Origin of the sequence: Streptomyces sp. NPDC096205 (genome assembly GCF_044763135.1) — a bacterium.
Classification (GTDB): domain Bacteria; phylum Actinomycetota; class Actinomycetes; order Streptomycetales; family Streptomycetaceae; genus Streptomyces.
This window is the reverse complement of the sequence record NZ_JBIWFS010000001.1, coordinates 1,124,297-1,181,967: the sequence shown is the minus strand read 5'-3', so window position 1 is coordinate 1,181,967 and position 57,671 is coordinate 1,124,297. Positions and strand designations below refer to the sequence as shown.

Annotated in this window: 47 protein-coding genes and 2 pseudogenes (2 of these 49 running past the window's edge); 24 read left to right on the top strand and 25 right to left on the bottom strand. The window is 70.7% G+C overall.

All coding sequences use genetic code 11. The features are described from left to right. From ACIQ6Y_RS05280 to ACIQ6Y_RS05260, 5 genes and pseudogenes are all read left to right on the top strand, one after another. Positions 1–805, top strand: partial view of a carbohydrate ABC transporter permease gene (locus ACIQ6Y_RS05280; protein ID WP_404033150.1) — the 3' portion only. The gene continues 68 nt to the left of window position 1, outside the view; only the last 805 of its 873 coding nucleotides appear in the window; its start codon lies beyond the left edge, outside the window; it ends in the stop codon at positions 803–805. Positions 806–834: 29 nt separating this feature from the next. After that, positions 835–2,487 carry an extracellular solute-binding protein gene (locus ACIQ6Y_RS05275; RefSeq protein ID WP_404033147.1) on the top strand — a complete coding sequence of 551 codons (1,653 nt, stop codon included), beginning with the start codon at positions 835–837 and terminating at the stop codon, positions 2,485–2,487. Beyond that, the gene (locus ACIQ6Y_RS05270; protein ID WP_404033144.1) at positions 2,484–4,022 is read left to right on the top strand and encodes a xylan 1,4-beta-xylosidase; all 1,539 of its coding nucleotides are present in this window, start codon (positions 2,484–2,486) and stop codon (positions 4,020–4,022) included. The genes ACIQ6Y_RS05275 and ACIQ6Y_RS05270 overlap by 4 nt, the downstream gene beginning before the upstream one ends. Continuing rightward, a complete protein-coding gene (locus tag ACIQ6Y_RS05265) occupies positions 4,019–4,699 on the top strand; it encodes a hypothetical protein (RefSeq protein ID WP_404033142.1) in 681 nt (226 codons plus the stop codon). Before ACIQ6Y_RS05270 ends, ACIQ6Y_RS05265 begins: the two co-directional genes overlap by 4 nt. Further along, a pseudogene (locus tag ACIQ6Y_RS05260) lies at positions 4,696–4,854 on the top strand (beta-galactosidase); the annotation flags it as partial. The gene ACIQ6Y_RS05265 and the pseudogene ACIQ6Y_RS05260, both read left to right, overlap by 4 nt. An 11-nt stretch (positions 4,855–4,865) precedes the next feature. On the opposite strand, the gene ACIQ6Y_RS05255 reads toward ACIQ6Y_RS05260, so the two are convergent. Together ACIQ6Y_RS05255 and ACIQ6Y_RS05250 are read right to left on the bottom strand one after the other, a co-directional pair. Next, entirely contained in the window at positions 4,866–6,809 is a 1,944-nt protein-coding gene (locus ACIQ6Y_RS05255) for an alpha-glucuronidase (RefSeq protein WP_404033139.1), read from the bottom strand. 24 nt (positions 6,810–6,833) lie between these two features. Next, entirely contained in the window at positions 6,834–10,574 is a 3,741-nt protein-coding gene (locus tag ACIQ6Y_RS05250; protein WP_404033715.1) for a GH92 family glycosyl hydrolase, read from the bottom strand. A gap of 417 nt (positions 10,575–10,991) precedes the next feature. Between ACIQ6Y_RS05250 and ngcE the strand changes: the two genes are divergently transcribed. The 9 genes from ngcE to ACIQ6Y_RS05205 all read left to right on the top strand — a co-directional run bounded on the left by ngcE (position 10,992) and on the right by ACIQ6Y_RS05205 (position 23,085). Continuing rightward, positions 10,992–12,440: an N-acetylglucosamine/diacetylchitobiose ABC transporter substrate-binding protein gene (gene ngcE / locus ACIQ6Y_RS05245; RefSeq protein WP_404033137.1), complete on the top strand. Its 1,449-nt coding sequence runs from the start codon at positions 10,992–10,994 to the stop codon at positions 12,438–12,440. Positions 12,441–12,548: 108 nt separating this feature from the next. Beyond that, positions 12,549–13,478 carry a carbohydrate ABC transporter permease gene (locus tag ACIQ6Y_RS05240; protein ID WP_404033135.1) on the top strand — a complete coding sequence of 310 codons (930 nt, stop codon included), beginning with the start codon at positions 12,549–12,551 and terminating at the stop codon, positions 13,476–13,478. Positions 13,479–13,498: 20 nt separating this feature from the next. After that, positions 13,499–14,431, top strand: coding sequence for a carbohydrate ABC transporter permease (locus ACIQ6Y_RS05235; RefSeq protein ID WP_404033132.1), 933 nt, complete (start codon positions 13,499–13,501; stop codon positions 14,429–14,431). A 205-nt stretch (positions 14,432–14,636) separates the two neighbouring features. Next, positions 14,637–15,836 carry an ROK family protein gene (locus tag ACIQ6Y_RS05230; RefSeq protein WP_404033129.1) on the top strand — a complete coding sequence of 400 codons (1,200 nt, stop codon included), beginning with the start codon at positions 14,637–14,639 and terminating at the stop codon, positions 15,834–15,836. Positions 15,837–15,970: 134 nt separating this feature from the next. Next, positions 15,971–17,074, top strand: a complete 1,104-nt coding sequence (locus ACIQ6Y_RS05225) for a sugar ABC transporter substrate-binding protein (RefSeq protein ID WP_404033713.1) — start codon at positions 15,971–15,973, stop codon at positions 17,072–17,074. A 117-nt stretch (positions 17,075–17,191) separates the two neighbouring features. Further along, positions 17,192–17,983 carry an ATP-binding cassette domain-containing protein gene (locus ACIQ6Y_RS05220; RefSeq protein WP_404033126.1) on the top strand — a complete coding sequence of 264 codons (792 nt, stop codon included), beginning with the start codon at positions 17,192–17,194 and terminating at the stop codon, positions 17,981–17,983. Beyond that, positions 17,980–19,287 (top strand): sugar ABC transporter permease, encoded by a 1,308-nt coding sequence (locus ACIQ6Y_RS05215; RefSeq protein WP_404033124.1) that lies wholly within the window; start codon positions 17,980–17,982, stop codon positions 19,285–19,287. Before ACIQ6Y_RS05220 ends, ACIQ6Y_RS05215 begins: the two co-directional genes overlap by 4 nt. A 208-nt stretch (positions 19,288–19,495) precedes the next feature. Further along, entirely contained in the window at positions 19,496–21,418 is a 1,923-nt protein-coding gene (dxs, locus tag ACIQ6Y_RS05210; RefSeq protein ID WP_404033121.1) for a 1-deoxy-D-xylulose-5-phosphate synthase, read from the top strand. A 143-nt stretch (positions 21,419–21,561) separates the two neighbouring features. Further along, positions 21,562–23,085, top strand: coding sequence for an amino acid permease (locus tag ACIQ6Y_RS05205; protein ID WP_404033119.1), 1,524 nt, complete (start codon positions 21,562–21,564; stop codon positions 23,083–23,085). A 108-nt stretch (positions 23,086–23,193) separates the two neighbouring features. On the opposite strand, the gene ACIQ6Y_RS05200 is transcribed toward ACIQ6Y_RS05205, so the two are convergent. Beyond that, entirely contained in the window at positions 23,194–23,574 is a 381-nt protein-coding gene (locus tag ACIQ6Y_RS05200) for an NTP pyrophosphohydrolase (RefSeq protein ID WP_404033117.1), read from the bottom strand. Between the two features lie 66 nt (positions 23,575–23,640). On the opposite strand from ACIQ6Y_RS05200, the gene ACIQ6Y_RS05195 reads away from it, so the two are divergent. Then, positions 23,641–24,663, top strand: coding sequence for a hypothetical protein (locus ACIQ6Y_RS05195; RefSeq protein ID WP_404033115.1), 1,023 nt, complete (start codon positions 23,641–23,643; stop codon positions 24,661–24,663). 220 nt (positions 24,664–24,883) lie between these two features. Here the strand turns inward: ACIQ6Y_RS05195 and ACIQ6Y_RS05190 are convergent, their stop codons facing one another. The 3 genes from ACIQ6Y_RS05190 to ACIQ6Y_RS05180 all read right to left on the bottom strand — a co-directional run bounded on the left by ACIQ6Y_RS05190 (position 24,884) and on the right by ACIQ6Y_RS05180 (position 29,480). After that, positions 24,884–27,013: a 3-hydroxyacyl-CoA dehydrogenase NAD-binding domain-containing protein gene (locus ACIQ6Y_RS05190; protein ID WP_404033112.1), complete on the bottom strand. Its 2,130-nt coding sequence runs from the start codon at positions 27,011–27,013 to the stop codon at positions 24,884–24,886. Continuing rightward, a complete protein-coding gene (locus tag ACIQ6Y_RS05185) occupies positions 27,010–28,227 on the bottom strand; it encodes a thiolase family protein (protein ID WP_404033110.1) in 1,218 nt (405 codons plus the stop codon). The genes ACIQ6Y_RS05190 and ACIQ6Y_RS05185 overlap by 4 nt, the downstream gene beginning before the upstream one ends. A gap of 215 nt (positions 28,228–28,442) precedes the next feature. After that, on the bottom strand, positions 28,443–29,480 hold the full coding sequence (locus tag ACIQ6Y_RS05180) for a LacI family DNA-binding transcriptional regulator (RefSeq protein ID WP_404033711.1): 1,038 nt from the start codon (positions 29,478–29,480) through the stop codon (positions 28,443–28,445). Between the two features lie 195 nt (positions 29,481–29,675). Between ACIQ6Y_RS05180 and ACIQ6Y_RS05175 the strand changes: the two genes are divergently transcribed. The 3 genes from ACIQ6Y_RS05175 to ACIQ6Y_RS05165 are packed head-to-tail and all read left to right on the top strand — an operon-like array spanning position 29,676 to position 32,751. Next, positions 29,676–30,983: an extracellular solute-binding protein gene (locus ACIQ6Y_RS05175; protein WP_404033108.1), complete on the top strand. Its 1,308-nt coding sequence runs from the start codon at positions 29,676–29,678 to the stop codon at positions 30,981–30,983. After that, positions 30,983–31,924 (top strand): carbohydrate ABC transporter permease, encoded by a 942-nt coding sequence (locus ACIQ6Y_RS05170; RefSeq protein WP_404033105.1) that lies wholly within the window; start codon positions 30,983–30,985, stop codon positions 31,922–31,924. Before ACIQ6Y_RS05175 ends, ACIQ6Y_RS05170 begins: the two co-directional genes overlap by 1 nt. Continuing rightward, a complete protein-coding gene (locus ACIQ6Y_RS05165) occupies positions 31,921–32,751 on the top strand; it encodes a carbohydrate ABC transporter permease (protein WP_404033103.1) in 831 nt (276 codons plus the stop codon). The genes ACIQ6Y_RS05170 and ACIQ6Y_RS05165 overlap by 4 nt, the downstream gene beginning before the upstream one ends. A 15-nt stretch (positions 32,752–32,766) precedes the next feature. Here ACIQ6Y_RS05165 and ACIQ6Y_RS05160 read toward each other — a convergent pair whose 3' ends face one another. The 3 genes from ACIQ6Y_RS05160 to ACIQ6Y_RS05150 all read right to left on the bottom strand — a co-directional run bounded on the left by ACIQ6Y_RS05160 (position 32,767) and on the right by ACIQ6Y_RS05150 (position 35,757). Further along, a complete protein-coding gene (locus ACIQ6Y_RS05160) occupies positions 32,767–34,047 on the bottom strand; it encodes an HRDC domain-containing protein (protein ID WP_404033101.1) in 1,281 nt (426 codons plus the stop codon). Positions 34,048–34,228: 181 nt separating this feature from the next. Then, on the bottom strand, positions 34,229–34,891 hold the full coding sequence (locus ACIQ6Y_RS05155; protein WP_003972894.1) for a response regulator transcription factor: 663 nt from the start codon (positions 34,889–34,891) through the stop codon (positions 34,229–34,231). A 221-nt stretch (positions 34,892–35,112) separates the two neighbouring features. Further along, positions 35,113–35,757, bottom strand: a complete 645-nt coding sequence (locus ACIQ6Y_RS05150) for a DUF3000 domain-containing protein (protein ID WP_404033098.1) — start codon at positions 35,755–35,757, stop codon at positions 35,113–35,115. 139 nt (positions 35,758–35,896) lie between these two features. On the opposite strand from ACIQ6Y_RS05150, the gene hemE reads away from it, so the two are divergent. Next, a complete protein-coding gene (gene hemE, locus ACIQ6Y_RS05145) occupies positions 35,897–36,964 on the top strand; it encodes a uroporphyrinogen decarboxylase (protein WP_404033096.1) in 1,068 nt (355 codons plus the stop codon). Positions 36,965–36,968: 4 nt separating this feature from the next. On the opposite strand, the gene ACIQ6Y_RS05140 is transcribed toward hemE, so the two are convergent. Continuing rightward, a complete protein-coding gene (locus tag ACIQ6Y_RS05140; RefSeq protein WP_404033093.1) occupies positions 36,969–37,775 on the bottom strand; it encodes a rhomboid family intramembrane serine protease in 807 nt (268 codons plus the stop codon). Positions 37,776–37,852: 77 nt separating this feature from the next. Between ACIQ6Y_RS05140 and ACIQ6Y_RS05135 the strand changes: the two genes are divergently transcribed. Together ACIQ6Y_RS05135 and ACIQ6Y_RS05130 are read left to right on the top strand one after the other, a co-directional pair. Then, positions 37,853–38,146: a hypothetical protein gene (locus tag ACIQ6Y_RS05135; RefSeq protein WP_404033090.1), complete on the top strand. Its 294-nt coding sequence runs from the start codon at positions 37,853–37,855 to the stop codon at positions 38,144–38,146. A 71-nt stretch (positions 38,147–38,217) separates the two neighbouring features. Next, positions 38,218–38,811 (top strand): hypothetical protein, encoded by a 594-nt coding sequence (locus ACIQ6Y_RS05130; RefSeq protein WP_404033087.1) that lies wholly within the window; start codon positions 38,218–38,220, stop codon positions 38,809–38,811. Here the strand turns inward: ACIQ6Y_RS05130 and ACIQ6Y_RS05125 are convergent. After that, a complete protein-coding gene (locus tag ACIQ6Y_RS05125) occupies positions 38,808–40,199 on the bottom strand; it encodes an FAD-dependent oxidoreductase (protein ID WP_404033709.1) in 1,392 nt (463 codons plus the stop codon). The genes ACIQ6Y_RS05130 and ACIQ6Y_RS05125 overlap by 4 nt on opposite strands. A 33-nt stretch (positions 40,200–40,232) precedes the next feature. Beyond that, a complete protein-coding gene (locus ACIQ6Y_RS05120; protein WP_404033084.1) occupies positions 40,233–41,198 on the bottom strand; it encodes a DUF4349 domain-containing protein in 966 nt (321 codons plus the stop codon). A gap of 157 nt (positions 41,199–41,355) precedes the next feature. Between ACIQ6Y_RS05120 and hemG the strand changes: the two genes are divergently transcribed. Together hemG and hemQ are read left to right on the top strand one after the other, a co-directional pair. Next, positions 41,356–42,807 carry a protoporphyrinogen oxidase gene (gene hemG, locus ACIQ6Y_RS05115; RefSeq protein WP_404033081.1) on the top strand — a complete coding sequence of 484 codons (1,452 nt, stop codon included), beginning with the start codon at positions 41,356–41,358 and terminating at the stop codon, positions 42,805–42,807. A gap of 5 nt (positions 42,808–42,812) precedes the next feature. Beyond that, positions 42,813–43,544, top strand: coding sequence for a hydrogen peroxide-dependent heme synthase (hemQ, locus tag ACIQ6Y_RS05110; protein WP_404033078.1), 732 nt, complete (start codon positions 42,813–42,815; stop codon positions 43,542–43,544). Positions 43,545–43,641: 97 nt separating this feature from the next. Here the strand turns inward: hemQ and ACIQ6Y_RS05105 are convergent, their stop codons facing one another. The 7 genes and pseudogenes from ACIQ6Y_RS05105 to ACIQ6Y_RS05075 form a co-directional block, all read right to left on the bottom strand. Next, on the bottom strand, positions 43,642–45,252 hold the full coding sequence (locus ACIQ6Y_RS05105; protein ID WP_404033076.1) for an alpha/beta hydrolase: 1,611 nt from the start codon (positions 45,250–45,252) through the stop codon (positions 43,642–43,644). Positions 45,253–45,377: 125 nt separating this feature from the next. Further along, a complete protein-coding gene (locus ACIQ6Y_RS05100; RefSeq protein WP_404033073.1) occupies positions 45,378–46,178 on the bottom strand; it encodes a TIGR04222 domain-containing membrane protein in 801 nt (266 codons plus the stop codon). Between the two features lie 9 nt (positions 46,179–46,187). Further along, positions 46,188–46,991 carry a DUF4142 domain-containing protein gene (locus ACIQ6Y_RS05095; protein WP_404033070.1) on the bottom strand — a complete coding sequence of 268 codons (804 nt, stop codon included), beginning with the start codon at positions 46,989–46,991 and terminating at the stop codon, positions 46,188–46,190. Positions 46,992–47,124: 133 nt separating this feature from the next. Further along, a complete protein-coding gene (locus ACIQ6Y_RS05090; protein ID WP_404033067.1) occupies positions 47,125–48,417 on the bottom strand; it encodes a DUF692 domain-containing protein in 1,293 nt (430 codons plus the stop codon). A 124-nt stretch (positions 48,418–48,541) separates the two neighbouring features. Then, positions 48,542–49,330 carry a DUF4142 domain-containing protein gene (locus ACIQ6Y_RS05085; protein WP_404033065.1) on the bottom strand — a complete coding sequence of 263 codons (789 nt, stop codon included), beginning with the start codon at positions 49,328–49,330 and terminating at the stop codon, positions 48,542–48,544. Positions 49,331–49,446: 116 nt separating this feature from the next. Further along, positions 49,447–49,710, bottom strand: coding sequence for a peptidyl-tRNA hydrolase (locus ACIQ6Y_RS05080; RefSeq protein ID WP_404033707.1), 264 nt, complete (start codon positions 49,708–49,710; stop codon positions 49,447–49,449). Positions 49,711–50,178: 468 nt separating this feature from the next. Next, positions 50,179–51,387: pseudogene (locus ACIQ6Y_RS05075) on the bottom strand (MFS transporter); the annotation flags it as partial. A 130-nt stretch (positions 51,388–51,517) separates the two neighbouring features. Between ACIQ6Y_RS05075 and ACIQ6Y_RS05070 the strand changes: the two are divergent. Then, entirely contained in the window at positions 51,518–52,447 is a 930-nt protein-coding gene (locus ACIQ6Y_RS05070; protein WP_404033062.1) for a LysR family transcriptional regulator, read from the top strand. A gap of 4 nt (positions 52,448–52,451) precedes the next feature. On the opposite strand, the gene ACIQ6Y_RS05065 is transcribed toward ACIQ6Y_RS05070, so the two are convergent. The 6 genes from ACIQ6Y_RS05065 to ACIQ6Y_RS05040 all read right to left on the bottom strand — a co-directional run. After that, entirely contained in the window at positions 52,452–52,631 is a 180-nt protein-coding gene (locus ACIQ6Y_RS05065; protein WP_404033059.1) for a hypothetical protein, read from the bottom strand. An 18-nt stretch (positions 52,632–52,649) separates the two neighbouring features. After that, positions 52,650–53,495 (bottom strand): polysaccharide deacetylase family protein, encoded by an 846-nt coding sequence (locus ACIQ6Y_RS05060; protein ID WP_404033056.1) that lies wholly within the window; start codon positions 53,493–53,495, stop codon positions 52,650–52,652. Positions 53,496–53,597: 102 nt separating this feature from the next. Beyond that, positions 53,598–54,965, bottom strand: coding sequence for a PhoX family protein (locus tag ACIQ6Y_RS05055; RefSeq protein WP_404033053.1), 1,368 nt, complete (start codon positions 54,963–54,965; stop codon positions 53,598–53,600). A gap of 86 nt (positions 54,966–55,051) precedes the next feature. Further along, complete coding sequence (locus ACIQ6Y_RS05050) at positions 55,052–55,828, bottom strand: slipin family protein (RefSeq protein WP_404033050.1); 777 nt, start codon at positions 55,826–55,828, stop codon at positions 55,052–55,054. A 115-nt stretch (positions 55,829–55,943) separates the two neighbouring features. After that, positions 55,944–57,440: a SulP family inorganic anion transporter gene (locus ACIQ6Y_RS05045; protein ID WP_404033047.1), complete on the bottom strand. Its 1,497-nt coding sequence runs from the start codon at positions 57,438–57,440 to the stop codon at positions 55,944–55,946. Between the two features lie 8 nt (positions 57,441–57,448). Continuing rightward, positions 57,449–57,671 carry the end of a carbonic anhydrase gene (locus ACIQ6Y_RS05040; protein WP_404033044.1) on the bottom strand. The gene runs 359 nt beyond the window's last position, so 223 of the gene's 582 nt are visible here — the last part of the coding sequence; its start codon lies off the right edge, out of view — the gene reads right to left on this strand; its stop codon occupies positions 57,449–57,451.

The following is a 57,671-nucleotide window of genomic DNA, read 5'->3' as shown; positions in this document are numbered from 1 at the left end:
GATCGTCACCCTGTACCCGTTCCTCAACATCGTCGCCCGCTCCTTCAGCGGGGAGCGCCAGATCCGGGCCGGCGAAGTGACCCTGTGGCCGCAGGGGTTCAACCTCACCACGTACGAGATCGTGCTGAAGGACGCCATGTTCTGGCGGAACTACGGCAACACCGTGTTCTACACGGTCGTCTCCACCGCCGTCGCCATGGTGCTGACCACCTGTTACGCCTACGTCCTGTCGAAGAAGCACCTCAGAGGCCGCACCGCGCTCGTCGGCATCGCCGTGTTCACCATGTTCTTCAGCGGCGGACTGATCCCGCAGTACGTCCTGATCACCAGCCTCGGCCTGAAGAACAGCGTGTGGGCGATCGCTCTCCCCAACGCGATCAGCGTCTTCAACCTGCTGGTGATGAAGGCCTTCTTCGAGAGCCTGCCGACCGAACTGGAGGAGGCCGCCGAGATCGACGGGCTGAGCACCTACGGCGTGCTGCTCAGGATCGTGCTGCCGCTGTCCAAGGCGGTCGTCGCGACCATGGTGCTCTTCTACTCGGTGTCCTTCTGGAACTCCTGGTTCAGCGCGTTCCTCTACATGGACCGGTCGGACCTCATGCCGGTCACCGTCTATCTCCGCAATCTCATCCAGGGCGCCACCGGGGGCTCCAACGCCGGCGCCGGAGCCGAGCAGCTCAGCCAGGTCGGGGCCAACATCCAGGCGGTCACCATCGTCCTCACCGCCCTGCCGATCCTCTGCGTGTACCCGTTCGTCCAGCGCTACTTCGTCTCGGGCGTGATGCTCGGCGCGGTCAAGTCCTGACGGTCCGTCAATCCACCCAAGGAGTCACCGTGAAGAACGCAGGGCACCTCTCACGACGCCAGATCCTCGCCGCCGCCGGCTTCGTCGGCCTCGCCACCCTCACCGGCTGCAACAGCGGCGGCGACGGCGACAGCAAGGACCTGTCGAAGAAGCGACACGGCGTGATGAAGGACTACCGCGCCGGACAGCGGTTCAAGGCCGCTGAGCCACTCTCCTTCTCGCTCCTGCACAACAACAACCCCGTCTACCCGATGAAGCGCGACTGGCTGTTCTGGAAGGAGGTCACAAAGCGCACCGGCGTCACCCTCGAGCCCCTCGACGTGCCGCTCGCCGACTACGAGAAGAAGCGCAGCGTCCTCATCGGCGCGGGCGACGCCCCCTTCATCATCCCCAAGACGTACCACCCCTCCGAGGTGGCGTTCGTGTCGTCCGGCGCGATCGTCCCGGTCAGCGACTACGTCCATCTGATGCCCAACTTCCGCGACAAGGTGCGCAAGTGGAAGCTGGAGCCGGAGCTGGACTCCATACGCCAGTCCGACGGCAAGTACTACCTGCTGCCCGGCCTGCACGAGAAGGCCAAGGCCAACTACTCGCTGTCCTTCCGCACCGACGTCCTCGACCGGCTCGGCCTCACCCTGCCCACCACCTGGGACGAGGTGTACGACGTGCTGAAGGCGCTCAAGGCCGAGTACCCCGCCAAGTACCCCTGGACCGACCGCTGGAGCATCAATACGCCCTTCCCCTGCGGCGCGTTGTTCGGCTACCTCGGACAGGCGTACGGGGTCAAGGCGGGCTGGGGGTACGACAACATCAGCTACGACACCGAGGCGCGGAAGTTCGTCTTCACCGCCGCCACCGACCGCTACCGCGAGATGGTCGAGTACGTCAGAAAGCTCGTCGCCGAGAAGCTGCTCGACCCGGAGAGCTTCACCCAGCAGGACGACCAGGCCGTGCAGAAGCTGCTGGCCGAGAAGTCCTACGTGATCAGCGCCAACCCGCAGGAGCTGGTGCAGAACTACCGCTACAACCTGGAGAAGCAGGTCAAAGGCGCGCGGATCGAGATGGTGCCGGTGCCCCTCGGCCCGGCCGGTCCCGTGGTGCTCGGCGGAGCCCGGCTGGAGAACGGCGTCATGATCTCCAGCAAGGCGCTGCGGGCCGACACCTTCGTCGCGATGATGCAGTTCGTCGACTGGCTCTGGTACTCCGACGAGGGCCAGCGGCTGTGCAAGTGGGGCGTCCCGGGCGTCACCTACACCGAGTCCGGCGGTCGTTACGAGCTGAAGTCCGGCATCAGTCTCATGGGCTCCGACCCGGACGCCCCGAAGGACCTCCAGAAGGACTTCGGTTTCTTCAACGGCGTGTTCACCTACGGCGGCAGCTGGGACCTGGTCTCCTCCTCCTTCAGCCCGGACGAGAAGAAGTTCCAGGACGCCATGGCCGGCCGCGAGCAGCTCCCCATCGACCCCGCGCACCCCCTGCAGTCCGTCGAGCAGGAACAGGCGACCCTCTGGGACACCCCGCTCAAGGACCACGCCATCCAGAACACCCTCAAGTTCGTCCTGGGCCAGCGCCCGATGTCCGAGTGGGACGCCTACGTCACCGAGCTGAAGGCGAAGAACCTGCAACAGCTCGTCGACCTGCACAACAGGGCCCACGACCGCTTCGAGAAGGAGAACGCGTGAACGGCGACCGCGTGAACGGCCACCATGCGATCCGTGTGCCCGCCGAACCGTCCGGCCGCCTCCCCGACGCCTGGCGGCACTGCGTCGGCACCGGCCGCCTCGAACTCGCCCTGCGTCGCGACTACCAGGACTCGCTGAAGCTCCTCCAGCAGGAGATCGGGTTCCGCCACATCCGGGGACACGGCCTGCTGAGCGACGGCATGGGCATCCACCGGCCGTACGAGTACGAGGGCGCCCGCCAGGTCCACCACTCCTTCACCTACGTCGACCAGGTGATCGACGCCTACCTGGACCTCGGCATCCGCCCCTTCCTCGAACTGGGCTTCATGCCGGACGCGTTGGCCTCCGGCGAGCAGACGATCTTCTGGTGGCGGGGCAACGTCACCCCGCCGCGCTCCCACAAGGAGTGGGCCGGCCTGGTCCGGGCCACCGTCACCCACCTCGTCGACCGCTACGGCCTCGACGAGGTGCGCACCTGGCCCATCGAGGTGTGGAACGAGCCCAACCTGCCCGACTTCTGGCAGAACGCGGACGAAACGGCGTACCACCGGCTCTACGAGGTGACGGCGGCCACCGTGAAGGAGGTCGACGCCTCGCTCCAGGTCGGCGGCCCCGCGATCTCGCCCGGCGCCGACGCATGGCTGGACCGCTTCGCCGAGTTCACCGAACGGCACGACGTACCCGTCGACTTCGTCTCCAAGCACGCCTACACCTCCGGCCCGGCCCAGCACGTCCCCTTCGGCTCGTACCAGACGCTCGCACCCGCGGAGCATCTGCTGGAGCAGTTCGCCACGCCCCACGAGCGGCTGAAGGGCACCCGCCTGGCCGGACTCCCCGTCCACATCACCGAGTTCAACTCCTCCTACTGCCCCGACAACCCGGTGCACGACACCGCCTTCAACGCCGCCTATCTCGCGCCCGTCCTCGCCCGCGGCGGCGACCTCGTCGACTCCTTCTCCTACTGGACGTTCAGCGACATGTTCGAGGAGGCCGGAGTCCCGACCGCGCTCTTCCACGGCGGGTTCGGCCTGCTCACCCACCGGCAGGTGAAGAAGCCGACGTACCACCTGTATGCCTTCATGGCCCGGATGGGCCCCGATCTGCTCGCCCGCGGCGGCGACCACCTGGTCACCCGCCACCCCGACGGCCGCGTCACCGTCCTGGCCTGGGCGCCGGTCGACCCGAGCGGCGAGACACCCGGACCCGAGCGGCACCGGCTGCGCCTGCTGATCCCCATGACCTCCGCGGAGGTCTTCGCCCGCCGGTCCACCGTGGACGAGGAGTACGGCAACGCCCGCACGGCCTGGCAGCGCATGGGCAGCCCCCGCTCACCCGGCCGGCACCAGCTCGACGTCCTGCACGAGGCCGCGGAACCCGCGCGCAGGCACCTGCGGCTGCCCGTGGCGGACGGCCGGGTCGACCTGGACCTGACGCTCACCCGCCACGAGGTGACCCTCGTGGAGCTGAGCCCCCTCAAGGACGAGGCCCCGCCCTGGACGGACGACCGCCGGCTGCTCGGGAGGCAGCCACGGTGAGTGCGCCGTCGGTCTCCTTCGGCGCGGGCCCCCTCTCCCGCGCCGCCGCCCTGGTCCACACCCTCCTCACGGTCGAGGCCCTGCTGCTCGCGGCTGCCTCGCCGGGCCTGGCAGGACTGCTCCTGCTGGGCCCGGACCCGGCGAACCTGCCCCTGGCCGCCGTATGCCTCCTGCCGCTCGGCCCCGCGCTGTCCGCCGCCGTCTACGCCCTGCACCGGCGCAGCGCCGACCTCACCGATCTGCATCCGGCGCGCACCTATCTGCGCGGCTGGCGGCTGAACGCCGTACCGGCGCTGAAGCTGTGGGCGCCGCTGCTCGGGTGGCTCACGGTCATCGCGTTCACGCTCACCCACTTCGCGGCGACAGGCCTGCCCGGCTGGTGGGCCGGGCTGCTCGCGGCGATCGGGGTGGTCTCCCTGCTGTGGGGCGCCCATGCCCTGGTCCTGACGTCCCTGTTCGCGTTCCGCGCCCGCGACATCGCCCGCCTGGCCGCTCACTTCCTGCTCACCCACGGCAGGGCCACCCTCGGCGCCGCCTCCCTGCTGGTCCTGGCCGGCGCCCTGACCGCCCTGCGCACCGAGGCCCTGCCCGCCCTGCTGTCAGCCCCGCTGCTGCTGTCGCTGCTGCACAGCAGCCGCGCGGTGATCACCCGGACCCAGGAGGACTTCACCGCATGAGCCGCACGATCCCCTACGGCGGCGACCACAACCGGGAGCAGTGGCCCGAGCAGGTCTGGGACGACGATCACCGCCTGTTCACCGAGGCGGGCATCGACACCCTCACCGTCGGCGTCTTCTCCTGGTCGCTGACCCCACCCGCCGAGGAGACCTACGCACCGCGGCTTCAGCAGATCCGCCGCCCGTGCTCGTCCGGCACCCCGGACTTGCGGAAGAAGTAGCTGTTCACCTGGTCCCGCCACTCCCGCGCCGAGCGCACCTGCTCCTCGAACAGCTCCGCCACCCGCGCATGCCGCTCCGCGTCCACCACGTCGCCGAGGCCCGCCCACACCCGGCGGGCCTCCTCGGCCTCCTCGACGCCCTCGAAGTGGGTGTCGTAGATGTGCTGGATCACCGTCTTCCCGCTGTGCAGGACATGCCCGTACGGCACATGGTGGAAGAACAGCAGCAGCTCGTCCGGGCACGTGTCCAAAGACTCGTAGACCTCCGACCACGGCTTGGCGTACTGCGCGGCGAAGCCGGTGCCGGTGGCGGCGCTGCGGTCGACGCCGATGCCGTCGCGGTCGGCGAAGTGGTAGGTGCCCCAGGGGCTGTACTCGTAGCCGTCGACGGCCGGCCCGTAGTGGTGCCCCGGCTGCACCATGAAGCCCACGCCGAGCGGGGCCGTGTATTTCTCGTACGTCCGCCACGAGCCGTCGAGAATCGCGCGCAGGCCCGCCGCCGGTGCCGTCCCGAAGGTGAGCCCGATCCACTCGTCGAGGATCTGCGAGGGATCGGCGTCCGGCCGCCAGGCCAGCCGCCCGAAGGTGTAGAGGTTGGCCTGCGCCAGCGGATGTCCGGTCCAGTACGGGTCGTCGCCCGCATTGGAGACGGCGACCAGGCCGCCCCGCGCCAACTCGCCGACCGGCACTCCCTCCTGGACCGGGAACCGCAGCACCTCGCTCCACATCGGGCCCAGCCAGCACACATGCCGCTGCTGCCCGGTGTACTCCTGCGTGGCCTGCACCTCCACCGCGAGCCGCGTGCCCGGCATCGCCCCGATCAGCGGCGACACGGGCTCGCGCACCTGGAAGTCCATCGGGCCGTGCTTGACCTGGAGCACGGCGTTGCCGGCGAACTCGCCGTCCAGCGGTACGAAATGGTCGTACGCGGCGCGCGCCCGGTCCGTGGAGCGGTCCCGCCAGTCCTGCCGGTGGTCGTAGACGAACGCCCGCCAGTGGACCGTGCCGCCGTACGGCCGCAGTGCCTCGGCCAGCATGTTCGCGCCGTCGGCGTGGGTACGGCCGTAGGCGAAGGGGCCGGGCTGACCCTCGGAGTCGGCCTTCACGACGTACCCGCCGAAGTCGGGGATCGCCGCGTAGACGTCGGCGGTGGCCCGGGCCCACCACTCCCGCACCCGCGGGTCCAGCGGGTCGGCCGAGTCCAGGCCCCCGAGGACGAGAGGCGCCGCGAACGTCACCGACAGATGCGTCCGAATGCCGTACGCCCTGAACACCTCGGCCAGGGCGGCGACTTCGCCGATGCGGTCGGTCAGCAGACGTGCCTCGGTGTCGTGCACATTGACGTTGTTCACGGCCACGGCGTTGATCCCGCAGGACGCGAGAAGCCTGGCGTACGCCCGCACCCGGTCCAGGTCGCCGCGTGCCCGGCCGTCCGCCCAGAACAGCGACCCGCCCGCGTAGCCGCGCTCCACCTGGCCCATCACCGGGTGCACGGCCACGTTGTCCCAGTGGTCCAGCATGCGCAGCGCGAGCGCCGGCGCGTGCGTCTGGCGGGGCCGGTCCTCGCGGAAGGCGTCCTCGCCGAGCCGTACGACGTGGAAGAGGCCGTACAGCAGCCCGGACGGCCCCGTCGCGGTGACGGTCGTCCGGCCGGCGGCGCGCTCGCAGGTGAACGCCTCCGAGCCGTCCGTGCCGGTGACCTCCAGCACCAGGTCGTACGGGCCGGGGGCCGCGTCGCGCTCGACGCGGCCCCCGAACCGGGCGCACGCCCGGGTCACTTCCTCATGCACCGTGTCCACCAGCGGACCCGATCCTCGGACCAGCGTCCGCCGGGTGCCGATCGGCCGGAACACCTCGTCCGGCAGCCAGGCCGGATCGACACCGTGCATGATTCGTTCCTCCAACCCGCCCGCTCAGGCGAGCAGTTCGACCTCCGACAGCACCGCCTCTCCCGTCAGCACCAGGCGGTACCTTTCGTAACTACCCGGAGCGGCCACGGAGAACGCCCGAAGCTGCCGGTCCCAGCGGAAGGTTTCCCCGGAACGCTCGTCCAGGGTCTCCCAGGTGGTGCCGTCGTCCGAGCCCTGGAGGGTCCAGCCGGTCGGCGCCTTCGTACGGTCGGCGGGCGAGGTGAGCGTGTACTGCACGGCCCTGGCCGGCCCGGACACCGGCAGGTCGACCGTCGTGACGGCCTCCTGCGTCGCCGACGTGTCGTCGAACAGCGCCCCGGAGCCCTTCAGGGCGTCCGCGCGCGGCGACGGCACCTCGTCGTCCTGCGTGATGGAGACGGGCGCGGCGAAGCGTCCCGTGCCCCACGAAGACGGCCGCGGGCCCATCTCGAACTCCAGCTCACCGCCGCGCGCCAGCAGCGCGTGGGGGAGCGCGGTCGAGCGCCACTTGACGCCGTTGAAGCGGACATCCTGGACGTAGACGTTCCGCGCGCTGTTGCGCGGCGCCTTTATCACCAGCTCCCGGCCGTTCTCCAGGTGCACGGTCGCCTTGGTGAACAGCGGGGAGCCGATGGCGTACTCGCCGCTGCCCATCACCAGCGGATAGAAGCCGAGCGCGGAGAACAGGAACCAGGCCGACTGCTCGCCGTTGTCCTCGTCGCCGTGATAGCCCTGCCCGATCTCGCTGCCCACGTACAGCCGGGAGAGCACCTCACGGACCTTCGCCTGCGCCTTCCAGGGCTGCCCGGCCGCGTCGTACATGTAGATCGCGTGGTGAGCGACCTGGTTGGAGTGCCCGTACATGCCCATCCGGACGTCCCTGGCCTCGGTCATCTCATGGATGACACCGCCGTACGACCCGACGAACTCCGGGGACGCCGTCTCGGGCGTGGCGAAGTACGCGTCGAGCTTGTCGGCGAGGCCGGAGCGGCCGCCGTAGAGGTTGGCCAGGCCCCTGCTGTCCTGCGGCGCGGTGAAGGCGTAGCCCCAGCCGTTGGTCTCCGTGTAGTCGTAGCCCCACACCCGCGGGTCGTACTTGGCGGAGTCCACCCGCCAGTCGCCCTTGGGGTCACGGCCCTGGAAGAAGCCGGCCTTCTTGTCGAAGAGGTTGACGTAGTCCTGGGCCCGGTCCAGGAAGTACGCCGACTCCTCCTTGTAGCGCTGCTCACCGGTCTGCCGGTACAGCGCCCGGCCCATCCGCGCGATGCCGTAGTCGTTGAGGTAGCCCTCCAGCGCCCAGGACAGGCCCTCGTGGGTGTCGGTGCTGGTGTAGCCCAGGAAGGGCGAGGTGGCCATGCCCTTGCGGCCCACACCGGAGGTCGGCGGCACCACGGTGGCGTTCTTCACGGCCGCGTCGTACGCCGCCCGCGCGTCGAAGTCGACGCCCTTGACGTAGGCGTCCGCGAACGCCACGTCCGAGGAGGTGCCGGTCATCAGATCGGCATAGCCGGGGGAGGACCAGCGCGAGGTCCAGCCGCCGTCCTTGTACTGCTGCACGAACCCGTCGACCATCTCGCCCGCCTGAGTGGGCGTCAGCAGCGAGTAGGCCGGCCAGGTGGTCCGGTACGTGTCCCAGAAGCCGTTGTTGACGTACACCGTGCCGTCCACGATCTTCGCGCCGGTGTGCGTCGGGGTGTCGGGCCCCGGCATCGGCGAGAAGGGAGAGGCGTACTTGTACGTCGAACCGACCTTCTCGAAGCCCGAGTTGGGGTACAGATACAGCCGGTACAGGCTGGAGTACAGGGTGGTCAGCTGGTCCGGTGTGGCGCCCTCGACCTCGACCTTGCCGAGGACGCGGTCCCACTGCCGCTGGGCGCGGGCACGGACCTCGTCGAATCCGGTGCCCTCCGGGATCTCCTGGCGCAGGTTGTCCTTGGCCTGGTCGACGCTGATCAGCGAGGTGGCGATCCTCAGCGTGACGGTGCGGTCCTCCGCCTTGAAGCGCAGATAGCCCTTGACGCCGCTGGAGGAGCCCTGCGTCACCGGCCTGTCGAACTCGCCGTAGACGAACAGCCGTGTCGCGCCCGTCGACAGGCCCGACTTCACGTCCGAGTAGCCGGTGAAGGTGCCGTTCGCCGTGTCCAGGGTCAGCCCCGCCTGGTCGGTGACGTTGTCGAACAGCACGCTCGCGTCGTCGCCGGGGTAGGTGAAGCGCAGCACCGCCGCGTGGTCGGTGGGGGTCATCTCGGCCTTGAGGCCGTTGTCGAAGGTCACGCCGTAGTAGTGCGGCCGTGCCGTCTCGTTCTCGTGCCGGAACGCCAGCTCGCGCGCCTCGCGGCCGGTGTCCGGGGTGCCGGCGGCCGCCGAGGGCATCACCTGGAACGTCTGCCGGTCGCCCATCCAGGGGCTGGGCTCATGGCTGGCGCTGAACGCCTGGATCGTCGGCAGGTTGTCGTCGTTGTTCGCGCGGGCGTAGTCGTACAGCCAGCTCAGCGAGCCGGCGTTCGTCACCGGCGTCCAGAAGTTGAAGCCGTGCGGCACGGCCGTCGCCGGGAAGTCGTTGCCGCGCGAGAAGGCGCCGCTGGAGTTGGTGCCGCGGGTGGTGAGGGCGTAGTCGGACAGATGCGCCTTCGGTCGTTCCCGAGCCGCCTGCGCGAGGCGTACGTCGTCGATCCACCCGCGGAACTTCGCCGGCCCGGCGGGGGAGTCGTAGGCGATCAGGATCCGGTCGACGGTCCGGCCCGCCGCGACCGACCCGATCCGCGCGACGACGTTGTTCCACTGGTTGACGTACAGCACCTTCGCCGTGCCCTGCCCGCGCGGGCTGAGCTCGAACCCGTGCTGGTCGCGCGCTCCGAGGTCGCTGAGCAGGGTGCCGTCGGTGAAGGCGAGGTCGACGGAGACGTGCGTGGCGTCGTAGTCGCGGTCCCCGTCCGCCATCGACGGGAAGATCCGGTACGACAGCTGGGTGTCGCGGCCCACGGCCACGTCCACGTCGAAGATCTTGTTGTACGAGTAGGCACGCCCGTCCGCGGTGTGCCGGCCGGCGTAGCGCAGCGCCCGCTTTCCGGTGAAGCCCATGCCTGCCTTGGCGGTCGGCGAGCCGCTCGGGCCCCGGTCGACCAGCGACAGCATGTCCTGCGGCACCGGGCCGTCACTGCCGCCGATCGAGAACTGGACGTCGGCCAGCTGGGTGATGGTGAGGGCGCCGTTGTTGTGGGTGACGTCCAGCCGGAAAAAGCGGTATTCGGCCGGTTCGGCGAGGTCGTAGGTCTTCGTCTGGAAGCGCTCGGCGAAGGTGTCGCCGGTGCGCGTGTCGAGGGTCTTCCAGTCCGTGCCGTCGGCGGAGCCCTTCAGGGTCCAGTCGCGTGGATCGCGCTCGGCGTAGTCATTGGCCGAGGTGAGGGCGTACGTCACCAGTTTCACCGGTTTGTCCAGCTCGAACTCGACCCAGCCGGCCGGTTGGAACACCAGCCATTTGGTGCTCGGCTCGCCGTCGACGAGGTTCTCCTTCACCTCACCGCCGCCGGTGTTCTCGCCGCTGGCCCGGACGTCCGTGACGTGGTCGGTCACATTGCCCGGGATGCCGCTGCTGTACCCGCCGTCCACCCCGGAGGCGCGCTTGCCGCCGTCCGGTGCGGTGTCGACGGTGTTCAGCCAGTCCGGTGCCGGATCACCCGCCTCGAAGGACGAGGCGAAGTCCCGCTCCGCGGCCGCCGGTTCCTGCGGAAGGGCCACCGCCGCCCCCTGTGAGCCCACCGCCAAGGCGAGGACGGCGGTCAGGACGGCCGCCCGACCCCATCTGTGCCGAACTCTGTGCACAAGCCCTCCCTGCACATCGGACAACGTTGTCAACTTGAGTGCGCAGGGTCCAGTAGGGGTGCAAGTGCTGAAGCATGTCAAGGGTGTTGGCTGTGGCGTCCGGGGGTAATGTCGCGGATTTTTCCGACAAGGCGCGCACGGGCGGCGGATATTTCCGTGAGGTCTCAACTCGGAAAAGACAGGCGGCTAACCTTGCTTTCGATCTTGCTCCTCCGGCGGTAAGTGGACTATACCTGTCGGCGATCCCGGACCTTCCCCTGAGTCCCGGAGCGATTCGTGCACGACCCAGCTTGACCCCACCGCGGTGCCGGGGAGGATCCGGTTCACCGCCTGAGTCCTGGAGAAGGCGAGGACTTGAGCATGGGATCCACTTCCGCCGAGAACGAATACGGTTCGTCGGGTGTCGGCCGCCGCGATCTGATGAAGCGGTCCGCCGCGCTAGGTCTGGTCGCCGTGCCGTCGATGGGTTTCCTCTCCGCCTGCGCGAGCGGCGGCGGGGGCGACGACTCCAACGAGGACACGCAGGGCAAGACGTCCAAGGACAACCCCTTCGGCGTCAAGAAGGGCAGCAAACTCGACGTCGTCATCTTCAAGGGCGGCTACGGCGACGACTACGCCAAGGCGTGGGAGGCCAGCTTCCAGAAGAAGTGGGGTGTCACCTCCACGCACACCGGCACTCAGGAGATCACCGGCAAGCTCCAGCCGCGTTTCAACGGCGGCAACCCGCCGGACATCGTCGACGACTCCGGCGCCCAGAAGATCAAGATCGACGTCCTGTACAAGAACGGCCAGCTCCTCGACCTCGCCGAGGTCCTGGACGCCCCGAGCGTGGACGACCCCTCCAAGAAGGTCCGCGACACCGTCATCCCCGGCACGCTCGACCCGGGCCTGCAGTCGGGCAAGGTCGTCGCCCTGAACTACATCTACACGGTGTGGGGCCTGTGGTACTCCGGCAAGCTCTTCAAGGAGAAGGGCTGGGAGGAGCCCAAGACCTGGGACGACTTCCTCGCCGTCTGCAAGGACGCCAAGTCCCAGGGCATCGGCGGCCTCGCGCACCAGGGCAAGTACCCGTACTACATCAACGTCGCCATCATGGACCTGATCGCCAAGAAGGGCGGCCTGGACGCCATGAAGGCGATCGACAACCTCGACCCCAAGGCGTTCGTCGGCTCCGACGCCGCCCAGGCGGCCGCCGAGGCGATCTACGAGGTCGTCGAGAAGGGCTACCTCATGCCCGGCACGAACGGCCTGACCCACACCGAGTCGCAGACCCGCTGGAACCAGTACAAGGCCGCGTTCATCACCTGTGGCTCCTGGCTGGAGAACGAGCAGATCAAGCAGACGCCGGCCGACTTCGACATGAAGTTCATGCCGATGCCGGTGCTGGCCGACAGCGCGATGCCGTACGAGGCGATCCGGGCCGGGTCCGGCGAGCCGTTCATCATCCCGGCCAAGGCCAAGAACCTGCCCGCGGCCAAGGAGTTCATGCGGATGATGCTGTCCCGCGAGTGGTCGACGACGTTCGCCAAGGAGGCGAACTCGCTGACCATCCTCAAGGACGGCGTGGACCCGAGCGTGCAGCTGCGGCCGGGTACGCAGTCGACGGTGGAGGCGTCCAAGGCCGCCGGTGACAACACCTTCCGGTTCCTGTACACCGAGTGGTACAGCGAGATGGACACCGCGATCCAGAACGCGTCCAATGAGCTGATGGCCAAGCGGATTCAGCCGAAGGAGTGGCTGAAGCGGGCGCAGGCCGCGGTGGACAAGGCCGCCAAGGACCCGGCGTCCAAGAACAACCGGCGCGAGTAGTTTTCCGGGTTCGCCGTTCGGGGCGCGGTGGATTGCGGGGTGCCGCTCGTCTGTGGTTGCTCGCGCAGTTCCCCGCGCCCCTGAGGGCACTACAGGGCAGGGAAATTTATGCGTAAAGGGCAGTATCGGTTCGTCGCGGGGTTTCTCTTCGTCCCTGTGGCGTTGTATCTCGTCTTCGTCATCTGGCCCTATCTCCAGACGATCGGTTACTCGCTGACCGACTGGAAGGGACAGTCGCAGACGTTCAAGTTCGTCGGGCTCGACAACTACAAGGAGTTGTTCCAGGACGACATCTTCCTGGGGGCCGTCTGGCACAACATCCTGTTCCTGGTGTTCATCCCGGTGATCACCATTCTGCTCGCGCTGTTCTTCGCGTTCATGCTGAACGCGGGCGGGCGCAGCCGGGCCGGTGGGGTGTCCGGGGTCGCCGGATCGAAGTTCTACAAAGTCGTGTACTTCTTTCCGCAGGTGCTGTCGCTCGCCATTCTCGCGGTGCTGTTCGGAGCCGTGTACCGCAGCGACAGCGGAGGCATGCTGAACGGCCTGCTGATGAAGGTGGGGCTGGTCGACGAGAGCAGCCCGGTGGAATGGCTCAACGAGCCGAACATGGTGCTGTGGATGCTGATCCTGGTCGTGGTCTGGCACGGCGTCGGCTTCTACCTGGTGCTGTTCTCCGCGGCCATGCAGTCCATCCCGCGGGACATCTACGAGGCGGCGCTGATCGACGGAGCCGGACGCGCCCAGTCGTTCTTCCGGATCACACTGCCGCTGCTGTGGGACTCGGTGCAGACGGCGTGGGTGTACCTGGGCATCGCGGCGATGGACATGTTCATCCTGGTGTCCACCATGACCGCGGGTGAGTTCGGCGGCGGCCCCGACCACCACAGCGAGGTCATGGCGACCGTGATGATGCGCAACTTCCTCATCTACGGCAAGAGCGGCTACGCCTGCGCCATGGGTGTGGTGATGCTGCTGCTCACCCTGATCCTGTCCGTGGTCATGCTGCGCGCCACCCGCCGCGAGCGCATCGAGTTCTGAGCGGGAGAGAGACGACCGACATGAGCGCACCCATCGACGAGACCCCCGTGAAAGAGGCCGTGCCCGTGACGCGGCCCGTGGACAAGGTCCCCGCCCGCACCGACGGCCCCCGCAACGAGGGCGTCGTCCTGAACGTCTTCTCGCACGGCTTCCTCGCCCTGTGGGCCCTGCTGATCGTGCTGCCGCTGCTGTGGCTGGTGCTCAGCTCCTTCAAGACCGACGCCCAGATCGGCGGCTCGGCCTTCGGCTGGCCGCAGAACTGGGACCTGGACGTGTTCGCCCGGGCCTGGGACAAGGGCATCGGCGACTACTTCCTCAACACGGTCATCGTGCTGGCCTTCTCGGTGCCGCTGACCATGCTGTTCGGCTCCATGGCCGCGTACGTGCTCGCCCGCTACCAGTTCTGGGGCAACCGGCTCCTGTACTACTTCTTCGTCGCGGGCGCGATGTTCCCGGTGTTCCTGGCGCTGGTGCCGCTGTTCTTCATGGTCAAGCGGCTGGACATGCTGAACAGCTACCAGGGCCTGATCCTGGTGTACGTCGCCTACTCGATGCCGTTCACGGTGTTCTTCATGCACGCCTTCTTCCGGACGCTGCCGACCGCGGTGTTCGAGGCGGCGATCCTGGACGGGGCCTCGCACGCGCGGACCTTCTTCCAGGTGATGCTGCCGATGGCCAAGCCGGGCCTGATCAGCGTCGGGATCTTCAACACGCTGGGGCAGTGGAACCAGTTCATCCTGCCCACCGTGCTGATGCAGCCGCAGAGCGGCGACGACCCCGAGCGCTATGTCCTCACCCAGGGGCTGATCCAGCTCCAGCAGCAGCAGGGCTACGCCACCGACCTGCCGGTGCTCTTCGCCGGCGTCAGCATCGCCATGATCCCCATGCTGGTCGTGTACCTGTCGTTCCAGCGCCAGGTGCAGGCCGGACTGACCTCGGCGACCCTGAAATGAGGCGGGGCCGGCCCTTGGAGTAACCCGGCGCGCACGACCGTACGCACGCCGCTTCCCCCCGGAAGCGGCGTGCGTCGTTGTGTCCCTGCTCGCGGAAAGGGTTCAACCTCTTGACGGGAGGCAACCCGAACAGCTCAGCTTAGAGTTCACTAGTTGGACATGAACGGGGCCTCGCTGAAGCGGCCCCGGCGCGCAGGAGGTCGTCGTGGAGACTCCGGGGTCGCAGTCGTCGCTGCACCGAGCCAACCTCGAGCGGGTGGTCCGCGCCGTACGGCTGGCCGGTTCCCTCACGCAGGCGGAGATCGCGAGGACCACGGGCTTGTCCGCGGCGACGGTCTCCAACATCGTGCGCGAACTCAAGGACGGCGGAACCGTCGAGGTCACGCCCACATCGGCGGGCGGACGCCGGGCCCGCAGCGTGTCCCTGAGCGGGGACGCCGGCATCGTGATCGGCGTCGACTTCGGGCACACCCACCTCAGGGTCGCCCTCGGCAACCTCGCCCATCAGGTGCTCGCCGAGGAGTCCGAGCCGCTGGACGTGGACGCCTCCGCCGCCCAGGGCTTCGACCGGGCGGAGGAGCTGGTCGGCAGGCTGATCGCGGTGACCGGCGTGGACCGCTCCAAGATCGCCGGGGTGGGCCTCGGCGTGCCCGGCCCGATCGACGTGGAGTCCGGCACCCTGGGCTCGACCGCGATCCTGCCCGGCTGGACCGGCACCCGTCCGGCCGAAGAGCTGCGCGGCCGTCTGGGCGTTCCTGTGCACGTCGACAACGACGCCAACCTGGGCGCCCTCGGAGAGCTGGTCTGGGGCGCGGGCAAGGGCGTTCGGGACCTGGCGTACATCAAGGTCTCCAGCGGTGTGGGAGCCGGTCTGGTGATCGACGGGAAGATCTACCGCGGCCCGGGTGGCACTGCGGGAGAAATCGGACATATTACTCTTGATGAATCCGGCCCGGTCTGCCGCTGCGGCAACCGCGGCTGCCTGGAGACCTTCGCGGCTGCACGCTATGTGCTGCCGCTCCTCCAGCCCAGCCATGGCACCGACCTGACCATGGAAGGCGTAGTCAGGCTGGCCAGGGACGGTGATCCGGGCTGCCGTCGGGTGATCGCCGACGTCGGCCGACACATCGGCAGTGGAGTCGCCAATCTCTGCAACTTGCTGAACCCGAGCCGAGTCGTCCTGGGCGGTGATCTCGCCGAGGCCGGTGAGCTCGTCCTCGGGCCGATCAGGGAGTCTGTCGGCCGCTACGCGATCCCCAGCGCGGCGCGCCAACTCTCCGTTCTCCCGGGGGCACTTGGGGGCCGTGCGGAGGTACTCGGAGCGCTCGCCCTCGCCCTCAGCGAGATGGGTGATTCGACACTTTTGGACGGCACGCTGCACAGTGCGGCGCCTGCCTTCACTTAGAGAACGGATGGCACCGTTGCCATCTCGTTAAGGATTTACTTCTTGACGTCGCACGTGTGGCCGAGTTGACTTCCAGCCACCTCGGCCGCAACGACGCGGCCTCGTCAGGGAGGTTTCTAGAAGTGAACACGCGTATGCGTCGTGCCGCCGTGGCTCTCGCCGCCAGTGCGATGGCCGTTTCCCTCGCCGCCTGTGGCAGCGCGGACGAAGCCGACGGCGGCAGCGACTCCACCAAGTCGTCCGCCGCGAAGGGTGACGACATCAAGGTCGGTCTCCTCCTTCCCGAGAACCAGACCGCGCGCTACGAGAAGTTCGACCGCCCCTTGATCGAGAAGAAGATCAAGGAGCTGACGAACGGCAAGGCGACGATCGACTACAACAACGCCAAGCAGGACGCGAACCTGCAGGCGCAGCAGGTCGACACCATGATCACCAACAAGGTGGACGTCCTGATCGTGGACGCCGTCGACGCCAAGGCGATCAAGAACTCCGTGCAGAAGGCCGTGGACGCCGGCATCAAGGTCGTCGCCTACGACCGCCTGGCCGAGGGCCCGATCAGCGCCTACACGTCCTTCGACAACGTCCAGGTCGGCAAGACCCAGGGCGAGGCGCTCCTCGAGGCGCTGGGCGACAAGGCCAAGAGCGGCCAGATCGTCATGATGAACGGCTCCGTCACCGACCCCAACGCCGCCCAGTTCAAGGAAGGCGCCCACTCCGTCCTCGACGGCAAGGTGAAGATCGGCAAGGAGTACGACACCAAGGAGTGGAAGCCGGAGAACGCCAACTCCAACATGGAGGCGGCCATCTCCGCGCTCGGCAAGAACAACATCGTCGGCGTCTACTCCGCCAACGACGGCATGGCGGGCGGCATCATCACCGCCCTGAAGGCGGCCGGCATCGGCAACATCCCGGTCACCGGCCAGGACGCCGAGCTCGCGGCCGTGCAGCGCATCGTCGCCGGTGAGCAGTTCATGAGCGTCTACAAGCCGTACGCCCCCGAGGCGGACGCCGCCGCCGAGATGGCCGTCGCCCTGGCCAAGGGCGAGGACCTGAGCGCGATCGCCAAGGACAAGGTCTCCAGCGGCAGCGCCAAGGACGTCCCGTCCGTCCTGGTCGACGTCACCTCGCTGACCAAGGACAACATCAACGACACCGTCATCAAGGACGGCGTCTACACCGCCGCCGAGATCTGCACCGGCAAGTACAAGGCCGCCTGCGACAAGCTCGGCATCAAGTAACAAAGACTCCTCCGGCGCCCCGCTCATACACAGCCCCGCAAGCTAGCGCGGGGCGCCGGACGGAAAACTCCCCCAACTTTTCTGCACAACCTTCCGCCGGGTCAGGCGGCGAAGGAGATGGTTCACGTGTCCGCTACGCCCGTGCTGGCGTTGCGCGGGGTCTCCAAGCGGTTCGGTGCCGTCCAGGCGCTCACCGACGTAGAGCTTGAGGTCCACGCCGGTGAGGTTGTCGCCCTGGTCGGCGACAACGGCGCCGGAAAGTCCACGCTGGTCAAGACGATCGCCGGCGTGCACCCCATCGATGAGGGCGTCATCGAATGGGAAGGCAAGTCCGTCACGATCAACAAGCCGCACGACGCCCAGGCCCTGGGCATCGCGACCGTCTACCAGGACCTCGCGCTGTGCGACAACATCGACGTCGTCGGCAACCTCTTCCTGGGCCGTGAGCTCAAGAAGCGCGGTGTCCTGGACGAGGTCGAGATGGAGCGCCGCTCCCTCGAACTGCTGAAGACGCTCTCCATCCGCATCCCCAGCGTGCGCATCCCGATCGCCTCGCTCTCCGGCGGTCAGCGCCAGACCGTGGCCATCGCCCGCTCCATGCTCGGCGAGCCCAAGCTGGTCATCCTCGACGAGCCCACCGCCGCCCTCGGTGTGGAGCAGACCGCCCAGGTCCTCGACCTGGTCGAGCGGCTGCGCGAGCGCGGCCACGCGGTCGTCCTCATCAGCCACAACATGGCCGACGTCAAGGCCGTCGCCGACAAGGTGGCGGTGCTGCGCCTCGGCCGCAACAACGGTGTCTTCGAGGTCAAGACGACCTCGCAGGAGGAGATCATCTCCGCCATCACGGGCGCCACCGACAACGCCGTGACCCGCCGTGCGGCGCGCACGACCGGGGAGGTTTCCAAGTGAGCAGCATCGACAAGACCTCCACCGCAAAAACGTCTCCGCAGGACGAGCACGCCGTGGAGAACCCCGAGGCCGCCTCCGCCGCCGTCACCGCCGTCGACCCGCGTCTGCTGGTGCAGGAGCAGGGCCTGGCCGGCTACATCGGCGAGTTCCGGCGGAAGATGAAGGCCGGTGAGCTCGGCTCGCTGCCCGTCATCCTCGGCCTGATCGCCATCTGCGTCATCTTCCAGAGCCTGAACTCGGAGTTCCTCTCCGCGGGCAACCTGAGCAACATCACGATCACGATGGTCGGCACGGGCATGATCTCCGTCGGCATCGTCTTCGTGCTGCTGCTCGGCGAGATCGACCTCTCCGTCGGCTCGGTCAGCGGCGCGACCAGCGCCATCGCGGCCGTCCTGGCGGTCAACCAGGGCTGGCCCGAGTGGCTGGCGGTCGTCTTCGCCATCGCCGCGGGCGCGGCCATCGGCGCCCTGCACGGCTTCTTCTTCGCCGTCCTCGGCGCGCCGGCGTTCGCCGTCACCCTGGCGGGTCTGCTGTTCTGGCTCGGCTTCATGCTCCAGACGCTCGGTGCCAACGGCACGATCAACCTGGACAGCGAAGGCTTCATCGGCAAGCTGACCACGTACTACTTCAGCGACGTCGCCGCCGCCTACGGCCTGGCGGCCGTGGTGACCGCCGTGTTCTTCCTCACCTCCTTCCTCGGCAACCGCCGGCGTGAGGCGGCGGGGATCCCGTCCCGGCCGCTGAGCGACACGCTGCTGCGCACGGGTCTGCTGGCCGTGGTCGCCTTCGCCGCGGCGGCCATGTACAACAACTACAAGGGCCTGCCGCTGGCCACCGTCATCTTCCTGGTGTTCCTGGTCGCGACGGACTTCCTGCTGCGCCGTACCTCCTACGGCCGCAAGATCTTCGCCCTCGGTGGCAGCGTCGAGGCCTCGCGTCGTGCGGGCATCAACGTCACCGCCGTACGCATCTCGGTGTTCGCGATCTCCGGTGGCTTCGCCGCGATCGGCGGCCTGTTCCTGGCCTCCAAGATCGCCTCCGCCAACCAGAGCGCCGGTACCGGTGACCTGCTGATGAACGCGATCGCCGCCGCCGTGATCGGTGGTACCTCGCTGTTCGGCGGCCGTGGCCGCACCTGGAACGCGCTGCTCGGTGTGCTGGTGATCGTCTCGATCCAGTACGGTCTCCAGCTGGAGTCCATCGCCGAGCCGGTGAAGTACATGATCACCGCGGGTGTGCTGCTCACCACGGTCGTCATCGACTCCATCACCCGCAAGACCCAGAAGACCGCGGGTCGGGCGTAGCAACAGCGCCATCGCGCCCCAGGGGCGCGGGTGGACTCGCGACTGCCGCTTGTGCGTGGCCGGTCGCGCAGTTCCCCGCGCCCCTTCGGCGCGTTCCCGTCGGGCCGCTCGACACAGCCCCGCGCCCCTTTGCGGCGTTGTTCGGCCGGAACATTAGACTCGACGAGCCCGGCAACAGCTCAACAGCTCTACTCGCAAGGAGGCACGGGTGCCGCTGCTGACCCGCATCACGGGACCGCGCGATCTGGACCGGCTCAGCCTGGAGCAGCTGGACCAGCTGGCCGAGGAGATCCGGACCTTCCTCGTCCAGGAGGTCTCCAAGACCGGCGGGCACCTGGGCCCCAACCTCGGTGTGGTCGAGCTGACCATCGCCCTGCACCGCGTCTTCGAGTCGCCGAAGGACAAGGTGCTCTGGGACACCGGCCACCAGTCCTATGTGCACAAGCTGCTCACCGGCCGGCAGGACTTCTCCCGGCTGAAGATGAAGGGCGGCCTGTCCGGCTACCCCTCGCAGGCCGAGTCCGAGCACGACGTCATCGAGAACAGCCACGCCTCCACGGTGCTGGGCTGGGCCGACGGCATCGCCAAGGCCAACGAGCTGATGAAACGCGACAGCCATGTCGTCGCCGTCATCGGTGACGGGGCGCTCACCGGCGGTATGGCCTGGGAGGCGCTGAACAACATTGCCGACGCCAAGGACCGCCCGCTGGTCATCGTCGTCAACGACAACGAGCGCTCCTACGCGCCCACCATCGGCGGCCTCGCCAACCACCTGGCGACCCTGCGCACCACCGACGGCTACGAGCGCTTCCTGGCCCGCGGCAAGGACCTCCTGGAGCGCACCCCGGTCGTCGGCAGGCCGCTCTACGAGACCCTGCACGGCGCCAAGAAGGGCCTGAAGGACTTCATCGCCCCCCAGGGCATGTTCGAGGACCTGGGCCTGAAGTACGTCGGCCCCATCGACGGCCACGACATCGAGGCGCTGGAGTCCGCGCTGGCCCGCGCCAAGCGGTTCGGCGGCCCGGTCATCGTGCACTGCCTCACCGAGAAGGGCCGCGGCTACCAGCCCGCCCTCCAGGACGAGGCCGACCGCTTCCACGCCGTCGGCAAGATCCACCCCGACACCGGCCTGCCCATCGCCTCCTCCGGCGCCGACTGGACCTCCGTCTTCGGCGAGGAGATGGTCAAGCTCGGCGAGGAGCGCGAGGACGTCGTCGCCATCACCGCGGCCATGCTCCAGCCGGTCGGCCTGGACAAGTTCGCCAAGCGCTTCCCCGAGCGCGTCTACGACGTCGGCATCGCCGAGCAGCACGGCGCGGTCTCCGCGGCGGGCCTCGCCCACGCGGGCGTGCACCCCGTCTTCGCCGTCTACGCCACCTTCCTCAACCGCGCCTTCGACCAGGTCCTGATGGACGTCGCCCTGCACAAGTGCGGCGTGACCTTCGTCCTGGACCGGGCCGGCGTCACCGGCACCGACGGCGCCTCCCACAACGGCATGTGGGACATGTCGATCCTCCAGGTCGTCCCCGGCCTCAGGCTCGCCGCCCCGCGCGACGCCGACCAGGTGCGCGCCCAGCTCCGCGAGGCCGTCCAGGTCGACGACGCGCCGACCGTGGTCCGCTTCTCCAAGGGCGCCGTCGGCCCCGCCGTACCGGCCGTGGGTAAGGTCGGCGGCATGGACGTGCTGCGCGAGCCGGGCACCGACCGGCCGGACGTCCTCCTCGTCTCGGTCGGCGCGCTGGCCCCGATGTGCCTGGAGATCGCCGGCCTGCTCGACCAGCAGGGCATCTCCACCACCGTCGTCGACCCGCGCTGGGTCAAGCCCGTCGACGAGGCCATGGCCCCGCTCGCCGAGCGCCACCGCGTGGTCGTCACCGTGGAGGACAACTCCCGCGTCGGCGGTGTCGGCTCCGCGATCGCCCAGGCCCTGCGCGACGCGGGCGTCGACGTCCCGCTGCGCGACTTCGGCATCCCGCCGCGCTTCCTCGACCACGCCTCCCGCGCCGAGGTCATGGCCGAGATCGGACTGACCGCCCCGGACATCGCCCGCCAGGTGACCGGCCTGGTCTCCAAGATCGACGGACGGTTCGACCGCGAGAGCGCCGACGAGGCCGAGCCCGCGCGCGACTGACGGGACGCACTCACCCGAATGGGCCGATTTCACCACTGCGAGAGTGGTGAAATCGGCCCATTCGCGTGAAACCGCTCGTGCCGGGGCATACGGGGGACACCCCCTCTCGATCATGTCGGGGACGACAAGTGGGAGGTAAGCCCGTGAGCAGTTCCCTCTTCCGGACGAAGAAGGTCGAGCAGTCCATCCTCGACACCGAGGAACCCGAGCACGCGCTCAAGAAGTCCCTGTCCGCCCTGGACCTCACGGTGTTCGGCGTCGGTGTGATCATCGGCACCGGCATCTTCGTCCTCACCGGCACGGTGGCCAGGAACAACGCCGGACCCGCGGTGGCCCTCGCCTTCGTGGCGGCCGGTGTGGTCTGCGCGCTCGCCGCGCTCTGCTACGCCGAGTTCGCCTCCACCGTCCCGGTGGCGGGCTCCGCCTACACCTTCTCGTACGCCTCCCTCGGCGAGCTGCCCGCCTGGATCATCGGCTGGGACCTCGTCCTGGAGTTCGCGCTCGGCACGGCGGTGGTGGCCGTCGGCTGGTCCGGCTACATCGCCTCACTGCTGGACAACGCGGGCTGGCACCTGCCCGACGCCCTCGGCACCCGCGACGGCGCCGACGGCTTCGGCTTCGACATCCTCGCCGCCGCGCTGGTCCTGGTCCTCACCGGCATCCTCGTCCTCGGCACCAAGCTCTCCGCGCGGGTGACCTCGATCGTCGTCGCCGTCAAGGTGACGGTCGTCCTCACCGTGATCATCGCGGGCGCCTTCTTCATCGTGGGCGACAACTACGACCCGTTCATCCCCAAGGCCCAGGAGGTCCCGGCGGGCGACAGCCTCCAGTCCCCGCTCATCCAGCTGATGTTCGGCTGGGCGCCCTCCAACTTCGGCGTCATGGGCATCTTCACGGCCGCCTCCGTCGTCTTCTTCGCCTTCATCGGCTTCGACGTCGTCGCCACGGCCGCCGAGGAGACCCGCAACCCGCAGCGCGACATGCCCCGCGGCATCCTCGGCTCCCTCTTCATCTGCACCACCCTGTACGTGGCGGTGTCGATCGTCGTGACGGGCATGCAGCACTACACCGAGCTGTCCATCACGGCCCCGCTCGCCGACGCCTTCAAGGCCACCGGGCACCCCTGGTTCGCGGGCTTCATCAGCTTCGGCGCGGCGGTGGGCCTGACCACGGTCTGCATGATCCTGCTGCTGGGCCAGACCCGGGTCTTCTTCGCGATGAGCCGCGACGGGCTGCTGCCGCGCTTCTTCTCGCGCGTCCACCCGAAGTTCAAGACCCCGCACCGGCCGACCATCCTGCTCGGCGTGATCATCGCGATCGTCGCCGGCTTCACCCCGCTCAGCGAACTCGCCGAACTGGTCAACATCGGCACCCTGTTCGCCTTCGTCGTCGTCGCGATCGGCGTCATCATCCTCCGCCGCACCCGCCCCGACCTGCACCGCGCCTTCCGCACCCCGTGGGTCCCGGTCGTCCCGATCCTGTCCGTCCTCGCCTCCCTCTGGCTGATGCTCAACCTCCCGACCGAGACATGGCTCCGCTTCGCCGGCTGGATGATCGTCGGCTTCGTCGTCTACTTCCTCTACGGCCGCTCCCACAGCCGCCTGGGCCGCCAGGAGGAGACCAGGGTGGGAGACGTGCTCAAGCCCCAGCGGGGCGAAGAGGACTGACCGCACATTTACGAGGGGGCTGGGCTTCAGCTCCCCTGGGGGCGCGGGGCTGTGTCGATGTGCGGCTCCGCCGCGTGGGCGCGACAAGCCACGACGAACCGGCAGCCGTCAACCATCCGTCGTGGCACCACGAACCGCGCGAGGCCCAGCCACCTCCGCGCCCAGCTCGACAACCCTGCGCCGCAACTCCCGGTCGGCCGTCACCACCAGGCGCGCCCGGCCGGAGGCCTCGGCGACCAGCTCGACCATCCGATCGTCCCCACTCCCGGCAGCCGACTCCACCCGAACCCCCGGCACAGAGGAAACCCCCCGAGCCGCCCCCTCCACCACCAGCACGATCTCCACCGGCCCGGCGACCCCCGGCACCCCGTCCACCGCCAGCCGGTCCCGCAGCCGCTCCGCCGCCCCGCGCCGGTCCCGCCACCACCCGTCCGGCACCGACCCGACCACGTTCGCCGCGTCGACGATCACCAGCAACGGCTCACTCATGACCTCAGGCTCCCACGCCCCCCGGCGAGGCCACCTCGCCCCCACGGCTAAAGTGGCCTCGTGTCGATGGACCGTACAGTGAACGGCAACTGGCTCATACGAGGCCGGGACGGCCGACTCAGCGTCTACCTGCCCGCCGACGACGCGGTCCTCTGCCGGGCCGAACGCGTCCCCGGCGGGTCCTGGGAACCTCCGCGCAGGATCGGCGGCGAGCAGCAACTGCACGCCGGTTTCGCGGTGGGCCAGGGCCCCGACGGCTACGCCCACCTGGTGGCCTGGCGGCCCACTCGATCGGGTGAATCGGGGCTGGTCCACTCCACCCACTTCCGGCCGCTGCTCGCCGCACTGGACTGGACGCCGTTCGGGCACCCCAACAAGGAGGGCGACCGCACCGGCGACCCCGTCGTGGCCGTCGACGTGGAGGGGCGGGCCCATCTCTTCGTCCGCAACCGCGGCAAGGGCGTGTCCATGAGGAACCAGAAGGAGCGCGGCGGGCTCAACGCCTGGCACGACCTCAAGGGCTCCAAGGTGCACGACCTGCTCGCCGTGACGGGGGAGTCGGGCCGTATCGAGGTGTACGCGACCAACCACACCGGCATCCTGCGCTGGTTCCAGCAGGAGCCCGGCAGGCGCCCGGTCGCGGCGGATCCGCTGCTCGTCCCGGTGCAGCCGGGCACGCTGGCCGCGCAGCCCACCTCCAAGGAGCACACCACCCTCTTCTACGCCGACCCCGACGGCATGCTGCACGCCTGGCGGCCCGACGCCGAGCCCAGGCCGCTGCTCGCGGCGGCCGGCCCCGGCCCGGTGACCGTGCTGCGCTGCGACGTCGACGGCCTCGACTGCACGATCCTCGCCCAGCGCTCCGCCTCCGGCCGGGTCGGGTTCGCCGCGTACCCGACCGAGCAGGAGACGGCCGGCCTCAGCTGGACCGAGTCCGGCCCCCAACTGCCCACCGGCACGCGGGTGGCGCTCGCCCAGGACGCCACGGGCCGGGTCGTCGCGGCGACCCTCACCCCCGACGGCACCCTTCGGCTGAGCCGCCGCAAGGAGGAGCCGGGGCTGGCGCTGGAGGCGTGGCGCGAGGTCTGATCGGCTCCTCGGCCGTACGGAGAGTCGTGATCCGCCGTACGACGAGTCGGTCCTGATCGGTCGTTACGCCGAGGTCTGATCCGCCGTACGCCGAGGTCTGATCGGTCGTACGCCGAGGTCTGATCCGTCGTACGGCGAGATCTGATCCGCCGTACGAGAAAACGCCGGTGCCCGGCACATCCGCCGATGTGCCGGGCACCTTTGCGTGCGTACGGGAGGGTTACGCCGGGACGCTCGCCACGCCCTGCTCCAGGAACCGCTTGCCGTTCACCCGCTCGGAGACACCCTCACGGTCCAGGTACGGCGTGATGCCGCCCAGGTGGAAGGGCCAGCCGGCGCCGGTGATCAGGCAGAGGTCGATGTCCTGGGCCTCGGCGACGACGCCCTCGTCGAGCATGAGCCCGATCTCCTGCGCCACCGCGTCCAGCACCCGGGCGCGGACCTGCTCCTCGGTCAGGACGACGTCGCCCTGCTTCAGCAGCGCCGCGACCTCCGGGTCCAGCTCCGGCTTGCCGCTGTCGTAGACGTAGAAGCCGCGCTTGCCGGCCTCGACGACCGCCTTGAGGTTCGGGGACACCTTGAAGCGCTCCGGGAAGGCGCGGTTCAGGGTCTCCGAGACGTGCAGGCCGATGGCCGGGCCGACCAGCTCCAGCAGGACCAGCGGCGACATCGGCAGACCGAGCGGCTCGACGGCCTTCTCGGCGACGGCGACCGGGGTGCCCTCGTCGATGACGTTCTGGATCTCGCCCATGAAGCGGGTCAGGATGCGGTTCACGACGAACGCCGGGGCGTCCTTCGTCAGCACCGCGGTCTTCTTCAGCTTCTTGGCGACGGCGAAGGCCGTGGCCAGCGAGGCGTCGTCGGTCTGCTCGCCGCGGACGATCTCCAGCAGAGGCAGGATCGCGACCGGGTTGAAGAAGTGGAAGCCGACGACCCGCTCCGGGTGCTTCAGCTTCGACGCCATCTCCGACACCGACAGCGACGAGGTGTTGGTGGCGAAGATCGCGTGCGCCGGGGCGACCGCCTCGACCTCGGCGAACACCTGCTGCTTGACGCCGATCTCCTCGAACACGGCCTCGATGACGAAGTCCGCGTCCGCGAAGCCCTCGGCCTTGTCCAGCACACCGGTGACCAGGGCCTTGAGGCGGTTGGCCTTGTCCTGGTTGATGCGGCCCTTGCCGAGCAGCTTGTCGATCTCGGCGTGGACGTAGCCCACACCCTTGTCGACGCGCTCCTGGTCGATGTCGGTCAGCACGACCGGCACCTCCAGGCGGCGCAGGAACAGCAGGGCCAGCTGCGAGGCCATCAGACCGGCGCCGACGACACCGACCTTGGTGACCGGGCGGGCCAGGTTCTTGTCCGGGGCACCGGCGGGGCGCTTGCCGCGCTTCTGCACCAGGTTGAAGGCGTAGATGCCGGAGCGCAGCTCGCCGCCCATGATCAGGTCGGCGAGGGCCTGGTCCTCGGCGTCGTAGCCCTTCTGCAGGTCGCCGTCCTTGGCGGCCTCGATGATGTCGAGGGCGCGGTAGGCGGCCGGGGCGGCGCCGTGGACCTTGGAGTCGGCGATGAAGCGGCCCTTGGCGACGGCCTGGTCCCAGGCCTCACCGCGGTCGATCACCGGGCGCTCGACCACGACGTCGCCCTTGAGGACGTTCGCCGTCCAGATCAGCGACTGCTCCAGGAAGTCCGCACCCTCGAACAGGGCGTCGGCGATGCCCAGCTCGAAGACCTGCTTTCCCTTGAGCTGCTTGTTCTGGTTCAGGCTGTTCTCGATGATCACCGAGACGGCCTTCTCCGCGCCGATCAGGTTCGGCAGGATCGTGCAGCCGCCCCAGCCCGGGACCAGGCCCAGGAACACCTCGGGCAGCGAGAAGGCCGGCAGCGCCTTCGACACGGTGCGGTAGGTGCAGTGCAGGCCGACCTCGACGCCGCCGCCCATCGCGGCACCGTTGTAGTACGCGAAGGTCGGGACCGCGAGGCCCGCGAGGCGCTTGAAGACCTCGTGGCCGCCCTTGCCGATGGCCAGCGCGTCCTCGTGCTTCTTCAGCAGCTCGACGCCCTTGAGGTCGGCGCCGACGGCGAAGATGAACGGCTTGCCGGTGATGCCGGCGCCGACGATGGAGCCGGCGGTGGCCTCCTGCTCGACCTGGTCGATGGCGGCGTTGAGGTTCGCCAGCGACTGCGGCCCGAACGTGGTCGGCTTGGTGTGGTCGAAGCCGTTGTCCAGCGTGATCAGGGCGAAGCGCCCCGCGCCGAACGGCAGGTCGAGGTGGCGGACGTGCGCGGACGTCACGACCTCGTCGGGGAACAGCTCGGCCGCACCCTTCAGAAGCTCAGCGGTGGTGCTCACTTGTCCCCCTCGAAGTGCGGGTTCTCCCAGATGACCGTCGCGCCCATGCCGAAGCCGACGCACATGGTGGTCAGGCCGTAGCGGACGTGCGGCTGCTCCTCGAACTGGCGGGCCAGCTGCGTCATCAGACGCACGCCCGAGGAGGCCAGCGGGTGGCCGAAGGCGATGGCGCCGCCGTACTGGTTGACGCGCGCGTCGTCGTCGGCGATGCCGTAGTGCTCCAGGAAGGCCAGCACCTGGACGGCGAAGGCCTCGTTGATCTCGAACAGACCGATGTCGGAGATGCTGAGCCCCGCCTGGGCGAGGGCCTTCTCCGTGGCCGGGATCGGGCCGTAGCCCATGACCTCCGGCTCCACGCCCGCGAAGGCGTAGGAGACCAGGCGCATCTTGACCGGCAGGCCGTTCTCGCGCGCGAAGTCCTCGGAGGCGATGATCGAGGCGGTGGCGCCGTCGTTCAGACCGGCCGCGTTACCGGCGGTGACCCGGCCGTGGACGCGGAACGGCGTCTTCAACCCGGAGAGGTTCTCCAGGGTGGTGCCCGGGCGCATCGGCTCGTCGGCGGTGACCAGGCCCCAGCCGGTCTCGCCGGCCTCCGGGTTGGTGCGGCGCACCGAGATCGGCACCAGGTCCTGCTGGATCTTGCCGTCGGCGTACGCCTTGGCAGCCTTCTCCTGCGAGCGCACCGCGTACTCGTCGGCGCGCTGCTTGGTGATGCTCGGGTAGCGGTCGTGCAGGTTCTCGGCGGTCATGCCCATGAACAGGGCGGACTCGTCGACCAGCTTCTCGCTCACGAAACGCGGGTTCGGGTCCACGCCCTCACCCATGGGGTGGCGGCCCATGTGCTCGACGCCACCGGCGAGGGCGACGTCGTAGGCGCCGAAGGCGACGGAACCGGCGACCGAGGTCACGGCGGTCAGCGCGCCGGCGCACATACGGTCGATCGAGTAGCCCGGCACCGACTGCGGCAGACCGGCGAGGATGCCCGCCGTGCGGCCCAGCGTCAGACCCTGGTCACCGATCTGCGTGGTCGCGGCGATGGCGACCTCGTCGATCTTCTTCGGGTCCAGGCCGGGGTTGCGGCGCAGCAGCTCCCGGATCGCCTTGACGACGAGGTCGTCGGCGCGAGTCTCGTGGTAGATGCCCTTCGGGCCCGCCTTGCCGAACGGGGTGCGGACGCCGTCGACGAAAACGACGTCCCTGACGGTACGAGGCACGATGGCTCTCCTCCAGGGTGCGGTATGGCACTGCTGCGGCACGCATGCACTGAGCGCGCGCTCAGGACCCATGCTACTTACGAGTAACGTAGCTGCACAGCCCCCACGGCCCAAGCGGCGAAGGTCACACCGGAACAGGGGCTGAGCGGATGCCGTCAAGGGGCGCGGGGAACTGCGCGACCAGCCACGATGGCGCCGCGGTCCGGAGCCGGCCCTCACCCCGACGGCGGAGCCGTGGACCCCCGAGGCACGAGTACCGGTGTAGGGACGGGATGTGACCCCGCACCCCGGCCCGCGATCACCTCGAACAAACCCCGGGCCACCTCCGCCCCGAACCCGTGCACATCATGGCTCATGGCCGACAGGGTGGGCCGGGTGAGCCGGCACAGCTGGGAGTCGTCCCAGGCCGGCAGCGACACGTCGCCCGGCACCGACAGCCCCCTCTCCGCGGCCACGGACAACCCGGCCACCGCCATGATGTCGTTGGCGTACACGATCGCGGTCGGCCGCTCACCCGCCGGCGCCGTCAGCAGCGACCGCGTCGCCCGCGCCCCCGCCTGACCCGAGTGGTCCGTCGTCACCTGCCACGCCCCGGTCAGGGCCGGCGCACGCGACGCGTCGTCGAACGCGGCCGTCCGCATGACCGTGTGCCCGAGTGCCGCCGGACCCCCGACCCGCGCGATCCGCCGGTGCCCGAGCGCCACGAGATACCGCACCGCCTGCGTCACGGCCGTCGCGTCGTCCGTCCACACCGAGGTGAGGCCGTCGGTGAAGGAGGGGTGCCCGACGGCCACCACCGGCATCCCGAGCCGCTCGGCCGCCGCCACCCGGGGATCGTCCGGCCGGAAGTCGACGAGGATCGCCCCGCCGATCCGGCGCCCCCGCCACCAGGTCTGCTGGACCCCGACCTCCTCCTCCACCGTCCGTACGAGCCTGAGCAGCAGCGCGCAGGAATGCTCGGTCAGGACGCTCTCCACCCCCGAGACGAACTCCATGTAGAAGGGCTCGAGGCCCAGCAGCCGGGCCGGCCGGCAGATCGCCGGCCCCACCACGTCCACCCGCGCACCGGCCAGCGACCGCGCGGTCAGACTGGGCGCCCAGCCCAGCTCGCGGGCGGCCCGGAAGATCCGGTCCCGGGTCGCCTCCGACAGGCCGGGCTTGTGGTTGAACGCCAGCGACACCGCGCCCTTGGACACCCCGGCCCGCGCGGCGACGTCCTTGATGGTGACGCGCGGCCGCGGCGGCCAGGTCATCGGTGAGGCTGCCCGGCGGTACGGAGGCGTGTCGTTCGGCATGCGCGCTCCCTAGACCGGTCAACCCCAGTACGGGGAACGGTTTTTGGCGCGTTGGCGAGATAGAGACTTTACCGGTCGAGAAAGCGCTGTCAGAGTTCCGAACCAGCCAACCCGCCAACCGCTCGTGCTCGTCCGTCCCCCTGAACGGAGCTGATGCACATGTACCGCCGTACAGCCCTCGCCCTGGTCACCGGTGCCGCCCTGCTGCTCTCGGCGTGCACCGGCACCGGAGGCACCTCCAAGGGCGCGGCCGCCGACGCGCCCACCGACCCGGCCGAGGTGAGCGGGACCATCAAGGTCCTCACCGTGCGCACCGACCTCGTGCAGGACGGCACGATGGACCGGTACGCCGCCGAGTTCCGCAAGGTCTATCCGAAGGTGAAGGTCGAGTTCGAGGCCCTCACCAACTACGAGTCCGAAGTCAAGATCCGGATGAACACGGAGAACTACGGCGACGTCCTGCTGATCCCCGCCGTGATCAAGAAGGACGACTACCCGAAGTTCTTCGCCTCGCTGGGCACGGTCGAGGAGCGGAGCGAGAAGTACCGCTTCACCGACTTCACCGCCGTCGACGACAAGGTCTACGGCCAGAGCCCGGTCGGTGTGATGCCCGGCTTCGTCTACAACCGCAGGGTCTGGCGGGAGGCCGGCGTCACCGAATGGCCCACCACCCCGGCCGAGTTCCTCACCGCGCTGAAGGCGATCAAGGCGAAGACGGACGCCGTGCCCTACTACACCAACTTCGCCGCCGGCTGGACGATGAGCTCCTGGACGGCCGTCAACGGCTCGGTCCACTGCGACCCCGGCGCCACCACCGAGCTCGCCGAGGGCGACCCCTGGGCCGAGGGCGCCGACCTGCGTGTCGGGGACACGCTGCTGTACGACATCGTGAAGCAGGGCCTGGCCGAGAAGGACCCGACCACCACCAACTGGGAGCAGTCCAAGGCCCGTACGGCCCAGGGCGAGATCGCCACCCAGTGGCTCGGCACCTGGGCGATCGTGCAGTTCCAGGACGCCGCCGAGAAGGCCGGGGTGGACCCCGACGACATCGGGTTCATGCCCTTCCCGGCCCAGACCGACGGCAGGTTCTGCGCGGTGGTCGGCCCCGACTACAACCAGGCCGTCAATGTGCACTCCGAGCACAAGGAGGCCGCCCGCGCCTGGATCGACTGGTTCACCGACAAGTCCGGCTACGACAAGGACAATCTGGCGATCTCCCCGCTGAAGAACGGCACACTTCCTGAGGTGCTCAAGCCCTACGAGGACGCGGGCGTGAAGCTCATCGAGGTCAGCGACGCCAAGGGCGCCGAGGTCAAGCGGATCGACAACGAGTCGGAGACCGGCATTTTCGCCCCCGAGTACCGGCAGAAGCTGGTCGACCTCGCCCGTGGCGCCGGCCAGGGCAGTCTGGACGAGTTCTTCGCCGACCTCAGCAAGCGCTGGACCGAGGCGCAGCGCTGATGGCCGCCACCGCACAGAAGCCGGTCGACCGGGCGGCCGCGGGGACCGCGCCGGCCGCCCCCGCCCCGCGCGGGACACGCCTGTGGCGCGGCATGACGCCGTGGTTGTTCCTGATCGTTCCGCTCGTTCTGCTGATCGTTTTCACCTACGCGCCGATAGCGAACATGGTGGCGTACAGCTTCACCGACTGGGACGGCGTGAGCCCGGAGCTGCATTACACGGGCACCGGCAACTACGCGGAGATCTTCACCCGCGAGGACCTGTTCCGGGTGTTCTTCGTCAGCGGCTACTACCTCGCGGCCAGCGCCGTGCAGATAGCGGCGGCCCTCTACTTCGCGACGATCCTGAGCTTCAATGTTCGTTTCCGCAATTTCTACAAGGGCGTGCTCTTTTTCCCGTACCTGATCAACGGCGTCGCGATCGGCTTCGTCTTCCTCTACTTCTTCCAGGACGGCGGCACCCTCGACTCGGTGCTGAGCCTGTTCGGCGTGCACACCGACCACGCCTGGCTGTCCACGTCCACCTCCGCGAACACCTCGCTCGCGGGTGTCTCGGTGTGGCGCTATCTGGGCCTGAACTTCGTGCTGTTCCTCGGCGCGATCCAGTCGATCCCGGGGGAGCTGTACGAGGCGGCCGAGCTGGACGGCGCGAACCGCTGGCACCAGTTCCGGTACATCATCGCGCCGGGCATCAAGCCGGTCGTGAGCCTGACGGTCATCCTGTCCATCTCCGGCTCGCTGTCGGTCTTCGAGATCCCGTACATCATGACCGGCGGCGCGACCGGCACCGAGACCTTCGTGATCCAGACCGTGAAACTGGCCTTCCGCTTCAACAAGACGGGGCTCGCCTCGGCCGCGGCCGTCGTCCTGCTGCTGATCATCCTGGTGGTGACCTGGCTCCAACGCCGCCTGGTCCCCGACGACAAGGTGGATCTCGTATGACACGCCGAGCCGTTGCCCGCACGCTCGTCCACCTCTCGCTGCTCGCGGCGACGGCGGTGGTCCTGCTCCCGCTGGTCGTCGTCCTGCTGACCTCGCTGAAGTCGGAGCGGGAGATGGCGGAGTCCGACGGCGCCCTCTCACTCCCCGGGAACCTGCTGAACTTCGACAACTATGTGACCGCGTTCCGCGACGGTCACATGCTCCAGGCGTTCGGCAACACGACCCTGATCCTGCTCTTCGCCATCGGCGGCACGGTCCTGATCGGCTCGATGACGGCCTACGCCATCGACCGCTTCCAGTTCCGCTTCCGCAAGCTGGTCGTGGCGCTGTTCCTGGTCGCCGCGCTGGTCCCCGGCGTCACCACCCAGGTGGCGACCTTCCAGATCGTCAACAGCTTCGGCATGTTCGACTCCCTGTGGGCGCCGATCGTGCTCTACATGGGCACGGACATCGTCTCGATCTACATCTTCCTGCAGTTCGTCCGGTCGATCCCGATCTCCCTGGACGAGGCCGCACGCCTGGAGGGCGCCAACGCCTTCACGATCTACCGGAAGATCATTTTCCCGCTGCTGAAACCGGCGATCGCGACGGTCGTCATCGTGAAGGGGATCACCGTCTACAACGACTTCTACATCCCCTTCCTCTACATGCCCTCCGAAGAGCTTGGCGTGATCTCGACGTCCCTCTTCCGCTTCCGCGGCCCCTACGCCGCCCACTGGGAGACGATCTCGGCAGGAACCGTCCTGGTGATCCTGCCGACCCTGATCGTCTTCCTGCTGCTGCAGAGGTTCATCTACAACGGCTTCATGAGAGGGGCCACGCGATGAGGCACCCGGTCGCGCCTAGGCGGACAGGGCCTCCACAAGGACGGGCGTGACCTGCTCGACCTGCCAGGCCCGCGCCCCGTACCCCTCCAGCGCGGCCCCGACGGACTCGGCGTCGACGACCTTCGGCGGCTCCCAGCACACCCGCCGCACCGTGTCCGGAGCGATCAAGTTCTCCTGAGGCATGTTCAAACGCTCGGCCAACGCGGAAACAGCCGCCCGCGCCGCGGACAACCGAGCCGCGGCGGCCGGGTCCTTGTCCGCCCACGCGCGCGGCGGCGGAGGCCCGGCGACGGCCTGCCCCTGCTGCGGCAGCTGGGACTCGGTGAGCGCCCTGGCCCGGTCCACGGCCGCCTGCCACTGTTCCAGCTGCCGCCGCGCCATCCGCTGCCCGAACCCGTTCAGCGCCCCCAGCGCGTGCACGTTGGCCGGAACGGCGAGCGCGGCCTCCACGATGGCCGCGTCGGAGAGCACCTTGCCCGGGGACACGTCCCGCCGCTGGGCGATCCGGTCCCGCGTCTGCCACAGCTCCCGTACGACGGCCAGCTGCCGGCGTCTGCGCACCTTGTGCATCCCGGACGTACGGCGCCAGGGGTCCTTGCGCGGCTCGGCCGGCGGGGCCGAGGCGATGGCGTCGAACTCCTGGCGGGCCCACTCCAGCTTGCCCTGCCGGTCCAGCTCCTTCTCCAGCGCGTCGCGCAGGTCGACGAGCAGCTCGACGTCCAGCGCGGCGTAGCGCAGCCAGGGCTCGGGCAGCGGACGGGTGGACCAGTCGACGGCGGAGTGGCCCTTCTCCAGGACGAAGCCGAGGACGGACTCGACCATCGCGCCGAGGCCGACCCGCGGGAACCCGGCCAGCCGCCCGGCCAGCTCGGTGTCGAACAGCAGACCCGGCACCATGCCTATCTCGCGCAGACAGGGCAGGTCCTGGGTGGCGGCGTGCAGCACCCACTCGACGCCGGACAGCGCCTCGCCGAGCCCGGACAGGTCCGGGCAGGCCACGGGGTCGATCAGTGCGGTCCCGGCACCCTGGCGGCGCAGCTGCACCAGGTAGGCGCGCTGGCCGTAGCGGTAGCCGGAGGCGCGCTCGGCGTCCACGGCGACGGGGCCGGAGCCGGCGGCGAAGGCGGCGATCACCTCGGCGAGGGCGGCCTCGTCGGCGATCACCGGAGGAATGCCCTCGCGGGGTTCGAGCAGCGGGATCGGCGCCCCTTCAGCAGAAGATCCGTCGTCGTCCGGAGGGGCGCCCCCGGTGGTTCGCAGTGGTGTGTCTGCTGCGGTCTCTTGGGCGTCGGTCACCTGTCAAGGGTATCCATGCATGGACAGGGCCCGCCGACGGAACGTTCCGTCGACGGGCACCTTGGGGTCGTAAACCAGTCAGCTCGGTGAAACACCCGGTTCACGACGCTTCATGACAAGAGGCGGTCGCGGACGCTTGGGGAATCGACGGCCGGCTCCGGTCATGCTCATGAACACCGACTCAGTGGATGATCCCGGTCCGCAGGGCCACCGCCACCATGCCGGCGCGGTCGCCCGTGCCGAGCTTGCGGGCGATGCGGGCGAGGTGGCTCTTGACGGTCAGGGCCGACAGGCCCATGGAGACACCGATCGCCTTGTTCGACTGGCCCTCGGCGACGAGCCGCAGCACCTCGACCTCACGGCCGGACAGCTCGCGGTAGCCGCCCGGGTGGCTCGGAGCACCCGGGGGGCGGCGGTGCAGCCGTGCGGCGGCTGCGCCGATGGGGGCCGCACCGGGCCGGGTGGGGAGCCCGACGTTGGTGCGGGTGCCGGTGACGACGTAGCCCTTCACTCCGCCCGCGAGGGCGTTGCGCACGGCACCGATGTCGTCGGCCGCCGACAGGGCGAGGCCGTTGGGCCAGCCCGCGGCGCGGGTCTCCGAGAGCAGGGTCAGGCCCGAACCGTCGGGCAGATGGACATCGGCGACGCAGATGTCGCGGGGGTTGCCGATGCGGGGTCGGGCCTCGGCGACGGACGACGCCTCGATGACGTCGCGCACTCCGAGTGCCCACAGATGGCGAGTGACGGTGGAGCGTACGCGTGGATCCGCGACGACGACCATGGCGGTGGGCTTGTTGGGACGGTAGGCGACCAGGCTTGCGGGCTGCTCGAGGAGAACGGACACCAGGCCTCCTGGGTGCGGGACGGCTTTGAAGGTCACAGTCGTCTTCGGCAGCAAACCCGGTGCCCTTTAGAGAATGATCACGATCTAGTGAGTAACAATTAGTGCAATTCGGACAGGCGATCGATCGTTCGGTGACCACATCGTTTCGTTCGATCGACTGCTTCTGATGGAAAGTGGCCGTATCGACAAAGAGATGGCCCTGAGGATGCCCAGGGACGCCGTCACCGGCTCTGTGGACCCCGCCGCTGCGGCAGCGTCACCACCGACGCGTCCCCGGGACCGGCCGGAGGCAGCCCCGCGACCTGGGCGAGCAGATCGCACCAGGACGCCAGATGCGCCGCCGTGTCCGGAATCCCGCCCAGCCCCTCCCGCGGCGTCCAGGACGCCCGGATCTCGATCTGCGAGGCGGCCGGACGGGCCGACAGACCACCGAAATGATGAGAGCTCGCCCGGGTGACCGTGCCGCTCGGCTCGCCGTACGCCAGACCCCGCGCCTGGAGCGCGCCGGTCAGCCAGGTCCAGCACACGTCCGGCAGCAGCGGGTCGACCGCCATCTCCGGCTCCAGCTCCGCGCGCACCAGCGTCACCAGCCGGAACGTGCCGCGCCAGGCGTCGTGCCCGGCCGGGTCGTGCAGCAGCACCAGCCGGCCGTCGGCCAGCTCCTGCTCACCGTCCACGACGGTCGCCTCCAGCGCGTACGCGAAGGGGGCCAGCCGCTTGGGGGCCGGTGTCGGCTCCACCTCGATCTGCGGGCGCAGCCGGGCCGCCCGCAGGGCGTCGACGGCGGCCCTGAACGGCAGCGGTGCCGTCCCACCCGTATGCCGCTCCCCGTCTGCGATGTCCCCCGTGTCCTTGCTCTCGTCCATTCCGCCAGCGCCGTCCGACAGTCTTCCCTGAGCCGCAGCCATGCGGGGAAGAGTAAGGGGAACGGGGGCCGTGCGCAGGGCAAGACACCCGGCAGGGGGGCGGCCACGTCACCTCCGGCGCCGTGCGAGACTTTCCGACGTGAGTGCCAACGGAAGCCCTGCGGGCCAGCAGCCGACAGCCACCTACGACTCCGCCTTCCTCAAGGCGTGCAGGCGCGAGCCCGTGCCGCACACGCCCGTGTGGTTCATGCGGCAGGCGGGCCGCTCGCTGCCGGAGTACCGCAAGGTCCGCGAGGGCATCCCGATGCTCGAATCCTGCATGCGCCCGGAGCTGGTCACCGAGATCACCCTGCAGCCGGTCCGCCGGCACGGCGTGGACGCGGCGATCTTCTTCAGCGACATCGTCGTCCCGCTCAAGGCCATCGGCATCGACCTCGACATCAAGCCCGGCGTCGGCCCGGTCGTCGAGCGCCCGATCCGCACCCGCGCCGACCTCGCCCAGCTGCGCGACCTCACCCCCGAGGACGTCTCCTACGTCACCGAGGCGATCGGGATGCTCACCCGCGAGCTCGGGTCCACCCCGCTGATCGGCTTCGCGGGCGCCCCGTTCACCCTCGCGAGCTACCTCGTCGAGGGCGGCCCGTCGCGGACGTACGAGAACGCCAAGGCGATGATGTACGGCGACCCCGAGCTGTGGGCCGACCTGCTCGACCGCCTCGCGGAGATCACGGCCGCGTTCCTGAAGGTGCAGATCGAGGCCGGCGCGAGCGCGATCCAGCTGTTCGACTCCTGGGCCGGCGCCCTCGCCCCCGTCGACTACCGCCGCTCCGTCATGCCCGCCTCCGCGAAGGTCTTCCGCGCGGTCGAGTCCTACGGTGTCCCGCGCATCCACTTCGGTGTCGGCACGGGCGAGCTGCTCGGCCTGATGGGCGAGGCCGGCGCGGACGTCGTCGGCGTCGACTGGCGGGTGCCCCTCGACGAGGCCGCCCGCCGCGTCGGCCCCGGCAAGGCGCTCCAGGGCAACCTCGACCCGACCGTGCTGTTCGCCACGCCCGAGGCGGTCGAGGCCAAGACCCGCGAGGTCCTGGACTCCGCCGCGGGCCTGGAGGGCCACGTCTTCAACCTCGGCCACGGCGTCATGCCGTCCACCGACCCCGACGCCCTGACGCGCCTCGTCGACTACGTCCACACCCAGACGGCCGGCTGACCGCTCACCACGTGTGCCGGGGGCGCGCCCGTCTGCCGAACAGCAGGCCGCGCGGCTCCGGCGGCGGGGGCGTGCCCGGGCGCAGCGGCCAGGCCAGCAGCATGCCGGCCAGGAACCCGACGATGTGCGCCGCGTACGCCACCGTGCCCGCGTCGGAGACGCCCTCGCCGGACGAGTACACCGCCTGGAGCGCGAACCAGAAGCCCAGCACGATCCAGGCCGGAAGGCGCAGCGGCAGGAAGATCAGGAACGGGACGAGGACCCAGACCCTGGCCTTCGGATACAGCACCAGATACGCCCCGAGCACCCCGGCGATCGCCCCGGACGCCCCGATCAGCGGCTCGCCCGAGTCGACGTTCAGCACCGCGAAGCCATAGGTCGCCACGAAGCCGCAGACGCCGTAGAACAGCGCGAAGCGCACATGCCCCATGCGGTCCTCGACGTTGTTGCCGAAGATCAGCAGGAACAGCATGTTGCCCAGCAGGTGCAGCCAGCCGCCGTGCAGGAACATCGCCGTCCCCACGCTCAGCTCGGGCGACTTGTCGTAGTCCGGCGGCCCGATCACACAGCCCGGCCCCTGCGCGCCGACGCCGACGTCGCCGGTCGGCACCAGCCGCGGCAGCTGATGGTGGATCAGCTCCTGCGGGACGGCCGCGTACTGGTCCAGGAACGCCTGCATGTGGCAGAGCTGCGCGAGGCCCTGGCCGCTCCACGGCATCAACAGGAACACGACGACGTTCGCGGCGATGAGGCCGTACGTCACCCAGGGGGTGCGCCGTACGGGGTTCACGTCATGGACGGGGATGACCACACAGGACTACTGCCCCCGATCCGTGTGGCGAACCGGTGAACGTGGCCGTCGGCACGCACGTATGACTGCACATGGCGATGAACGAACGAGTCGGCGCGGTGCCCGCGATGCATGCCCTTCCGGACGGGGAGGCCGAGATCGCGCTCGTGGTGCGGATCCCGTGGGAGGACGTGGCACGGCTGGGGCAGGAGGCCGGGCGGCTGGCCACGCAGATGCAGCGGCCGGTGACGCTGGACGAGGCCGTCAGCCACCGGCTGAGGTCGCGCCCGGCGGTGGCCGCGCATGCGCGGCCGGCCGAACAGCCCGGCAGCGCCGCGGTGTCGGGAAGCGCCGCCGTGTCCGCACTGCCGCGCCTCAACGGGTCGGCCTAGGCAGGGGCGCCCGCCGGTGTTGAGTACCGGTACTCATGTGCGGCGGGCAGGCGGGGGCGGAGGCTGTGCGCATGTCACGAATCACCGCTCTCACCCGTACGGTCGCCCTCGCGGCGACAGCTCTCGCCGCCGTGTCGCTCACCGCCTGCGGCACCGAGAAGCCGAGCACCGATCCGGCCGGCGCCCGGCGCACCCAGGCCGCGGCGGTCTCCGGTCAGGAAACGGCCTTCGCCGCGATGCTGGAGGATGTCGCGCGGTCCTGCCCCGCGCACGGCCCGAGAGCCGGGTATCCGACGGACCCGCCGGCCGACGATCCCGCGACCGAGGAACTGGAGGGGCCCATCGCCCCCACCGCGGGCCCGGAGGTGGAACTGGACGCGCGCGACTGGTGCGCGAAGCACCACCACGAGGAGCGCGTCGCCCAGGCGCTGTGGAACCTGGCGAACCCCACCCCGGCCGAGGTCAGGAAGATCCTCAACGGCCTCGGCTACACCGACGAGCGCATCCACGGCCTTGAGCGGTCCGGCCCGGCCACACGGTTCCTCATCGATCTGCGCGACAAGGGCGGCCGGCTCTACCTGGACGGCTCGGCGGCCGGCGAGCAGACCCTCGTCGAGGGACTGGTGGCCCCCAGGACGGGCCCGCTTCCGCTGACGCGCCGTTAGCCCGCCCGGACCTTGCCCGACGCCTTGCGCGCCGCGACCAGGACCGGGTCCCACACCGGGCTGAACGGCGGGGCGTAGCCCAGGTCGAGGGCGGTCATCTGGTCGACCGTCATGCCCGCGGTCAGGGCGACGGCCGCGATGTCGACGCGCTTGCCCGCCCCCTCGCGGCCGACGATCTGGACGCCGAGGAGGCGGCCGGTGCGGCGTTCGGCGAGCATCTTGACCGTCATGGGGGAGGCACCGGGGTAGTAGCCCGCGCGGCTGGTGGACTCGATCGTGACCGTCTCGTACTGCAGGCCCGCCCGCAGGGCGTCCTTCTCGCGCAGACCCGTGCGGGCGATCTCCAGGTCGCAGACCTTGCTGACGGCGGTGCCGACGACGCCGGGGAAGGTGGCGTACCCGCCGCCGACGTTGGTGCCGATGACCTGGCCGTGCTTGTTGGCGTGGGTGCCGAGCGCGATGTGCCGTTCGCGGCCGGAGACCAGGTCGAGGACCTCGACACAGTCGCCGCCGGCCCAGATGTTCTCGTGGCCGCGCACTCGCATCGCGAGGTCCGTCAGCAGGCCGCCGTGCGTGCCCAGCGGCAGCCCGGCCGCACGGGCGAGGGACGTCTCGGGACGGACGCCGATGCCGAGCACGACGACATCGGCCGCGTACTCGCCGTCCGCGGTGGCCACCGCCCGCACCCGGCCGTCGGGCCCGGTCCGGATCGCGGTGACCTCGGCGTCGTCGACCATGGTGATGCCCATGCCCTCCATCGCCTTGTGCACCAGGCGGCCCATGTCCGGGTCGAGGGTCGACATCGGCTCGCTGCCCCGGTTGACGACGGTCACCTCGTACTCGCGGTGGATGAGCGCCTCGGCCATCTCCACACCGATGTACCCGGCGCCGACGACCACCGCGCGCCGCCCGCGCGTCCGCTCCAGCGTGTCCAGCAGCGCCTGCCCGTCGTCCAGCGTCTGCACCCCGTGCACCCCGGGCGCGTCGGCGCCCGGCATCTCGGGCCGGATCGGCCGAGCACCCGTGGCGATCACCAGAAAGTCGTACGACGTCCAGGACTCGGCCCCGGAATCCACCTCACGCGCGCGTACCCGCTGCCCCGCCACGTCGATCTCCGTGACCTCCGTGCGCATGCGCAGGTCGATCCCGCGGGAGCGGTGCTCCTTCGGGGAGCGGGCGATCAGCTCGTCCCGGTCGGTGACGTCACCGCCCACCCAGTAGGGAATCCCGCACGCCGAGTACGAGGAGAAGTGGCCGCGTTCGAAGGCCACGATCTCCAGCTCGTCGGGGCCCTTCATCCGGCGCGCCTGGGACGCCGCCGACATGCCCGCCGCGTCCCCGCCGATCACGACGAGCCGCTTCTTCCCGTTCCCCGTGCCCCTGTTCATGGTCATGCGAACACGCTACGGGGACAGGGCATTTCAGTCCTCGTCGCCCTGCCGCTGAGGACCGGGCACCGGACGGGCCGCCGGCAGCGGGCCGAGCGTCGTCATGGCCGGGGGCCGCTCCGAGCGGCGCGGCAGCCGGGGCCGGACCACCCGCACCCACAGCAGCGCCAGCAGGGCGAGCGCCGCGAGGAACGGCAGCACCGCGCCCAGCACCAGCGCGATCCACCGCAGGGTCGTCAGGAACGCGTCCCAGCCGCCCGACACGGCGTCCCCGAACCCGGGGTCGTCGTCCTCGGCGGCCGGCTTCACCGGCGTCTCGGTCAGCGACAGCGTGATCGTCGCCAGGCTGGTGCGGTCCTTCAGGGACGCCTGCCGGGCCAGCAGGGCCTCCAGGTCGGCCTGGCGGGTGCTCAGCTCGCCCTCCAGCTCCACCACGTCACTGAGCCGGGTCGCCTGGTCCATCAGCTCCCGGATACGGGCCACGCTCGCGCGCTGCGTCCTGATCCGGCTCTCCACGTCGACGACCTGCTCGGTGACGTCCTCCGCCTGCGCGCTGCGCTCCAGGAGCCTGCCCGCGCCCTCCAGATCGGCCAGCACCTCGTCGTAGGAGCCGGCGGGCACGCGCAGCACCAGCCGGGTGCGCTCGCGGCCCTCGGAGTCCCGTGAGGTCGACTCCCGGCCCACATAGCCGCCCGCGGCCTCGGCGACCGTACGGGCCTGCTCCAGCGCCTTCGGCACCTCCTTCACCTGGACCGTCAGCGAGGCGGTGCGGATGATGTACGGCGTGTCCGGCACGGGCGCGGCCTTGTGGTCCGTGGCGGCACCGCCCGCCGCCTCGGCGCCCTGCGCGCCCCGGCCGTCCGACACGGCGGCCGCCTTGTCGTCGGCGTCGCTGCTGCCGCCGCTGTCGTTCGCGCCGCTGCTGCACCCGGTGAGCGCCAGGGCCGCGGCGAGCAGGACTGCGGCCAGGGTCCGCGCGGGTCGTACGCGTGCGTGCATGGGACTTCCCCCCGAGGGTCGACACCTAGATGCCTCTTGGACGCCCGGGCCCGCCCGGACGTTGGGGTCGTCGCGTTCCGAGGCGATAACGGTCGGGACTCGGCGGGGACACACGGCCCCGGCCGCGTTGTCGGTGGCGGATGAGAAAGTGGGGGTCATGAGCGCACGTGGCACCCACACCAGGCAGGTCGTCGTCATCGGGGCCGGTATCGCGGGACTCGCGGCCGCCCACCGGCTGCTGACGCGCGGCGCGGCCGTGACCGTGCTGGAGGCGTCCGACCGGGTCGGCGGCAAGCTGCTGCCCGGCGAGATCGCGGGCGCGCGCGTGGACCTGGGAGCCGAGTCGCTGCTGGCCCGCCGCCCCGAGGCGGTCGACCTCGCCCGGGAGACCGGCCTCGCCGACAGCCTCCAGCCGCCCGCCACCGCCACCGCCTCGATCTGGACCCGCGGCGCCCTGCGCCCCATGCCCAAGGGCCACGTCATGGGCGTCCCCGGCACCGCCTCCGCCCTGGCCGGAGTGCTGTCCGAGGAGGGCCTGCAGCGCATCGATGCCGACGCCGAGCTGCCCCGCACCGAGATCGGGGACGACGTGGCGGTGGGCGAGTTCGTCGCCGCCCGGCTCGGCCGCGAGGTCGTCGACCGGCTCGTCGAACCCCTGCTGGGCGGGGTGTACGCGGGCGACGCCTACCGCATCTCCATGCGCTCGGCCGTCCCCCAGCTCTTCCAGGCCGCACAGCAGCACACCTCGCTCACCGAGGCCGTGCGCGACATCCAGGCCAGGGCGGCCGCCGCCCAGCAGACGGGCCCGGTGTTCATGGGCATCGCCGGAGGCGTGGCCCGCCTGCCGCTCGCCGTCGCCGAGTCGGTCCGCGCGCGCGGCGGCGAGATCCTCACCCACGCGCGCGTGACGGAGCTGCGCCGCGAGGCGACGGGCTGGCGCGTGGTGACCGGCGACCGGGTGCTGCACGCGGACGCCGTCGTCGTCGCCGCCCCGGCGCCCGCCGCCGCGGCCCTGCTGCGCGCCGAGGCCCCGGCCGCCGCGGCCGAGCTGACCGCCGTCGAGTACGCCTCCATGGCGCTGATCACCCTCGCCTACCGCCGCGCGGACGTGCACCTCCCCGAGGGCAGCGGCTTCCTGGTCCCGCCCGTCGACGGCCGCACCATCAAGGCCTCCACCTTCGCCTCCCAGAAGTGGGGCTGGATCGCCGACGAGAACCCGGACGTGGTCGTGCTGCGCACCTCCGTCGGCCGCTACGGCGAGACCGAGATCCTGGACCGCGCGGACGCCGACCTCGTCGACGTCTCCCGGCACGACCTGCGCGCGGCGACCGGCCTGGACGCGCGCCCCCTCGACACCCGCGTCACCCGCTGGACCGACGGCCTGCCCCAGTACCCGGTCGGCCACCACGCGCGCGTGGCCCGCATCCGCGAGCACCTCGGCAAGCTCCCCGGCCTCGCCGTGTGCGGCGCGGTCTACGACGGCGTCGGCGTCCCGGCCTGCATCGCGAGCGCGTACGCGGCCGTGGACCAGCTCGACGGAGATCTCGGCGGTGTGCAGGAGCTCACCGCCCACCCGGTGCAGAGTCTGCACGGAGGAGCAGGAGAATAAGGACCATGAGTGACGACGCCCCCACCACCGGCCCCGACCGGATCCCGAACAAGGGCAAGCTGGCCAAGGACCTCAACGAGGTCATCCGCTACACCCTGTGGTCCGTCTTCAAGCTGAAGGACGTGCTGCCCGAGGACCGCGCGGGCTACGCCGAAGAGGTCCAGGAGCTGTTCGACCAGCTCGCCGCGAAGGACGTGACGATCCGCGGCACCTACGACGTCTCCGGCCTGCGCGCCGACGCCGACCTCATGATCTGGTGGCACGCCGAGACCGCCGACCAGCTCCAGGAGGCGTACAACCTCTTCCGCCGCACCAAGCTCGGCCGCGCCCTGACCCCGGTCTGGTCGAACATGGCGCTGCACCGCCCTGCCGAGTTCAACCGCTCGCACATCCCGGCGTTCCTCGCCGACGAGACGCCGCGCAACTACGTCAGCGTCTACCCCTTCGTGCGCTCCTACGACTGGTACCTCCTGCCCGACGAGGACCGTCGTCGCATGCTCGCCGACCACGGCAAGATGGCCCGCGGCTACCCGGACGTCCGCGCCAACACGGTCGCCTCCTTCTCCCTCGGCGACTACGAGTGGCTGCTCGCCTTCGAGGCCGACGAGCTGTACCGCATCGTCGACCTCATGCGCCACCTGCGCGCCTCGGAGGCCCGGATGCACGTCCGCGAAGAGGTGCCCTTCTTCACCGGCCGCCGCAAGAGCGTGAGCGAACTGGTCGCCGGCCTGGCCTGAACGCCCCAGGGGTGCGGGGCCGCATCGATATGCGGCTCCGCCGCGCGGGCGCGACCAGCCATGAACGGTCCGCAGTTCCCCACCGAGGTCACCGAGGTCACCGAGACGGCGAAGGCTCCGCACGTCCCTCGCAGGCCGCGCGGCGCCCGGGCACACGCCCCTCCAACAGGTAAGCCTCGAAGTACGCGTTCACACACCGGTTCGGCCCCCCTGCCACCCCGTGCGACCCCGCGTCCCGCTCGGTCACCAGCACCGACCCCGACAACCGCCGGTGCAACTCCAGCGCCCCGTCATAAGGCGCGGCCGCATCCCGCTCGGCCGCGAGGATCAGCACCGGCGGCAGCTCCCCGGGCCCGGTCCGCACATCGAGGGGCTGCTGACGCGGCGCGAGCCAGAACGCGCAGGGCAGGTTCGTCCACGCGTTGTCCCACGTCTCGAACGGCGCCACCCGCGCCAGCCGCGTGTTGTCCCGGTCCCACACCCGCCAGTCCGTCGGCCAGGGCGCGTCGTTGCACTCCACGGCCGTGTACACCGCACCGGCGTTCTCCGCCTCACCGGCGGCGTCCCGCACCGGTCCGGCGATGTCGATCAGCAGCTGGGGGTCGCCCTTCAGATACTCCGACAGCGCCTGTGCCCGCAGCGGCCAGTAGTCGTCGTAGTACCCGGCCTGCAGGAACGCCCCCTGCAACTGCCCGGGACCGACTTTGCCGCCGGCCGGCTCCGCCGCCAGCCGGGCCCGCGCCCTCTCGTAGGAACGCAGCACCTCCTCGGGGGTGTCGCCGAGGCCGTACACCTTGTCGTGCTTGGCGATCCACTCCCGCAGATCGGCCCAACGCCCTTCGAAGGCGGCCGACTGGGCGAGGTTGTTGCGGTACCAGATCCGCTCCGGGTCGGGGTCCACCGCCGAGTCGAACACCATCCGCCGCACGTGCGAGGGGAACAGCGTCGCGTACAGCGCCCCGAAGTACGTGCCGTACGAGGCGCCCATGAACGTCAGCCGGCGTTCGCCGAGGGCGGCGCGCAGCACATCGAGGTCACGGGCGTTGTTCAGGGAGTGGTAGTGCCGCAGGGCGTCGCCCGCCCGCTCGGCGCAGCCGCGCGCGTACGCCTTGGCCTGGGCGATGCGCTCCCTCTTGTACGACTCCGAGGGGTGCGTCGGCGCTTGGGAGGGCCCCTTGAAGAACCGCTTCGGGTCCTGGCAGGACAACGGCGCGGAGCGGCCGACACCGCGCGGGGCGTAGCCGACGAGGTCGTAGGCGGCGCCGATGCGCTTCCACTCCGGCAGCAGGCCGACCAGCGGGAAGTAGAAGCCGGAGGCGCCGGGGCCGCCCGGGTTGAAGACAAGGGCACCTTGGCGCGGCACCTTGTGCTTGCTGTTGTGCGGGTCGCGCTGGGTGGCGCGGACCCGGGAGACGCTGAGCGTGATCTGCCTGCCGTCCGGGTCGGCGTAGTCGAGCGGGACGGACACCGCGCCGCACTCCATGGTTCCGGGCACGTCCTGGTCGGACGAGCACGTGCCGAAGTCGATACCGGCCTGCCGGGCGCGCGCGGCGGCGACCGCGGCGCCGCGCAGCTCGGCCGCCGCGCCCGGCGCACGGGACGTACCGAACGGGTCGGACGCGCTGCCGGCCGGGGCCGCGGCCAAGGTGGTCAGCAGCAGTGCGGCGGCCAGCGCCCCCGCAGCCGAGTGACGGGCGGCAGCTCTCATGGCGTATCCCTTCGGTGCACGGCGGCGACTAAAGGGATGTTTCGTTCGCTGGTCGGTCAAGGCAAGCACCGTCCGGCCGGTGTCGGCCCCAATGCCCCCTGTGCGCCCCCTGAAGGGTCGGCCCGTCAGCCTTTGTGGTCGAAGTAGCGCTCCAGATGCTGCTCACGGTGTGCGAAGGCCGCTCGCAGGTCCGGTTCGCCTATGGCGTGGACACCGCGCACGGCGACGGACGTGAGGAAGGCCCGGTCGTCGCCGCTGCCGGTGTGCCGGGCGAGCGCGCCGAGCAGCCGCTGCCCGGCGGGGGAGGCCCAGCGCGAGTACGGACGCGCCTCGAACCGGGCGATGACCAGGGAGCTGAGCGTGAGGATCAGCGGCAGCGCGAACCACATGGCCATCAGCGGGCGCGGCATGTCGGCCGGGGCGGGCAGCAGCAGCGCGGTCGCGCCGAGCACCGTCACGGCGACCGCGGCGGCCTGCACCTGCCGTAGCGCGGAGGCGACCGAGGGACGGCCGTCCTCCGGCACCGCGAGACCGGCGCCCACCAGCCGGTCGGCCAGGGCGCGCACCGGGTCGGCGTGGGCCGCGGCGGTGCGGACCGGCGCGATGGGGGACTGGCCCTCCGGGCCGATCGCCCCGATCACCGAACGCTCCATCTCGTCGCGCCCGCGCGGGTCGACGACGGTCGCCCAGCCGGTGTGGGCCAGTAGCAGCCGCCGCTGCCGGGCCATCGACACCAGCGTCAGATCCGCGACCCGGCGGGGGCCGCCGGACAGGAACGCCGCCTCGTACAGGGTCAGCGTGTGGTCCCGGCCCGCGCTCACCGCGTCCGTTTCCAGGGTCGCGGCGCGTACGGCGGCCAGGCACAGCCGGGTGCAGGCGGTGCCGGCGGCGGCCCAGGCCAGCAGCAGAAGGAGGACCCAGAACATGCCGCGTTTCTATGTCAAAGGCCCTGGAAACTCCATGCCTTGTTCACCATCCGGACGAGCTGTGGCGGAGGTGTGACCTACAGCTCGGCGAGGCGCCGGGGTCGCGGGCAGCGCGGGCGCCGGGTCCGTGGTCGGGCCGGGCGGCGCCGGGGAGTTGGTGATCGGCGGGGTGGAGGCGGCCGCCATGTCGTGGGCCAGCTGGTCGAAGTCGACGTACCCCGTGGCCTCCAGGACCTTGATGTGGTCCAGCACGGTCGCGTTGGCGTCCTCGGCGAGTTGCCGCACCAGGGAGTTGCGGGTGCTCGCGCGGACCTGCGCGACCACACCGAAGACCTTGCCGTGCGCGAGCCGCAGGATGTTGGCGAACTCCCGGTCGTACATGGTGGCCTGGGCCGCGTCGAGGGTGTCGAGCCAGGCCTGCTGCTGCTCGTTGGGCTCGTTCGGCAGCTCCAGGCCCAGCCGGGAGGCCACGTCGCGCACCCGGTCGTCCAGGAACACATGGCCGTCGACCAGGTGTTGTCCCGCGGTGCGTACTGCTTGGGTCGTGCCCTTCTGCTGCGCCTGCTGGCCTGCGGGCAGCTCCCACAGGCCCGCCAGGCGGACTTTGGTGATGAACTCCCGGTCCAGGGCGGACAGCGGGCCGAAACGGGTCGTCACGGTCTGGGCGTCCAGGACGGAGGGGCCGGTGCCGGAGCGGTCGGCGTACGACCAGATCGGGAAGACCATGGCGAGGAGTGTCGCGGTCAGGCCGGTGATGATCAGTCCGGTGCCGCTGAGTATGCCTCGGCCGGGTATGGGGGGTCGGGGTCGCAAGGGTGCCTCCTGTTGCGGGGGCATATTACTGCGCGCCTACCGAGTGGGTCGTGCTGTGTGATGGCGACTGACCGTCGTCCGTGGCTGGTCGCGCCCACGCGGCGGAGCCGCACATCGATACAGCCCCGCGCCCCTAAGAACCCTGCCGGAGCAGCATCCTTGGCAGTCGAGGGCGTCGGGGCCGGGTCGGGCCCGCTCGGTCCAGCCACCAGTTCCGCAGGGCCCGGCGGGTGCGAGTGTTCGGCAGGTTCCCGTCGTCCAGCAGCGTCTCGGCGAACGTCAGGGCGTCCTGGCGGTAGCCGCCCGTCATGGGGGTGCGCTGGGCGTACGCCAGGAAGGCGGGGCGGTAGGCGTCGGCCAGGATCTGGGGCAGTTCCGGGGCGACCTTGGCCACCACGTCCGCCCGCTTCCCGGCGAGGGCCCGGGACTGTACGCGCAGGCGGGCCCCGTCGAAGCCCTCGGGGGCGGGGGTTCCCGCGACCAGGGCGGACAGGAGGGCGGCCTGGGCGAGGCCGAGTCGCAGGCGTGCCTCGGGGTTCGTCTCGTCGGTGTCGGTCCGCCGCTCTCCGGCGTCCCTGCGGCCTTCTGGGGCCGCTGCCCCGCCGCCCGCCTCCACCGCACCCCGTATCTCCGCCAACTCCCGCTCCAGCTCGGCCGGTTCCGGGAAGTTCTCGTCGCGCTCCAGCAGCACCCCCGGCGGAGACACGCGGGTGGCGAGGTCGGTGAGGATGTCGAGGACGGGGCGGGGGACGGGGTGGGCGTGGCTGTCGTGCCAGACGCCGTCGCGTGCGAAGCCGCCCGCGACATGGACGTAGGCGATGGCCTCCAGCGGGAGTTCGGCCAGTGCCTTGGCCGGGTCCTCGCCGCGGTTGACGTGGTTGGTGTGCAGGTTGGCCACGTCGATCAGGAGGCGTACGCCGGTGCGGTCGGCGAGTTCGTAGAGGAACTGGCCCTCGGTGAGCTCCTCGCCGGGCCAGGAGATCAGCGCGGCGATGTTCTCGACGGCCAGCGGCACGGGCAGGGCGTCCTGGGCGATGCGGATGTTCTCGCAGAGCACGTCGAGGGCGTCCCGGGTGCGCGGCACCGGCAGCAGGTGCCCGGCCTCAAGGCGCGGGGACGCGGTGAGCGGGCCGCCCGCCCGGACGAACGCGATGTGCTCGGTGACCAGCGGCGCTCCCAGCGCCTCGGCCCGCTCGGCGAGCGCGGTGAGCCGGCCCTCGTCGGGCCGGTCGGCGCCGCCGAGCCCGAGCGAGACGCCGTGCGGGACGACGGTCACCCCGCGCTCGCGCAGCCGCCGCAGGGAGTCCGGCAGATGGCCGGGGCAGACGTTCTCCGCGACGACCTCGACCCAGTCGATGCCGGGCATGCGCTCCACGGCGTCCGCGATCTCCGGCCGCCAGCCGATCCCCGTCCCGAGTCGCTCCATGGTTCCTCCCCCGAGTGTGCGTGCTCGTTCGGGGTATCGCCCAGGCGGCCCGGTCCCGAATCCCGCCGGGCCGCTTTCAGAGCAACATTTGAGGTTCCCGCCTCACTGCGGGACGCCCGCGGAACTACCGCAGGACCCCCTCCGAGTCCACCGGATCCGGCCGCGACGTGTTGACCGTGCCGGGCGCTCCCGGCGAGGGCCGTGAGGTGGCGCGGATGTCGCCGCTCGGCCCGGCCGCGGGCGCCGACGGCACGGGCTGGCCCGGGACCGGCGGTGGGGGCCCGGTCGGGCTGGCGGTGGAGCCGCTCACGGCGTCATTGGCGATGGCGTCGAAGTCGACCTTGCCGGTCTTCTCCAGCACGGTGATGTGGTCGAGCACGGTCTGGTTGGCGTCGGAGGCGAGCTGCCGCACCAGGGTGTTGCGGGTGCTGTTCCGCACCGCGCCGATCGCCGGGAAGATCTTGCCGTGCGCGGACCGCAGCAGGTTGACGAACTTGTACTCGTACTCCTCGCCTGTCGCCGCCGTCATCTCCTGCAGCCAGCCCTGCTGCTGCTCGTTGGGCTGGTTCGGCAGCTCCACACCCAGCTGGGCCGCCACGATCCGCACCCGCTTGTCGAGGTCGGTGTGGCCGACGATCAGATGGTCGGCGGCCTCCTTGATCGCCTGGCTGGGTGCCCGCTCCATGGCCTGCTGCCCCGCCGGCAGCTCCCACAGCCCGGCCAGCCGCACCCGCACGATCAGATCGCGGTCGGACGCGGTCAGCGGCCCCCACCTGGTGTTCACCGTCCCGGCCGCCAGGTTCGCCTGGCCGGTGCCGGAACGGTCCGTGTAGGACCACACGGGGAAAGCGAGCGCGCCCACGGTGGCGACGAGGGCCGCGATGATCAGGGCCGTACCGTTGATACGCCGCAAAGGAAGCCTCCCGGGGAAAGCCGACTGGTCGCTGTGGCCGGTGATGCACGGCCGACGACCCGTTGTACGAGCGGCGTCCCCGGGATGTTCAAACAAGAGCTGGGAGGAGCCGGCACTCAGCCCCGCAGCGCCGGATGCTCCGCGACCACCGTGCATGAGCCCGGCGCGATCTCCGTGAACCCGGCGTCCCGCACCACCGGCAGCCCGCTCTGGGTCAGCTCCCGCCAGCGGGCCGGGTCGGCGGTGCGCACGGCGAGCGGGAAGCCGGCCTCGCGCCAGGCCTCGCGCTCCTCGTCCGACAGCTCCCACCAGGCGAGCTGGGCGCCGTGCCCGGCCTGCGCCATGGCCTTGCCGGCCGACATCTCCACCTCGGGGCTCATCCACAGCACGGGCGCCCCGGGGTCCGCGGCGACCGGCTCCTCGGGGTCGTCCAGCTCGGTGCCGGAGACCTGGAGCCGCGCGAGATCCTTCGGCCAGCCGTCCAGCGGCACGGGCGGGAACACCCGTACCTCCGCCGCCTTCCCGGTCACCGTGATGCCGTCCAGCGCCTCGGCCCGCCGCCACTCCGCGCCCCGGGCCCGTCGTACGACCTTCCGGATCCGGGCATCCTGCCAGTCCCGCACGGCCTGCGCCCACTCGCCCTCACCGAGGGACCGAGGGTCGCTGAGGATCGTCAGCACGGCCCGGGCGGCGGTCTCCAGCGCGTCGGTGCGGGCCGGGGGCGCGTCGCGCTCCATGCGGACGACCAACGGCAGCACGAACTGGGGCGCCTGGTCACGCGCGCTCGGCTCGGAACGGAAGGGGCTCTCACTGGTCACGCCGTCCAGTGTGCCAACCCCCGCGTCGCCCTCGGACGGCGTCCCCCCGCGCAGCGGCAGCAGCAGGGGAGTGGCCAGCAGGACGGCTCCGGCGGCGGCGATCGCCGCGCGGGGGCCGGTGACGGCGGCGAGCAGGCCCCACCCGGCGGTCAGGACGGCGATGCTCGCGCCCGCGCTGACCGACCACGCGGTCAGGGTCCGGGCGACGAGGTCGGAGCGGGTGTGGTCGAGCCGGTAGGTGGCCAGCACCGGGTTGTACACCGCGCAGCTGGCCACTAGGGCGAACTGCACGGCGACGAACAGGACGATCCCCACGACGCCGGGCTGCACGAACGCCAGCCCGAGAGGCCAGCACGCCCGCAGCACCCCGGAGGCGAGCAGCACCGCCCGCCGCCCGTGCCGCCGCACGAGCCGGGGCGCCAGGCGTGCGCCGAGCAGGCCGCCCAGGCAGGGGAGCGCGAAGGCGAGACCGTACTGCCACGGCGCGAACCCGAGCCGGTCCAGCAGGAGGACGGTCAGCAGCGGCTCGGTGGCCATGATCAGGCCGTTGACGGCGACGGTGTTGAGGAACAGCGGGCGCAGCACGGGGTGGGTGAGGAGGTGGCGCCACCCTTCGAGCAGGTCGGCCGCGCGCAGCCGGGGTGCGCCGGTGCGCGCGGGGGGCGGTTCGGTCCCGCCGACGGAGCGGATGCCCAGCGCGGAGAGCAGATAGCTGACCGCGTCGGCGGCCACGGTCGTCACGGGGCCGAGCAGCCCGATCGCGGCCCCGCCGAGCGGGGGTCCGACCACGGTCGCGGTCCAGGTCGTGGACTCGAACCGGCTGTTGGCGAGGAGCAGGTCCTCCGGCGGCAGGAGCGCCTTCAGATACGCGCCCGCGGCCGCGTTGAAGGCGATGCCGGCCGCGGTGACGACGACGGAGACGACGAGGAGCTGGGCGAAGCCGAGCAGGCCGAGCGCGAACGCGGCGGGCACGCTCAGCAGGGCCGCGCAGCGGGTCAGGTCCATCGCGATCATGACGGGCCGCTTGCGGCGGAACTCCACCCACGGCCCGAGCGGCACCGCGAGCACCGCCCCCACCGCCCGCCCCGTGGCGGCCAGCGCGGCCACCTGGGCCGGACCCGCGTGCAGGACGAGCACCGCGATCAGAGGGAACGCCCCGAACCCGAGCCGGCTGCCGTACGCGCTGACGGCGTACGCCGCCCACAGTCGCCGGAACGGCCGCCCCAGCCCCTTCGCCATCCCGACACGCCTTCCTGCCCCGCACAACCTCACGCTGTCCGCGCGTATCCAACCGACGGACGGACCATGAGATCAAACAACCGATCGGGCGCCCGGGCACAACCATCGGTTGTGTCCCTACGATGGCCGGGTGGATCTCGACGCCGTTCGCACCTTCGTGGCCGCCGTGGACGCGGGGCGGTTCCAGGACGCCGCCGCCGAACTGTCGGTCACTCAGCAGGCCGTCTCCAAGCGGATCGCCACGCTGGAGAAGTCCCTGGGCGTACGGCTGTTCACCCGCACCGCGCGCGGCGCGCGGCTCACCATCGACGGACAGGCCTTCCTGCCCCACGCGCGTGATCTGCTGCGGGCCGAGGAGCGGGCGCTCGCCTCGGTCCGCCCCGGCCGGCGTGCCCTGCGCGTCGATGTGATCGGCCGCCGGCTCGCCCCGGCCGTCCTGCTGCGCGACTTCCGCCAGGCGCACCCCGAGGTCGAGCTGGACGTGGTGACCCTCTTCGACGCCGAGGCGGCCGTCAACGCCATCCGGTCCGGCACCATCGACGCGTCCTTCCGCGCCGTCTCCATGCCCGGCCGGCAGCTCCCCGACGGCATCGCGGCCGTCCGGGTCTTCGACGAGGCGCTCCAACTGCTCACCGGACCTGCGCATCCGCTGGCCGACGCTCGCACGGTCCGGCCCGCCGATCTCGTCGGGCACCGCATCTGGATGCCGGGCCTCGTCGCCCGGACCGAGTGGGGCGCCTACTACGACGACCTCGCCGCCGCGTTCCGGCTCACCATCGAGGTCACCGGCCCCGACTTCGGCACCGAGCCGCTGCTGGACACGATCGCCGACTCACCGTCGCTGGCGACCTTCGTCGGCGCGCAGACCCAGCTGGTCTGGCCCGCCGACCAGGGCCTGCGGCGCATCGCCCTGCGCGACCCGACGCCGGTCTACCCGCACTCGCTGCTGTGGCACCGCGACAACCCGCACCCGGCGCTCGCCGCGCTGCGCGACCACCTCGTCGCCGGCCGGTCCGGCCGCGCGGACACCGGGACCTGGTCGCCGGCGTGGGCGCGGTGAGCGGTCAGCCCGAGCAGGCCGTGCGCTGGGCCTCCTGCCACTCGCAGACCGGGCACAGGGTGATGCCCTTGTACGTCTCGGGGTACTCCGTCGGCTCCCGGCACAGCACGCACTCGGCGTACGGCGGGCCCTCGGCCTTCGGTGGCCGGGCCGGGGCGATCAGGCAGTAGTCGTCCTCGCTCATGTCTCCAGCGTAGGACGGTCACCGGCCCCGGGCGGCGGCCCCGATCAGCTCCGAGACCTTCACGAAGCGGTAGCCCCGGCGGCGCAGCTCCGGGACGATCTCCCGGACGGCCCGCTCGGTGGCGGGGGCCGCGCTGCGGGTGCAGTGCAGGACGACGACCGAGCCGGGGCGCACGCCGTCCAGGACCTGGCGGGCCACCGCGTCGGAGTCCGTGGCGAAGGCGTCGCCGCCGACCACGTCCCACTGCACGGCCGTCACACCCGTGGGTGTCAGGGCCCGCAGCGCCTCGCGGTCGTAACAGCCACCGGGGAAACGGAAGTACGGCATCGCGTCCGGGACGCCCGCCGCGCGGAACGCCGTGTACGCCCGCTCCACGTCGGACCGCATCCGGCCCGCGGGCAGGTCGGGCAGGCCGTAGCAGTCGGGGGTGAAGGCGTAGTGGCTGTAGGAGTGGTTGGCGACCTCGAAGAGCCGGTCGCGGCCGATGGCGCGGGCCTGCTCCGGGTACTGCTCGGCCCACCGGCCCGTCATGAAGACGGTCGCCGGGACCTTCAGCGCACGCAGGGTGGCGATCAGGGAGGGGTTGTCGAAGTGCTCGCCGGCCGCCGCCCGGTCGCCCTGGCCCGCGGTCATGTCGGCGTCGAAGGTCAGCGCGACGGTCCTGCCCGCGCCGCGGGGGCCGTTGCGGAAGACGGGGGTCACACCCGCCGGGCCCGGCGCCAGGGTGGGCGGCCGGGTCACCGAGGGGGAGGGGGCCGGGCGGGCCGCGCCCGAGGAACGGGGCGGCGTCACGGGGGTGCCGCACGCGGAGAGGGCCGCGCCGAGCGCACAGACGGCGGCGATTCGTCGTACAGAAAGGATCACCGTACGAACGTAAGAGGAGCGAACCGGCATTTCGGGGAGCCGGTGCCGTCCGTGCGCCCGTGCCGGGCGGGAGTCACCCGCCCGGGCCCGCCGTGGTGCGGGTCAGCCCTTCCAGGGTCCCGTCACGGCGAACGTCGTGCCGGGGGTGTAGCAGTTGACGTACATCGTCCTGCCGTCGGGGGAGAAGGTGACGCCCGCGAACTCGCTGTACGCCGGAGCCTGTGGTGTGCCGATGTTCTGGCGGTTGCGGGCCATGGCGTAGACCTCGCCGCTGCGGGTGACGCCGTAGACGTGCTGGATGCCGCTGCCGTCCTCGCACACCATCAGGCCGCCGCTGGGGGCGAGGCAGATGTTGTCCGGGGAATCGCCGGGCAGCTGCACATCGGTGTCCGGGCCGAAGACGATCACCAGGGTCAGACGGCGGCGCCGGGGGTCAAGGCGCCAGATCTGGCCGTAGTGGTCGGCCCCCGAGCCGTTGCTCCTGCGGGCGAACGACGACACGAAGTACACGCTGCGCCCGCCCCAGTAGCAGCCCTCCAGCTTCTGCGCATGGGTGATGCCCCCGGCCCCGAAGTCCTGCAGCCGGATCGGCGTCGACTTCGCCAGCGGGTCGGGTACGTCGACCCACTGCACCCCGTCGAACGAGGTGCCCGCCTCCTGGACCACCGACAGGTCCGGCACCCCGGGCACCCGCATCGCCTGGAGCCGGCCGCCCGCGCGCAGCGAGCCGGGGCCGCCCAGCGGCTTCTCCGGCAGGAAGCGGTAGAACAGGCCGAACGGCTTCTGGAAGGCGTCCTCCGTCTCGTAGACGATGCCGCGGCCGGGGTCGACCGCGATCGCCTCGTGCGCGAAGCGGCCCATGGCGGTCAGCGGCACCGCGCCGCTGCGGTGCGGGTCGACCGGGTCCACCTCGAAGATGAAGCCGTGGTCCTTGGTGTATCCGTTGGTGCCTGCCTTGTCCTCCGTCTCCTCGCAGGTCAGCCAGGTACGCCACGGGGTCGGGCCGCCCGCGCAGTTGACGGCCGTGCCCGCGATCGACACCCGCTCGGACAGGACGCGGTTGCGGGAGTCGAGGGTGAGCGTCGTACAGCCGCCCTTGCCCATCGGGTCGTACGTCAGGCCCGGGACGGTGGGGACGATGATGCGGCCGGTGACGCGGTTCTCGTGGTTGCGGACGAGATGGACGCGGCCGCCTCTGCCCGGCAGGGCGGTCATGCCGTCGAAGTTGGAGGGCACCGGGCCCTCGCCGGAGCGCAGGGCGTCGCCCTCGCGGGAGAGCACCCGATAGCGGAAACCTTCCGGCAGATCGAGCAGGCCGTTCGGGTCGGGCACGAGCGGGCCGTAGCCCTGATGGCCGAGGCCCTGCGCGGCGGCCGTACCGGTGAACAGCTCCGAGAGGGCTCCGGTGAACGCGATACCGGCCCCCACGGCCCCGGAACGGGCCAGCGCCTGACGACGAGTCATGGACATGGTGCAGCCTTCCTGTTGGCGGACAGGACTGACCAGGCGTGTCTATCACCCACAGGGCCCCGCGGGAACTACGCGCGTCGCAGGAGTCACCGGTCCGGTGGCGGCTGCTGCGCCTTCTCGAGGAACCTCAGCAGCTCCACCGGGAACGGCAGCACCAGCGTCGAGTTCTTCTCCGCCGCGACCGCCACGATGGTCTGGAGCAGGCGCAGTTGGAGTGCGGCCGGGGTCTCGGACATCTGCTGTGCGGCCTCGGCGAGCTTCTTCGACGCCTGCAGCTCGGCGTCCGCGTTGATGACCCGGGCCCGGCGCTCACGGTCGGCCTCGGCCTGACGGGCCATCGAGCGCTTCATGGTGTCCGGCAGCGACACGTCCTTGATCTCGACGCGGTCGATCTGCACACCCCAGCCGACGGCCGGACTGTCGATCATCAGTTCCAGGCCCTCGTTGAGCTTCTCGCGGTTGGACAGCAGATCGTCCAGCTCGCTCTTGCCGATGATGGACCTCAGCGAGGTCTGCGCCATCTGCGAGACCGCGAACCGGTAGTCCTCGACATTGACGATCGCGGCCGCCGCGTCCACCACCTTGAAGTACACGACCGCGTCCACCCGCACCGTGACGTTGTCCCGGGTGATGCCCTCCTGGGCCGGGATGGGCATGGTCACGATCTGCAGATTGACTTTGCGGATGCGGTCCAGGCCGGGCACGATCAGCGTCAGCCCCGGGGCGCGCGGCTTGTCGCGCAGCCGGCCGAGCCGGAACACCACGCCGCGTTCGTACTGCTTGACCACCCGGGCCGCCGCCGCGACGTAGACCAGACCCGCCGCGCCCGCCCCCGCGGCCACCGCCAGCAGCTCCTGGAGCATGACGACCTCCTCGGCCGGAGGGCTCGATTGCCCGCTCCTGTCACGATATGCCCGGTGCCCGGTCCGGGGCCATGAGCGGGCGCGGACCGGGCAGGGGCCGGACTCAGGGGCCGACTCAGGGTGCGGCGACCTCCACCGGCTCGGTGGCGGCCGCGGTGACCTTCACCGGCTCGGCGCTGGTCGCGCTGTGCCGCTCGGACCAGCCCTGGAGTGCCGTACGGAAGGCGTGGTCCAGGTGGTGCAGCCCGGACAGGTCCAGCTCCACGGGCCGGTCCTGGGGCAGTGCCTCCAGGCTGTCGAGGACCTTCGGCAGCCTGAGGAAGGTCGCGTTGCCCGACAGATGCACCTGGATGGGGCCCGCGCCCTTGTCGACGACCTCCAGACGGAGGTTCGAGGCCTCCCACGCCGTCTTGACGATGGCGAGGCCCAAGCCGATGAGCACGCCCTCGAACATGCTGACCGAGACGATCGCCAGCGCCGTCACCGCGAGGATCACCGCCTCGCCGCGGCTCTCGCGCCACAGCGGCACGAGCGCGCGCACCGGTATCAGCTTGGCGCCGGCGTGGATCAGGACGCCCGCCAGGGCCGCGATGGGGATGTACGCCAGCACCTGCGGCAGCAGGGCGGCGAACAGCAGCAGCCACAGGCCGTGCATCACCCGGGCGGCCTTGGTGCGCGCGCCCGCCTGGACGTTGGCGGAGCTGCGCACGATGACCGCGGTCAGCGGCAGGGCGCCGAGCAGACCGCTGACGGCGTTGCCCGCGCCCTGTGCGACCAGCTCCTTGTCGTACTCGGTGCGCGGCCCGGAGTGCATCCGGTCCACGGCCGCGGCGCTGAACAGCGACTCCGCGGAGGCGATCATGGTGAACGCGACGATGGTGGCGAGCATCCCGGGGTCGGCCAGGTCGCCCAGCGTGCCGAGGGAGGGCAGCCGCACCGAGTCGAACAGGCCGTGCACCTCGACGGTGGCCACCGGCAGGCTCAGGGCCACCGAGGCGAGGGTCGCGAGTCCCACCGCGGCGAGCGGACCGGGCACCGAACGCACCTTGCCGGGCAGCCGCGGCCACAGCACCAGCACGGCGATCGTGCCGGCGCCCAGGGCCAGCGAGGCGAGCGAGGAGGTGTCCGTGAGGGCGTCCGCCAACGCCCCGGGCACACCGGCGATCTTCTCCAGGCCCGAGGAGGGCGCCTTGGTGTCGGCGAGCGCATACAGCTGTCCGGCGATCAGGACCAGACCGATACCGGCCAGCATGCCCTCGACGACGGACACGGATATCGCGCGGAACCAACGGCCCAGTCTCAGGCTGCCCATGAGGATCTGGAGCAGGCCGGTGGCGAGCACCATCACGCCGAGCGCGGCGAGGCCGAACTCGGAGACGGCCTCGAAGACCAGCACGGTCAGCCCGGCCGCCGGGCCGGACACCTGCAGGCTGCTGCCGCGCATCACTCCGGTGACGAGGCCGCCCACGATGCCGGTGACCAGGCCGAGTTCGGCCGGGACACCGGAGGCGACGGCCACGCCGACGCAGAGGGGGAGAGCGACCAGGAACACCACGAGGGAAGCGAGGAAGTCCTGCTTCAGGTGGGGGGATATGTGGGGGTGTATGGACATGGCGCGCCTCACAGGGCCTCGAACGCGTCGGACTCCGCGCGGTGTTCGCGCACGGCACCGGTGTGCACCTCGTAGTACCAGGCGTGGGTGCGCAACCGCCCTTCTGTCAGGGCCCGTTCCACACAGGGGTAGGAACGCAGCCGCATCAGCTGGGCGAGGACGTGGTGCTGCACCGCGGCGGCGACGGTGGGGTCGTCGCGGTCCGCTGCGGCCGGCTCGCCGGCGGCGTGC

What these genes read in the sequence shown, in the direction of transcription:
- ACIQ6Y_RS05090 (WP_404033067.1), bottom strand. Translation starts at nt 48,417, where the DNA reads ATGGAGCGACTCGGGACGGGGATCGGCTGGCGGCCGGAGATCGCGGAC.
- ACIQ6Y_RS05235 (WP_404033132.1), top strand. Translation starts at nt 13,499, where the DNA reads ATGAGCGCACCCATCGACGAGACCCCCGTGAAAGAGGCCGTGCCCGTG.
- ACIQ6Y_RS05200 (WP_404033117.1), bottom strand. Translation starts at nt 23,574, where the DNA reads ATGAGTGAGCCGTTGCTGGTGATCGTCGACGCGGCGAACGTGGTCGGG.
- ACIQ6Y_RS05120 (WP_404033084.1), bottom strand. Translation starts at nt 41,198, where the DNA reads ATGCACGCACGCGTACGACCCGCGCGGACCCTGGCCGCAGTCCTGCTC.
- ACIQ6Y_RS05135 (WP_404033090.1), top strand. Translation starts at nt 37,853, where the DNA reads ATGAACGAACGAGTCGGCGCGGTGCCCGCGATGCATGCCCTTCCGGAC.
- ACIQ6Y_RS05080 (WP_404033707.1), bottom strand. Translation starts at nt 49,710, where the DNA reads ATGAGCCCCGAGGTGGAGATGTCGGCCGGCAAGGCCATGGCGCAGGCC.
- ngcE (WP_404033137.1), top strand. Translation starts at nt 10,992, where the DNA reads ATGGGATCCACTTCCGCCGAGAACGAATACGGTTCGTCGGGTGTCGGC.
- ACIQ6Y_RS05175 (WP_404033108.1), top strand. Translation starts at nt 29,676, where the DNA reads ATGCACATGTACCGCCGTACAGCCCTCGCCCTGGTCACCGGTGCCGCC.
- hemQ (WP_404033078.1), top strand. Translation starts at nt 42,813, where the DNA reads ATGAGTGACGACGCCCCCACCACCGGCCCCGACCGGATCCCGAACAAG.
- ACIQ6Y_RS05180 (WP_404033711.1), bottom strand. Translation starts at nt 29,480, where the DNA reads ATGACCTGGCCGCCGCGGCCGCGCGTCACCATCAAGGACGTCGCCGCG.
- ACIQ6Y_RS05050 (WP_404033050.1), bottom strand. Translation starts at nt 55,828, where the DNA reads ATGCTCCAGGAGCTGCTGGCGGTGGCCGCGGGGGCGGGCGCGGCGGGT.
- ACIQ6Y_RS05255 (WP_404033139.1), bottom strand. Translation starts at nt 6,809, where the DNA reads ATGCACGGTGTCGATCCGGCCTGGCTGCCGGACGAGGTGTTCCGGCCG.
- ACIQ6Y_RS05225 (WP_404033713.1), top strand. Translation starts at nt 15,971, where the DNA reads ATGCGTCGTGCCGCCGTGGCTCTCGCCGCCAGTGCGATGGCCGTTTCC.
- ACIQ6Y_RS05170 (WP_404033105.1), top strand. Translation starts at nt 30,983, where the DNA reads ATGGCCGCCACCGCACAGAAGCCGGTCGACCGGGCGGCCGCGGGGACC.
- ACIQ6Y_RS05220 (WP_404033126.1), top strand. Translation starts at nt 17,192, where the DNA reads ATGGTTCACGTGTCCGCTACGCCCGTGCTGGCGTTGCGCGGGGTCTCC.
- ACIQ6Y_RS05195 (WP_404033115.1), top strand. Translation starts at nt 23,641, where the DNA reads ATGGACCGTACAGTGAACGGCAACTGGCTCATACGAGGCCGGGACGGC.
- ACIQ6Y_RS05045 (WP_404033047.1), bottom strand. Translation starts at nt 57,440, where the DNA reads ATGTCCATACACCCCCACATATCCCCCCACCTGAAGCAGGACTTCCTC.
- ACIQ6Y_RS05125 (WP_404033709.1), bottom strand. Translation starts at nt 40,199, where the DNA reads ATGAACAGGGGCACGGGGAACGGGAAGAAGCGGCTCGTCGTGATCGGC.
- ACIQ6Y_RS05150 (WP_404033098.1), bottom strand. Translation starts at nt 35,757, where the DNA reads ATGGACGAGAGCAAGGACACGGGGGACATCGCAGACGGGGAGCGGCAT.
- ACIQ6Y_RS05065 (WP_404033059.1), bottom strand. Translation starts at nt 52,631, where the DNA reads ATGAGCGAGGACGACTACTGCCTGATCGCCCCGGCCCGGCCACCGAAG.
- ACIQ6Y_RS05130 (WP_404033087.1), top strand. Translation starts at nt 38,218, where the DNA reads ATGTCACGAATCACCGCTCTCACCCGTACGGTCGCCCTCGCGGCGACA.
- ACIQ6Y_RS05055 (WP_404033053.1), bottom strand. Translation starts at nt 54,965, where the DNA reads ATGTCCATGACTCGTCGTCAGGCGCTGGCCCGTTCCGGGGCCGTGGGG.
- ACIQ6Y_RS05165 (WP_404033103.1), top strand. Translation starts at nt 31,921, where the DNA reads ATGACACGCCGAGCCGTTGCCCGCACGCTCGTCCACCTCTCGCTGCTC.
- ACIQ6Y_RS05240 (WP_404033135.1), top strand. Translation starts at nt 12,549, where the DNA reads ATGCGTAAAGGGCAGTATCGGTTCGTCGCGGGGTTTCTCTTCGTCCCT.
- ACIQ6Y_RS05105 (WP_404033076.1), bottom strand. Translation starts at nt 45,252, where the DNA reads ATGAGAGCTGCCGCCCGTCACTCGGCTGCGGGGGCGCTGGCCGCCGCA.
- ACIQ6Y_RS05100 (WP_404033073.1), bottom strand. Translation starts at nt 46,178, where the DNA reads ATGTTCTGGGTCCTCCTTCTGCTGCTGGCCTGGGCCGCCGCCGGCACC.
- hemG (WP_404033081.1), top strand. Translation starts at nt 41,356, where the DNA reads ATGAGCGCACGTGGCACCCACACCAGGCAGGTCGTCGTCATCGGGGCC.